Below are 57671 nucleotides of genomic sequence, written 5' to 3' on the forward strand. Positions count from 1 at the left end.
GCCGGCTCGTCGACCGGAAAATGCCGGATATACATTGCCTGTTGGCTCGCCTTGGCGCCGCGAATGCTGGAAAGCACGCCATGCGCCGCAAGCTGCTGCAGATGACCGGCAGGCGCCAGGGCATCTTCCAGTTCGGAAAGCTCGTTGAAATGCAGCTGCATACCGAAAACAGGCGATTGTTCATCCCGGTTATACATGTCCTTGGTGACTTCCGGCGTGTAGAGATTGGCCGATGTCAGCCCGGGCGTCAGCTTGACGATCTCGGCCACCGTTTTCACGTCAGCCTCGCTGACCGCCAGCTTGCTGCCATCGACATTCTCAAAAAAGGCGAAATAGGCAAAACGCATCGAAACCCTCCGGTTTGCCGAGCGGGAAATATCCGGAATCTGGCTTTTCGCTCCCAAACAGCGCGCCACTATCGGGCCGCCGACAGCAAAAAACAAGTTTAGACTTAAACCGTTCTGACTTCACAGACAGGTCGGAAAAACATGATTTAAGCTTCAATCTTTTCGCTTGAAACTCACGGAATTTTGGATCACGATCCCTTCAAATCGCGCGTGGGACGAGGATCGGAAACGCCGTGGGATTGCTCTTGGGAGAGAGCCCGTTTCAGGTTATCCATTCACCGACGACAAGAAAAAATCGTATCCGATCCGGCGGGAAATATTCCCCGGTCAAGAAACAGAGGGAACCGAAATTCATGACCATGACCATTTTCCGCCGCGCCTTCGTGGGCCTTGCGGGTGCCGCCATCCTGTCCGTCGCAAGCGCCAGCCTCGCTTCTGCCGCAGCTCTCGTCATCGGCTCCTATCCGAGCAATCCTCCCTTCGAATACAAGACCGCCAGCGGCTCTTTCGAGGGTTTTGAAGTCGATATCGCCACTGAAGTCGCCAAGCGTCTCGGCATGACGGTCGAAATCTCCGACCTCGGCTTCCAGGCACTGTTTGCCGCGACCGCCTCCAAGCGCATCGACGTTGCGATCTCCTCGATCACCATCACCAAGGAACGCCTTGGCAGCCAGTCCTTCACCCAGCCCTATTACGATGCCGACATGGGCATCGCCACCCGCAAGGAATCCACGGTCGCCAAGCTGGAAGACATCAAGGGCAAGGTCGTCGGCGTGCTGGCCGGCTCCACCGCCGACAAGTGGGCCAAGGAAAACAAGGAAAAATACGGCATCAGCGATATCAAGAGCTACAATGCTCAACAGGATCTGCTGATGGACCTCTCTGCCGGCCGCGCCGATGTCGCCGTCAGCGACGTCCCGGGCATGGAATACGCCTTCCTCAAGATGAAGGACCTCGCCGTCAAGGTACGCATCAAGACCGGCGAACAGTATGGCCTGATGATGACCAAGGACCACCCGCTTCTCGCCAAGGCAAACGATGCCATCACTGCGATGAAGAAGGACGGCACGCTGGCCGCCATCCACAAGAAGTGGTTCGGCAGCGATCCGGCCGCCGATTCCGCCACCGCCAAGGAACAGCCGATGCCCAAGCCGTAAGCCGGCTATCGACCATCGTAACCTGATCGATGCCGGCCCGAAACGGCCGGCATTTTCTTGAACTGAAGCGCATCGTGGCCTTTTGCCACCTCTTGTCCCGCTTTAGTTCTTTGTTTCCGCGCATGTCATATCGCAAGATCGCTGATGTGCCTTTGCGCGACGTGTTTTGAAAGGGACGGACGACCATGAGCCTCCTCGACACATTCTTCAATCTGGAGGTTCTCGGCGACGCATTTCCAGCGCTGCTGCGCGGCCTGATCAATACGTTCATCCTGGGCATCGCCGGCATCGGCTTCGGCATCCCGCTCGGCCTGCTGATCGGCCTCGTCCGGCTTTATGGCCCGAAGCCGGCGCGTTATGCCACGGTTCTCTATATCGACATCCTGCGCGCCTCGCCCATGCTGGTCGTGCTGATGCTGATCTATTTCGCGCTGCCCTTCGTCGGCATCAGGCTCTCGTCCTGGACCTGCGCCATCCTCGCCTTCACCATCGTCATGGCAGCCTATATGGCGGAAGTCTTCCGCTCAGGCATCGAAAGCATACCGCGCGGCCAGTTCGAAGCCGCTGCAGCGCTCGGCCTCTCCTTCGTTACCACACTGCGTAAGGTCGTGCTGCCGCAGGCAATTCGTATCGTCATTCCGCCAGCCACCAACAATTGCGTATCGATGTTCAAGGATACGTCGCTCGCCTCGACGGTGGCGCTTGCAGAACTGATGAAGGAAGGCCTCGACGCACAGGCGCTGTATGCGAACCCGACCCCGCTGATCGGCGCGGCACTGATCTACATTGCCTTCCTTTGGCCTATGGTGCGGCTGGTCAGCCTGCTGGAGCAGAAATTCAGCAAGGAAAAGAGGCGGTAGAATCTAAGCACGCTACGCGCTGAATTTATTCAAATGCATATATCATCTGAGATAGGCCTTTGGTTCAACCAAAGCTATCCATGCAGGATAACGCACGCCTATCGCACACTTCCTGCTTCTCTGACCTCCGTTTCAGCATAATAAAAAAAGCTTTTCCACATTTTGCGGCTACTGAAAATTGCGCATTTGAGCGCCTTGGGATTGCTTGCATCCTCATATTTTCTACAATACGCTCGCCCTCGGTCAACGGCACCGGAGAGGAAACCGGATCGCCGTCCTTTACACGTAACCGGTCAATCAAATCCGGCCATTCAAGGGGAACCCGGCACCATGTCTTCCAACGCGCTTTCCAGTCTCGCTTCCGCTCTACTTTCGGGCTCAGTCAAGGTCGTCGACCTGACGGCGCCGCTCGGCCCGGATACGCCGGTTCTCTACTTGCCGCCGCAGTTCGGCAAGAATACGCCGAACGTTAAGGTCCACACCATCTCGGCTTACGACCAGGACGGTCCGTTCTGGGCCTGGAATTGGCTGGAGCTCGGCGAACATACCGGCACCCATTTCGATGCGCCCTGTCACTGGATCACCGGCAAGGATCAGTCGAACAACACGACCGACACCATCCCGCCGCAGAATTTCGTCGCACCCGTCAATGTCATCGACCGTTCGAAGGAAGCAGCCGCCGATCCGGACTATCTGCTGACCGTCGAGAGCATCCAGGAATGGGAAGCCCAGCACGGTGAGATCGAGCCGGGCAGCTGGGTGCTGATGCGTTCCGACTGGTACAAGCGCAACGGCTCCACCGAGACCTTCCTCAACGCCGACGAAAACGGCCCGCATTCGCCCGGCCCGACGGCCGAAGCGATCCAGTACCTGCTTTCCAAGGGCATTATCGGCTGGGGCCAGGAAACCATCGGCACCGATGCCGGTTCGGCCGGCGGCATGAACCCGCCCTTCCCGGCGCACAACCTGATGCATGGCGCTGGCAAATATGGCCTCGCTTCGCTCTCAAATCTCGACCAGCTGCCGCCGAAGGGCGCCGTGCTGATCGCCGCACCGCTGAAATTCGTCAAGGGCACCGGCTCGCCGGTTCGCGCCTTGGCGCTGATTACTGGTTAAATCTTCTCGGCACGGGCAGCGGCCGCTCTTCCAGGCCGCAGCCCGACCACTCGGGTTGCGGCGGTTTCTTCTGGCGGCCTGCATGGCCGTCTGTTAACCACCGCACTGCAAGCCGGGCTCTGATCGGAGCACCGGCTCATCGATTTCATCTTCGCCGCGGTCGATCGCGGCGATTAGAACCTTAAAGAGGGCTCATGGCAGAACGGTTTTCAGGCGTGGTACTGCGGCGAAATCCGGATGGCGAGCCCTTGCCCTCGCCGACCATGGGCGAGATCGGCCTCAATCATTTCGCGCCCTACCTCATGAACCGCATCATCGCGCGCTGGAACTCCAACATGGCGGAGGAATTGCGCGAATACGACCTGACGACCGCCAAGATGCGCACTCTCGCGGTCCTGAGCGTATCGGCCTCGCTTACCATCAACGAACTCTCCGTCTTTGCCGTCATCGAGCAATCGACCATGAGCCGCACGCTCGATTCCTTGGAAAAGCAGGGGTTGATCCGCCGCACGCCGCGCGCAGAGGACATGCGCATCCGCGACGTGACGATCACGGAAGAAGGCCGTACCGCCTTCGCCGATTTCTGGCCGACCATGTACGATTCGCTTCTGCATATGTTCGATGGTATCGACGAGGAAGAATACCGCGCCTTTACCGGCACGTTGCACAAGATCCTCCTCAACATCCGCAAGCACGAGATTTAAGACAAATTCTCGGTTGAGCTATTTGGAGAGCCGGGTCTGAAGGCTGTCGCGGATACGTTTGCCGAGCGCCTGATAGTTCTCATCGAAATGGTGTCCTCCCTCGATCGGCACGACCTCGACGCCCTTGTCCTTCAGCGTCGGACACGGGTCGTCGTCCTCGTCGGTACCGTAGACGCATTGGACGATCTTCGGATCGATCTTGGTAAGATCGTTGATTGGATCGCCGCCCTTGCCGGCGCCGGCCACGCCGAGCCAGCCGGTCACGGAAATCTCGTAATCCACCTGGTTGGAAAGGCCGAGCAGGGTGATCTGCTTGACGCGCGCCCGGTCGGCCGGCGGCAGCAGATTGTAGGTCGCGGGGATCACGTCGGCGCCGAATGAATAACCGATCAGCATGACGTTCTGGACGCCCCATTGGCGGCGGTAATGCTCGATGACCTTGGCAAGATCGTCGGCCGTGCCCTGCGGCGTCCGTTCCGACCAGAAATACCGCAGCGAATCCAGCCCGATCGTCGGTACGCCCTGCGACTGGAGATAACCGCCCACTTCGCTATCGAGGTCACGCCAGCCGCCATCGCCGGAATAGATGACCGCCATCGTGTTCATCGCCGGCTTGGCGTCGAGCACGTTGAGCGGCAGGTCCAGCGGCTGGTTGCTTTGTTTCACAAGGGCAATGCGCTCGGACAGTACATCCTCGAGCGCCGTGTCAGGAGCCTTCGAAGCATCGACGAGGTCGACTTCCGGATGCTCCTGCTTCAGCTTCAGCCCATGCGCCTTGCCGGCAGCATCAGCCGCCGTGGTTGAGATGATCGTCACCGCCGCCGGCAGGGCGCCATCGCTGAAGCCGTAGATCGTCCGGTTGCCGGTGACTTGTTTGGAAGCCGGCGTGCAAAGCTCCTTGGAGAGCGGGATGCCCGCCAATGGATCGACCGCGATCGCCTCGCTGATCGTCGCATTCGGGCTCTGCGAAATCATCGCCAGCGCCAGTGCGCCGCCTTCGCCGATACCGGCGACGATCGGGTGGCGATATTGTGGATTGCCGATCCGTCGCTGCACTTGCTGCGACACGTCCTCGATATCGGAGACCATGTAGATGCATTCGCCGTCATCGGCCGAAAGCAATTTGATGTAGGACGGGAAATCGATGCCAACGACGGCCGCTCCCGCCTCCAGCAGCTTCTTTGCCTCGGCGTCTTCCCGCGCCCCCCAGCCTTGGCCATCGGATATCAGAAATACCAGCGCCTCGAGATCGGTCCCGGTTCCCGGCAGCATGACATGCGGCGATGGGATCAGGCCGGTCTGGTAATCCTGCTGCTGTGCAGCGGTAACCGTGACCCCGGCGACCAGAGAAAAGAATGCGATGGAGAGAGAACGCAGAAACGTCATTTACCGACCACTCCTCTCAAGCCGCCTCCGATCAGGAAGGTCGCATCCATCATCACGATCGCCGGGCTGGCGCCGCCGGAAACCGCGAGATAACGCGGCTCCCATTTAGGATGGAATTTCGACTTGAAAGCCTTCAAACCTTTGAAATTGTAGAACCGTTCGCCATGTTCGAACACGACGCTGCCGATCTTGTCCCAGGCGAGAGCGACCTCGCGCTGCGACATGCCCGACAGCGGCGCCATGCCGAGATTGAATTGTGCATAACCCGCATCGCGAAGATATTCCATGATCTTGACGAACAGGAAGTCCATCGACCCCTTGGGCGCGTCGGGCGCGAACCGCATCAGGTCGACGGTGCCTTCCTGCTTGGTATCGGTGACGGAAAGCGTTGCGAAGGCGCAGATTTTTCTGTCCTTGCGCAGAACCGCAACCGGCTGTGCGCAGACATAATCGTCGCGGAACGCGCCGAGCGAGAAGGTTTTTTCGCGCGTGTCCTGCTCCTGAAGCCAGGCATCGGACACCACTCGAAGATCATCGATGATACCAGCCACATTGGGCTGATCGACCAACTCGAATTCCAGCCCTTCGCGCGCGCCCTTGTTGATCGCCTGGCGAAGACCGGCAAGCCGTCCGCCCTTCAGATCGAATTTCGTCAAATCGACGATCGCCAGCTCGCCGAGCTTGAATGCCCTGAGGCCGGTATCGGCGCAGTGTGAAAGAAGGCTTGGCGAAATCTGGTAAAGCACAGCCCTGCCGCCCTGCATGCGGGCCGTCTCGACAAACCGCCAGACGAGGTCGGCCACTTCTTCCTGCGGGCCGATCGGATCGAACAGCGCAATCCACGACCGCCCCTGAATGCCATACATGATGAAGGCATTGCCGCTTTCGGAGAACATCAGCCGCTTGTCACCCATGCGCACCAGATTGGCGTCTGCATTGCCCTGCGTCATGACGATCTGCACCGCGCGCTCGAAATCATCGGCGGTCGAAAGTGGCGTACGGCGCGCGGCGGGGCGAAGCAGGCTGTAGAGTGCGATCAATGCTGCGATGATCGCAAGGCCCAACACGGCACGCAGACCGCGCGGCGCTTCTTCCGAAAACTCGAACTGCCACCAGAGTTGATGGCTGTAATCCACCTCGCGATAAGCGAAAAGCAGCACGGTGACCGCCGCGACCACGACGATCAGCATCGCCGCGATCCAGCTGGGTGTGAGCACCTGTCCGAATAGCGAGGCGCGCCGCTTGAACAGTTTTGCGCTGAGGAAAAGGCCGGCCAGCAGGACCGCGAGGAAGATCGCCTCGTAAAGTGCTACCGCCCGCATGAACGCGAAAACGAGCGCCAAAGCCGTGCAGATCATGCCGATCCACCAGGCACCATCGAGGCGCTGACCGATGCCGCGGGCAGCGACGAACAGGATGAGGCCGAGGATGCTGGAGAAGAAGTGCGCGCTTTCGAACACCGGTAACGGCAGATAGTTGGCCAGGAAATCGAGATCGGAATCCGGCGTCGGCGTAACGCTGGCGAAAACCAGCATGGCGCCTGCGACCATCGCAAACGAGGCCAGAAGCGGCGGCGCGAGGCGGAATTCCAGCTTGCGCAAGGTCGAGGCGACCGGATGTTTCGCAAGTTGCCGCAACTCCACGCCGATCACCACCAGCGTGGCGATGAGCAGCGGCAGGACGTGATAGATGACGCGATAAAGAACAAGGCTGCCGAGAACCTGATCGAGGCTGACCGTATTGCCGAGCGCCGCGACGATGACCGTCTCGAACACGCCAAGCCCGGCCGGCACATGGCTGAGCACACCAAGGCCAATCGCGGTCGCATAAATGGCGACAAACGACGGCCAGCCGATCGACCCCTGAGGTAGAAGCACGTAAAGAACGGAAGCGGAAGCCGCGACATCCAGAGCGGTGACCAGAAACTGTTGCGAGGAGGTGCGCGAATCCGGCAAGCGGATGTCGAGGCTGCCGATGGACACGACGCGCCCGCCGCGGCCGAGGATTACCAGGGCGACGAGCACGAGAATGATCACGATCGAACCGCCGCGCACCCAGCCGCCGTCTATGCCAAGGGCATCGCCGATACGGGGAGCGGTCACCAGCGAAGCCAGTGCCGTCACGGCCAGCAAACCGATGCCGAAAGCCAATGTCACGAAAGCGATAACGCGACCGACATCATCGGGAGAGAGGCCAAGCCTAGTATAAGCCCGGAAACGGATCGCCCCACCGCTCAATGCACCGAAACCGGCGGTATTGCCGACCGCGTAAGCGGCGAACGCGGTGACCGCCACCGGCGCGAAGGGCAGCGGCCTGCCAATATAGGTCAACGCATTGATATCGTAGCCGATCAAAGATGCGAAGCTGAGCGCGGTGAAGAAGATTGCCAGCGCGACCGAAGTCCAGCTCGTATCGGTGAGCGCTTCGATCACATCGTCATAACTGACCTCGGTCGTCAGCTTGTAGATCGCAAATGTCGTAAACGCGAATACCGCCAGCATCGCGAGCGCGATGAAGTACGGACGGTACGCTTCGAAAAATTCTCGAAAGCGTCCGGGCTGACGGTCGGGTGTTTCCATAATGCTTGCCGTGGCTGAAGACTGCGCAACAGACTTGGTTCAGATGCGCAGCAAAAGCAACCGGATCAAGGCTATAATGTGTCTAATATGCTTAAAGCGTAGCCACGGTTTTGAGAGCGCCGTCGAGAGCTATGCCGTTCTCGTCCAACAGCGCCGCCTGCCGCAACCGCTTCATCCAGACCGCTCCGTCTTCCCGGCCGGAAAGTGAAGACAGAGCGGACATCACCCGGTCGAATTTCGAAAGCCCGCGGGCGTGGGTATCGGAATATCCCTTCACCAGACGGCGATTGTTGATCACTTCGACGGCGAGATCATAGTTGCGCGACAGGAGCGACGTTGCCGATACAAGCCAGGCTTCACGATGCTCCGCCTCTCGCAGATGGCGCAACGTTCCACGGCGCGTACGACGCAGGGCCGCGACGATGTAAAGCGAAATGAACCAGAACAGCGTGCCGGTCTGCACCCGGCGGCCCTTGTTGATGCGACGATCAAGCCAGGCGAAAAGTTTCGGGCTGTTCTCGATCCAGAGACCAAGTCCCTTCGGCAGCGTGCCGCAGACCTCTTCCATGCGCGGATGCATGTATTCGGTCATGTACAGGATTTGATCTTGCTTTACTCCGACTTCGTTGCGGACACGGTTGAAGCGCGAGCCGCGGGTTTTCAGGTCGGCAACACGAATGACATCGTCGTAAGCCATGGCGACAGCGACATATTTAGCCGACTGCACGGTGAAGGCATAGTCATGACTCTCGCCGCTATTGGTACGGTCGAGGGCATAAAGCTTGCCGACCCGATCTAGATATTCATCGGCATAAGCCGGGTCCTGAAAATCCGTAAGCTTCTTGATTCCGGCAAACAGCAGCGGCCAGGCAACTTCCGGAAATTCGGCACGCAAGCGATGCACGAGACGGTCGAGGTCCGGATGGCCCGCAGTCTCCGGCATCGCGTCGAACCGCTTCGGCGGAGATGATGCGATCTCTTCACGCGGCTTTGCCTTTGCTCGGTCATAGGCCGCGTTGAATGCCTTGAGGCTGGGCTCGACGCCCTTACCGCCGCCGCGGATCGTCGCTTCGAAGGCTTCCTTCGGGAAGGGCAACACATCGGCAGCGGCCAGCGCGCCGAACATCGAGGACGAGATGACGCTGCCGTTCTTCAGCGCCAGCGTGTCCATGTCGAAGGCGATCGTCCGCTTGGCTGCAAAATCAGTAGCGCCAACCACGACGGTCGGGTCGCCAATGCCATCGCCCGGCTTTTCCTTCTCGCCGACCGCAAACGAGCGATGCGTCGAGGCGATCAGCGTGGTTCTGTCGGGCGTGACAAGGCCGCGCAAAACGGAGCGGCCGGCTTCCATCAATTCAGCGGCCAACACGACATCCACATCGCCCGGCGTCGGCATCAGCGAAAAGATCGGCGCCACACCATCGCGGGCCGGCAGCATCTCGATATAATAGATGGTCGCACCAGTGCGCTGGGCAACGCCCGGCACGGAGGTGGATTGCGCCATCCAGCCCTGCTCCTCGGCCAGACCGACGATCCAGTCTGCCAGCACGCCGCCGCCCTGCCCGCCCATGGCCATGATGGCTAATGTGAGCGGTTTGTCGGAAGCCATCAGCGTCTTGAGGTTCACGGTCTCGTTCATCGCCTGATCCTCAATCCGCAAACACGATGCGGCCGGCCGCACGGCGGGCCTGCAGCCAGCCGATCACCTTGCTGCGCAGGTTGGACATGAACTTGTCCCAGCCCGTCGGATTGTGGATGACATCGGCGCGATAGAAGGATGGACAGAGCACCGCAGCCTCGGAAACCTCGCCGCAATTGCCGCAGCCGACGCAACTGTTGTCGATCGCTGCGACCGGATCGTCCTTCAGCGGATCGTCCGTATGCTTGACCGACAGCGACGGACAGCCGGACAGCCGGATGCAGGCGTGATCGCCGGTGCAGACATCTTCGTCCACGCCGAAACGCTCCTTCACCATCCGCTTTCCGTCCTTCACCGCCTTGGCGAATTGCGGCTTGATGCGGCGCTGCTTGTTCAGCATGCATTCGGAAGAGGCGACAATGATCTTCGGCCCCTTTTCCTTCGTCGTCAGCGCTTCCTTCAGCGTGTCGCGCATCTTCGCGACGTCATAGGTTCGATCGATCTGGCGAACCCAGGTGGCGCCAATCCCCTTCACCGCATTGACGATGGAATTGTTGGTCTTGCGATTGGGATTGATGGCCCGCGATGAAAGGATGTCCTGCCCGCCGGTCGCCGCCGAATAAAAGTTATCGACGACGAGGATGACGCCGTCCTGCTTGTTGAAGACCGCATTGCCGATAGAGGTCGCGAGACCGTTATGCCAGAAACCGCCATCGCCCATGACCGCAATCGATCGCTTGTCCGCCTCCACATTGAAGGCAGATGCCGAAGCAGGGCCAAGCCCATAACCCATCGTCGTGCCGCCGATATTGAACGGCGGCAAGATCGAGAACAGATGACAGCCGATATCCGCCGAGACGTGGTGCTCGCCAAGTTCCTTCTCGACCAGCTTCATGGCCGCGAAGATCGGCCGCTCGGGACAGCCTGTACAGAAACCGGCCGGACGCGCCGGCACGACTTCGGCCAGTGCCTTGACCTTCGGATCGTTGAGGATGGGCGTCGGGTCCGGCACCGGCGGCTGGTTGCCGAGCAACAGGCGATCATACATCTCGACGAAGGTCTTCAAGCCCTTCATCATCACAGGCGCGGTATATTCTCCGCCGAGCGGCAGGATATCCTTGCCATGCAGACGGGTCTGGATATCCCGGCGGCGCATCAACGTGTGGAGCGTCTGCTCCACATATTCCGGCGCTCCCTCCTCGACCATGATCACGGCCTTCTTGCCGAGACAGAAGTCGATCACCTCGTCGTCAATCGTTGGATAGGCTACGTTCATCACGTAGATCGGAATGGAAGAATTGCCGTAGACATCGGCCAGACCCAACTGCTGCAGACCGCGCATGACACCGTTATAGAGCCCGCCCAGCGTGATGATGCCGATCTCGCCTTCTTCAGGACCAAAGAACTCGTTGAGTTTCTTTTCCTTGATGAAGTTGACGGCGGCCGGCCAGCGGCGCTCCAGCTTGTCCTTGTCCTGCATGAAGTTCGCCGGCGGCAGAACGATGCGGTTGACGTCGCGCACCGGATTTTCCAGCGCCTGCTTCAAGGTGAAATCCGGCCGCTTGTTGTTCTTGGCAGTAAACTGGCCGTGCACATGACAGGCGCGGATACGCACTTCCAGCATGACCGGCGTGTTGGACGCCTCCGACAGCTGAAACCCGTCCTCGACCGCCTGCACCATCGACGGCAGGTTGGGACGCGGATCGAGCAGCCACATCTGCGATTTCATCGCGAATGCATGGCTGCGCTCCTGCATGATCGACGAACCTTCGCCGAAATCCTCACCAAGGATGATCAACGCACCGCCGTTGACGCCGCCGGAGGAAAGGTTGGAAAGCGCGTCCGAGGCAACGTTCGTACCCGCCGTCGATTTCCACGTCACGGCGCCGCGCACCGGATACATGACCGAGGCCGACAGCATCGCTGCCGCTGCAGCTTCAGAGGCCGAAGTCTCGAAATGAACACCGAGATCCTCCATGATGTCCTTGGCGTCGGCCAGAACGTCCATCAGGTGGGAGATCGGCGAACCCTGGTAACCGCCGACATAGGATACGCCGGATTGCAGCAGCGCCTTGGTAATCGCCAGAATGCCTTCGCCACGGAAGATTTCACCTTCCCCGAGCTTCAGATCCTCGACTTCGCGGGCAAATGACCGTTCTGCCATGACCGTTCCCCTTTGCCTTGGCGGCTTGTCGTCATAAACATTTGCAAAAGCATATTTTCGCCGTCATGCCTTTGTCAATTCACAAATGAAGTTGAAGGCTACCGCGCGAATTCTGATCGGCCACACAGAAAAATATATGCATCAGCATATTAGCGGACGCTAGCTCGATAGATTTCGAACGCAGGATCGAGCGAACACGCACAACTTTGCGTCGGTAAAATAAATGACCGAAAATCCGCTTGACGCTTTGATCGAACGCCATATAGTTTAAACTTAAAATAACGAAGAACGGAACGCTTGGAGGAATTGGATATGCGCATCGTCTGTATCGGTGGTGGTCCCGCAGGTCTCTATTTCGCGCTTCTGATGAAGAAGTTTCATCCCGAGCATTCGATCTCGGTGGTCGAGCGCAACAAGCCATACGACACGTTCGGCTGGGGCGTCGTGTTCTCCGATGCGACCATGGTCTCCATGCGCGCTTGGGATCCGGACAGCGCCGCCGAAATCGAAGACGCCTTCAATCACTGGGACGATATCGAACTGCTTTTCAAGGGCACGCGCCAGCGCACCTCCGGCCACGGCTTCGTCGGCATCGGCCGCAAGAAACTCTTGAACATCCTGCAGCGCCGTTGCGAAGCGCTCGGCGTCGAACTGGTCTTCGAAACCGATTCCGCCGGCGATACCGATTATCCCGATGCCGACCTGATCATCGCCTCCGACGGCTTCAACTCGAAGATCCGCAATCGTTATCCGGACGTTTTTCAGCCGGATCTCGTGGTTCGCCCGAACCGTTATATCTGGCTCGGCACCCACAAGCTGTTCGACGCCTTCACCTTTGATTTCCGCAAGACGGACCACGGCTGGTTCCAGGCGCACATCTACAAGTTCGACGAAAACACCTCGACCTTCATCGTCGAGACCACCGAAGAAGCCTACGAAAAGCACGGCCTCGGCCAGATGGACCAGCAGGGCTCTATCGATTTCTGCCAGGAGCTGTTCTCGGAAGTGCTGGAAGGCTCCGAGCTGATGACCAATGCGCGGCACCTGCGTGGCAGCGCTTGGCTGAACTTCAACCGCCTGATCTGCGGCAAGTGGAGCCATTTCAACGGCAATTCGCATGTCGTGCTGATGGGCGACGCCGCCCATACCGCCCATTTCGCCATCGGCTCCGGCACCAAGCTCGCGATCGATGACGCGATTGAACTGTGCAATCAGTTCAACAAGCTCGGCCATACCAGGGAAAACATCCCGGCCGTCCTCGAAACCTATGAGGAAATCCGCCGCGTCGATGTCGCCCGCATTCAGAATGCGGCCCGAAACGCCATGGAGTGGTTCGAAGTCGTCGGCCAGCGTTATGCCGATACCCTGCCGCCCGAGCAGTTCATGTATTCGATGCTGACCCGCTCGCAGCGCATCAGCCACGAGAACCTGCGTTTACGCGATCCCAAATGGCTGGAAGGTTACGAGCGCTGGTTCGCCAAGGAAAACGGCATCGAGGTCACCGGCAACGGCCGCACCCTACCGCCGATGTTCACGCCCTATTCGCTGCGCGAAACCCACCTGCCGAACCGCATCGTCATGTCGCCCATGGCCATGTATTCCGCCAAGGACGGGTTGATGGACGATTTCCATCTCGTCCATCTCGGCTCCCGCGCACTTGGCGGCGCCGGCCTGGTTTTTGCGGAAATGACCTGCGTCTCGCCGGATGCCCGCATCACCCCCGGCTGCCTCGGCCTGTGGAACGACGAGCAGGCGGCGCAGTGGAAGCGCTTCGTCAATTTCGTGCATGAGAACTCAGCTGCCAAGGCCGGCATCCAGATCGGCCATGCCGGCCGCAAGGGTTCCACCAAGGTTGCCTGGGAAGGCATCGACCAGCCGGTCGAAGAAGGCGGCTGGGACCTGATCTCGGCGTCCGCCCTGCCCTATCTCAAGCACAGCCAAGTGCCGAAGGCGATGGATCGCGCCGACATGGACCGGGTCAAGGCCGATCACGTCCGCGCCGCGAAATATGCCGCCGAAGCCGGGGCCGACTGGCTGGAACTGCACTGCGCCCACGGTTATCTGCTCTCGAGCTTCCTGTCGCCGCTGACGAACATCCGCACGGATGAATACGGCGGCAGCCACGAGAACATGGCCCGTTACCCGCTGGAGATCTTCAAGGCCGTTCGCGAAGTCTGGCCGGCAGACAAGCCGATCTCCGTGCGTCTCTCCTGCCATGACTGGTTCGAAGGCGGCAACACGCCGGAGGATGCGGCAATCTACGCCCGCATGTTCAAGGATGCCGGTGCCGACCTGATCGACTGCTCGTCCGGCCAGGTCTGGAAGGAAGAAAAGCCGGTCTATGGCCGCCTGTTTCAGACACCGTTCTCCGACAAGATCCGCAACGAGATCGGCATTCCGACGATTGCTGTCGGCGCCATTGCCGAGGCTGATCAGGCGAATTCCATCATCGCCGCCGGCCGCGCCGATCTCTGCGCCGTCGCCCGCCCGCATCTGGCCGATCCCGCCTGGGTTCTGCATGAAGCGGCAAAGATCGGTCTGACGAACATTCCCTGGCCGAAGCAGTACTATTCCGGCAAGTCGCAATACGAAACCGGCCTTGCCCGCGCCGCTGCAGCCCCGCCGGCCGTCGGCCCGACGGTGGCGGCGAAATAAGGATCGCGACATGGACACGGCTTCCGGCAAACTGGCAAACCGCCATGCCCTCGTCACCGGCGCGGGCTCTGGCATCGGCGCGGCGATCGCAACCGCTTTGGTGGAAGCAGGCGCGCGCGTAACGCTGGCCGGCCGGCGAGCCGAACCGCTGGAAGCGCTGGCTGAAAAACTCGGCAGAGATAATGTCTGCGTTGCGGACGGTTTCGACGTGACCGACGAAATCGCCATCGATAACGGTTTGAAAATGGCGCGCGCCTGCTTCGGCCCGGTCGATATCCTCGTCAACAATGCCGGTGAAGGGCCGAGCGCGCCGTTCGAGAAAACATCGCTGGAGATGTGGAACAAGGTAATGGCTGTGGACCTGACCGGCGTCTTTCTGATGACTCAAGCCGTGCTTCCCGACCTCAAGGCCTTTGGCGCCGGCGCCCGCATCATCAATATCGCCTCGACGGCGGGCCTGACGGGTTATGCCTATGTCTCGGCCTATGTTGCCGCCAAGCACGGCGTCATTGGCCTCACCCGTTCGCTGGCGCTGGAATTGGCCAAGACCGGCATCACCGTCAACGCCGTCTGCCCCGGCTTTACCGATACGCCGCTGATCGCCCGCTCGATCGAAACGATCGTCGCAAAAACTGGCCGCACGGAAGAGCAGGCGCTCAAGGAATTCACCAAGAGTAATCCGCAGGGACGGCTGGTGAAGCCGGAGGAAGTCGCGGACACCGTTCTGTGGCTGGCATCGCCCGGTGCTGCATCGATCAATGGACAGGCAATCGCAGTTGCCGGTGGGGAGGTCCTGGCGGGCTGATTGCCTGCCAAGGAAGAAGAAACGAGAGCTGGGAGATCGACATGGAACTGGAAAAGGGCATTACCGAGAACGGCAGCGGCTACAAAGGCACGACCTGGAACATCCTGGGTCAGGTCTATTTTCCAAAGGCCGTCTGCGACGACACCTTTGCCTTCGAGACCAACAGCCTGCCGGGACAGTTCGTGCCGGTGCACATCCACCCGACCCAGGACGAATACATCCTGGTCCAGGAAGGCGAACTCGATCTGAAGCTCGACGGCCAATGGGTCAAGGCGAAAGCCGGAGACCTGGTCCGCATGCCGCGCGGCATCCCGCACGGCTATTTCAATAAATCCGACAAACCGTGCCGGGCGCTCTTCTGGGTCTCGCCCGCCCGCAAGCTGCAGGCGCTTTTCGAAGAACTGCACGAAATGACCGACGTGGAGGAAATCGTAAAAGTTTCCGCCGCGCATGAGGTGGATTTCCTACCGCCCTCCGCCAACGACTGACATAGGGATAATCCTGCCGCCGAAAAGGCGACCGGTCGACGAAAGAGAGAGGAGACGAGCATGAGCGACGTCATGAAAGAGATGAAGCGGAACTTTCGCGATTACCAGCCGAAGCATTTCCTCTGGGAAGTGAGCGAAAACGGCCGTGTCGCGACGATCCGCCTCAACCGGGCGGAGCGCAAGAACCCGCTGACCTTCGAAAGCTATGCGGAACTGCGCGACCTCTTTCGCGATCTCGCCTATGCCTCCGACATCCGCTCGATCGTGCTGACCGGCGCCGGCGGCAACTTCTCCTCCGGCGGCGATGTGTTCGAAATCATCGAGCCGCTGACCCATATGGCGATGCCGGAGCTTCTGGCCTTCACTCGCATGACCGGCGATCTCGTCAAGGCGATGAAGAAATGCCCGCAGCCGATCGTCGCCGCCGTCGACGGCATCTGCGTCGGCGCCGGCGCCATCCTTGCCATGGCCTCCGATATCCGTCTCGCGACGCCGGAAGCCAAGACTGCGTTCCTTTTCACCCGCGTCGGCCTTGCCGGTGCGGACATGGGTGCCTGCGGTATTCTCCCGCGCATCATCGGCCAGGGTCGCGCTGCCGAACTTCTGTTCACCGGCCGCACCATGAACGCCCGCGAGGGTGAGGCCTGGGGGTTCTTCAACACCATCCACCCCGGCGATGTCCTGGAAGCGGAAGCCGTAAAGCTCGCCCACTCGCTGGCCGATGGCCCCTGGTTCGCCCACACGATGACCAAGACCATGCTGAACCAGGAATGGGCCATGGGCATCGAGGAAATGATCGAGTCCGAGGCACAGGCCCAGGCGATCTGCATGGCCACCCAGGACTTCCGCCGCGCCTTCGAAGCCTTCGCCGAAAAGCGCAAACCGGCCTTCGAGGGTAACTGATGGCCGCCCCGACGAACCTCAAGGGGCCGGCGCGAGATTTTCTCGATTGGCCGTTTTTCGACGAAAGCCACAAAGCCCTCGCCGAAAAATTAGATGCGTTTGCCGCCTCCGGCGCGCTCGCCCATATCGACCATTCCGACACGGACAACGCCTGCCGCGCCATCGTCAGATCACTCGGCGATGCCGGCCTGCTGGATGCCGCGACCGGTGCTGGCGGAAGCCAGCCGATCGACAGCCGCGCCGCCTGCCTGACCCGCGAGACACTTGCCTGGCATGATGGCCTCGCAGATTTCGCTTTCGCGATGCAGGGCCTCGGCACCGGCGCGATCGGCTTGTCCGGTTCGGAAGAGCTTCGTCGTATCGTGCTGCCGAAAGCCCAATCCGGCGAATGGATTTCCGCTTTCGCGCTCTCCGAAAAGGAAGCGGGATCGGATGTTGCCGCCATGGCCTGCGCCGCCCGCAAGGATGGCGACCACTATATCCTCGACGGCGAAAAGACCTGGATTTCCAACGGCGGCATTGCCGATGTCTATACGGTCTTCGTCCGCACCGGCGAAGCGCCCGGCACGCGCGGCATTTCCGCCTTCGTCGTCTTTGCCGATGATCCGGGCTTCTCGATCGCCGAGCGTATCGACGTTATTGCCCCGCATCCGCTGGCGACGATCCGGTTCGAAAACTGCCGCATTCCGGCCTCGCGTTTGCTCGGCACGCCCGGCGAGGGTTTCAAGATCGCCATGCGGACGCTGGATATTTTCCGCGCGTCCGTCGCAGCAGCGGCCCTCGGTTTCGCCAAGCGCGCGCTGGACGAAGCGGTGGCCTATGCCAAGGCGCGGCCGATGTTCGGCAACCACCTTTCCGACTTGCAGCTTACCCAGGCCGCTTTCGGCGACATGGCAGCACAGATCGATTCCGGCGCGTTGTTGACTTACCGCGCCGCCTGGCGTCGCGACGTTCAAGGCCTGCCGACCACCAAGGAAGCGGCGATGGCAAAGATGGTCGCGACGGAAAACGCGCAGCAGGTCATCGACCGCGCCGTGCAGATTTTTGGCGGCCGCGGCGTCAAAAGCGGTGAGATCACCGAAAGTCTCTATCGCGAAATCCGCGCGCTGCGCATCTATGAAGGCGCGACGGAAGTCCAGAAGCTGATCATCGCCCGCGAACTGTTGAAAGCGTGACGATGGCTTACACGACCTCCCGCCGGCTGAATTTTGGAGATTGCGATCCTTCCGGCATCGCCTATTTCCCGTCCTACCTGCACATCCTGGTCGGCGTGTACGAGGAATTTTTCGAAAAGCTCGGCTTTCCCTGGCCTGAAATGATCAACGATCGAAAGATCGGACTGCCGACGGTGACGCTGGATCTCATCTTCAAGAACCCCGGTTTCCACGGCGACCAAATGGATTTCACGGTCAAGGTTATGCGGGTCGGCAACAGCTCGGTCGATCTCGAGCATGAAATAAGCGCCGGCGAACGGCTGCTCTGGGTGGCGAAGCAAAGGCTCGTCGTCACCTCACACGAAACCCACAAGGCCCTTCCTTGGCCGGACGATATGCGCGCAGCGCTTACACAGCATTTGGAGAAACAAGATGCACACGATTCTGCAGCCTGAAGGCTGGGCAAAACCGATCGGTTACGCCAACGGCGTCGCCGCCACCGGCCGCCAGATTTTCGTGGGCGGACAAATCGGCTGGAACGGCCAGTGCCAGTTCGAAACCGATGATTTCGTCGGCCAGGTGAAGCAGACGCTTCAGAACGTCGTGGCCGTTCTGGCGGAAGCAGGCGCCAAGCCCGAACACATCACCACCATGACCTGGTATTTCACTGACAAGGCGGAATATCTCGGCAACCTGAAGGGTTTGGGACAGGCTTATCGCGAAGTGATCGGCAAGCATTTCCCGGCCATGGCCGCCATGCAGGTCGTGGCTTTGGTGGAAGACCGCGCCAAGATCGAGATCCAGGCCACCGCCGTCATTCCCGAATAAGCCGACCGGAAGATTACCATGAGCGACCTCAGCAGCTTCTCCGCCACGGTTTCCGCAACGACCCGCGACAGCGTGCTGGTCGTCACCATCGACAATGCGCCCGTTAACGCGACCTCTGTGGATGTCCGTAGCGGCCTTGAAAAGGCGCTTACCCACGCTGAAACCGCTACCGATGTGCTCGGCGTCGTCATCACCGGCGCCGGCAAGACCTTCATCGGAGGCGCCGATATCAACGAATTCGGCAAGCCGGCCATGGAGCCGACCTTGCCGGCCGTCATCGAAAAGATCGAGAACCTCTCCAAGCCTGTCGTCGCGGCACTGAATGGCGCAGCCCTCGGCGGCGGGCTGGAGGTGGCACTTGCCTGCCATCATCGCATCGCCTCCCCGTCCGCGCAGCTCGGCCTGCCGGAGGTCAAACTCGGCATCGTCCCCGGCGCCGGGGGCACGCAGCGCCTGCCGCGACTGATCGGCATCGCCGCCGCATTGGAACTCGTCACATCGGGGCGCGTGGCTAAGGCTGACGAAGCCCTTAAACTTGGCATTGTCGATGAGATCGCCAAGGACGATCTCGTCGGTGCAGCCGTATCGGCAGTGCAGAATCTCGCCGGCACACCGCTCCGTCGCACCGGCGCGTTGAGTATTGCGCCGGCAGATCCGGCTGAAATCGAAACCGCAGCAGCCAAAATCCTCGCCAAAGCGCGTGGCCAAAAGGCTCCCGCTGAAGCGGTACGGCTGGTCACCACTTCCACTCGGCCTTTTGCCGAAGGCCTTGCGGACGAACGCGCGACCTTCATCGCCCTTCGCGACAGCCGCGAGGCGGCAGCACTGCGTCATGTCTTTTTCGCCGAACGGGAATCTTCCAAGGTCGAGGGGCTGGAAGGCATCGAGGCACGCCTCGTCAGCACGATCGGTATTTGCGGCCTCGGCCTGATGGGCAGCGGCATCGCGGTTGCTGCGCTTGGTGCCGGCTATTCCGTCATCGCCCTCGACCAGACACCGGAAGCTGCCGAAAAAGGCCGTGAACGTATCATCGGTCTGCTGGAGCGCAACCTCGCCTCCGGTCGCCTCGACCAAGCTAGCTTCGACGCGCAGAAAGCCCGGCTGTCGGTCACTGCATCAGATGCCGATCTTGCGCCTTGTGATCTCGTCATCGAAGCCGTTTTCGACGATCTCGCCGTCAAGGCCGACCTTTTCCAGCGCCTAGACAAAGTCATCCGCCCGAATGCCATCTTGGCGACCAATACCAGCTACCTGAATCCGGACGAGATCGCCGCTGCGACCGCCCACCCGGAACGGGTGCTCGGCCTGCATTTCTTCTCCCCGGCCCATGTCATGCGCCTTCTCGAAGTCGTCCGCTGCGCAAAGACCGCACCGGATGTGCTGGCCACCGGGCTTGCCGTTGCCAAAAAGCTGAGAAAGCTGCCGGTGGTCACGGGCGTCACCGAGGGTTTTATCGGCAACCGCATCTTCTCCGCCTATCGCCGCGAGGCGGAATTCCTTTTGGAAGACGGTGCCCTGCCGCACGAGATCGACGCGGCCTTGGAAGACTACGGTTTTCCGATGGGCCTGTTTGCCGTCTACGACATGGCCGGCCTCGAAATCGCCTGGGCCCGCCGCAAACGGCAGGCCGCAACCCGCGATCCCGCCGCCCGTTATGTCGAGATCGCCGATACGCTTTGCGAAACCGGCCGGCTTGGCCAGAAGGCCGGCCGCGGCTGGTATTTCTATCCGGAAGGCAAGCGGACCATCGATCCGGAGGTGACCGCAATCATCGAAGCCGCCCGCGCGAAAAAGGGCATCGCCCCGCGCAGCTTCTCGAAAGACGAAATCCAGGATCGCATGCTGAAAGCGATGGCTACGGAAGGCGAGGCGTTGCTTGCCGAACACGTCGCTACGCGGCCCGGCGATATCGATCTTGTGATGATCAATGGCTATGGTTTTCCGGCCCACAAAGGCGGACCGATGTTCGCACGCGACTGACGAACATCAGTCCACATTTGAGATAACATATTGGAAAATATCGTGTTACCCTACCGGCCAGCGTCGGCGGGTTGACTGTCGTTTCCAGCGTTTTTGCCCGTCGAAAAGAGTTTCGCTCATTTGATCAAACATGCTTGCATGTTTTATGAAAACGCATATTCTTTCCTCAAGCCTCGATAGTAGGCACGTTTTACAACGATGGGAACGCTGCAATGTCTTCACTCCGTGAGCATTCTCCAGATAGATATTTTAAATTTAAAATATCTATCCTTCCGTTGTCCGCATTCTCTTTTCCCTGTGGCACGCTTAGGAGATCATGATGTCTATTTCATTTTCCGCATTCAAACGCAGGCTGTTGCTGGGCACTATGGCCGTGGCACTTGCAGTTCCCCTCTCTGCGCCGCTGGCCACCACCGTGCGGGCCGCGGACTTCAAGTTCGCCGGCCCGCTCGACGCTTACACGCTCGATCCACACGCGGTTTCCAACACGCTGATCTTCGCGGTTCTGGCCAACGTCTACGAGCCGCTGGTTCGTCGTAACGCCGAACAGAAAATCGAGGCGGCACTTGCCACCGAATGGAAACAGGTGGACGGCACGACCTGGGAATTCACCCTGCGTCAGGGCGTGAAATTCTCGAACGGCAATCTGTTCAATGCCGACGACGTGATCTTCTCGCTGACCCGCGGCCAGGCCGGCGGCATCAAGGCAAACCTCAATTCGATCTCCTCCGTCGAAAAAGTCGATGATTACAAGGTCCGCTTCAAGACCCGCGCCGTCAACCCGATCCTGCCGAACCAGCTGACCAACTGGCTGATCATGGACAAGGAATGGGCCGAGGCGAACAATGCCACGGCGCCGGGCGCCGCCAACAACGCCACCGAAACTTTTGCCAATCGCAACGCCATGGGCACCGGCCCCTACGTCATCAAGGAACGCGATCCGGGCGTGAAGACGGTTTTCGCGACCAATCCGGGCTGGTGGGACAAGAAGACCGGCAATGTCGACAACGCCACGTTCTTCGTGATCGCCAACCCCTCGACCCGCGTTTCGGCGCTGATCTCCGGCGAAGTCGACATGATCGACGGCGTGCCGCCGCAGGATGCGGAACGCATCGAAGCCGATCCGAAGCTGCACATGCAGGCCGGTCCCGACCTGCGCACCATCTATCTGCAACCGGACCTCGCACGCGACAACCTGATCTTCGGCAGCGAAAAGACCAAGAACCCTTTCAGGGAATTGAAGGTCCGCCAGGCGATGGAACTGGCAATCGATACGGGCGCGATCCAGAAGCGCGTCATGCGCAACTTCTCGGTTCCGGTCGGCCTGCCGATCGGCAAGGAGGTCAACGGTTTCGATGCGGCCCTCGGCGCGCCGGTGAAGCCGGATGTCGACAAGGCCAAGGCGCTGATGAAGGAAGCCGGCTACGAAAACGGCTTCTCGGTGACGCTGGACTGCACCAACGACCGTTTCATGAACGATGAGGCGACCTGCCTGGCCGTTGCCGCCTCACTTGCCCGCATCAACGTCAAGGTCGAGCCGCGCGCCCAACCGACCGCCAAGTGGGCGACTCAGGTCAATCCGCCGGAATACAATACCAGCTTCTCCATGCTGGGTTATTCTCCGAACACCTATGATGCGCACATCTTCCTGACCTCGATCGCCGCCACCCGTGACCCGAAAACCGGCCTCGGCGCCTTCAATATCGGCGGTTATTCCAACCCGGAGGTCGACAAGCTGATCGACGCCATTGGCAAGGAAACCGACCAGGCTAAGCGCACCGGCATGATCACCGACGCGTTCAAGCTGATCAAGGCGGATGTCGGCTTCATCCCGCTTCACCAGCTCAACATTCTCTGGGGCGTGAAGGACAACGTCACGGTCGTGCAGCCCGCCGACCTCGCCTACCCGCTCCGCTATTTCACGGTGAAGTAATGACGATCCGGGCAGACATCACGAAACAGCTCGCCGGCCTGGTTTCCTTTCCGACGGTGAGTGCCGTTTCGAACCTCGACCTGATCAAGTATGTCGAAGAGCAGGCCGCCCCCTATGGGGGGCGTGTACGCCACTTCCACAATCCGGAAGGCGACAAGGCCAATATCCTCGTCACCATCGGCCCGGAAACCGCCGGTGGCATCATCTTCAGCGGCCACACGGATGTGGTGCCGACAGAAGGCCAGGCCTGGACGGGCGATCCGTGGACGCTGCGCGAGGCAAACGGCAGGTTGATCGGCCGCGGCGCGACCGACATGAAGGGCTTCCTCGCCTGCTGTCTCGCGGCCGCACCCGGCATCGCGAAGAAAAATCTCAAGAAGCCGATCCATCTCGCCTTTTCCTATGACGAGGAAGTCGGCTGTACCGGCGTCGGCTCAATGGCCGAATGGGTCGGCAAGAGTGATCTGAAGCCACGCCTCGCCGTCATCGGCGAAGCAACCAGCATGGATATGATCGCGGCCCATAAGGGCGGCCTGATCGGTTGGTGCCGCATCAAAGGCAAGCCGGGGCATTCGTCCCAGCCGGACCGTTATGTCAACGCAGTCATGGTGGCCGGCGATATGATCGCCGAGATCAACCGCATCCGCGAAGACATGCGCAACGGCCCGCAATTCGAAGGCCTCGATCCACCATATTCGACAACCCAGGTCACGGTCATCAAGGGCGGCCTGCACGGCAACATCGTCGCGGAAAGCTGCGAATTTTTCTGGGAAATGCGCCTCATTCCCGGCCAGGACACGTCCGTGGTCTTGGAGCGCATGAAGCGTTTTGCCGCCGAGAAGCTTGAGCCGGCCATGAAGGCGATCGATCCATCCTGCGGCATCGTGTTCGATGTGCTGGCCGGCATTCCGGGCCTGAAGCCCAATAACGATCCGGCACTCGACGCGGAACTGCTTGGTCTTCTCGGCCGCTCCGAGCCGCGCTATGTTTCCTACGGCACGGAAGCGGGCATCTTCCAGATCGCCGGCGTTCCCTCGGTCGTCATCGGCCCGGGCGATATCGCCGACGCGCACCAGCCGGACGAATCGGTGGCGATTTCCGAACTGGAGAAATGCACTGCCTTCCTTGACCAGCTCGGTGACACCTGTTGCTGAGGATTGGGCCGCTGACATTTTGGCTGCTGAGGATCTGAAGTGCTGAATTATGCCGCATCCCGGATCGTGCAGACGGTCATCGTCCTGCTCGTGATCAGCTTCATCGCCTTCCTGCTTGTCGCCAATATCGGCGACCCGCTGGCGGCTCTCCTATCGGCCGACGCGACCGTCAACGAACGCATGGAACTGGTCGCGCGGCTCGGCCTCGACCAGCCGATCGGCACGCGCTTCCTGCATTTCCTTACAAACCTGCTGCAAGGCGATTTCGGTCTCTCCTACCGCACGCAGGATCCGGTGGCGAAACTCATCATCGAGCGCATGCCGGCAACAGTCGAACTGGCCTTCGTCAGCCTGCTGATCACCATTGCGATCGGCGTTCCGGCTGGCATCTATTGCGGCGTCAACCCGAACTCGCTGTTCGGCCGGTTCATCATGCTGATCTCGACGGCCGGCATTACGCTGCCGAACTTCGTTGTCGGCCTGCTGCTGATCGCTGTCTTTTCCGTGCAGTTGGGCTTGTTACCGTCCTTCGGCCGCGGCGATGTGGTCAAGCTCGGCTTCTGGAGCACCGGTCTTCTGTCCGTTTCCGGTTGGCGGGCAATCATCCTGCCGGCGGCGACGCTCTCAACCTTCCAGGTCGCCTTCATCATCCGCATGCTGCGAACCCAGCTGATGGAAGTCGGTATGAGTGAGCATATCCGCTTCGCCCGCGCCCGCGGCCTGTCGGAAGCCCGCATCTGGTATGTTTATGCGATCAAGAACACGCTTCTGCCGGTCATCACCATGCTCGGCCTTCAGCTCGGCAATATCATCGCCTTCTCGGTGGTGACGGAAAACGTCTTTGCCTGGCCGGGCCTCGGCTCGCTTTTCCTGCAATCGATCCAGGCGGCCGATATCCCGGTCATCGCCATCTACCTGATCTTCGTCGGACTGGTTTTCATGGTCATCAATCTCGTCGTCGAGCTGCTTTATCCGCTGATCGACGCCCGCGTGTTGAGGAGGCAATCATGACGCCCCTCGTGAGCACTCCTGCCGCCCGCCGAAGCCGCTTTTCCAACCTGCGGCGCGCCATGCTGAAGGCACCCGGCGCCACGCTTTGCGCCTTGACCATCTTCGCGATGTTCGTCTACGCCTTCGTGGTGCCGCTGTTTTCGCAGAACCCGTTCGAGTTTGCCGGCATGTCGGTTCTGGACTCGTTCATTCCACCCATGTGGATGACCGACGGTGTTCCGGACTTCCCCCTCGGAACCGACGACCAGGGCCGCAACTTGTTCACCGCCATGGCCTATGGCATGCGCACGTCGATCATCGTCGGCTTCCTGTCGGTCATGATCGGTCTGGTGCTTGGCGGCAGCCTCGGCCTGATCGCCGGCTTCGTCGGCGGCAAGGTGGATGCCTTCATCATGCGGCTTGCCGACGTGCAGCTTGCTTATCCGGCTCTGCTGCTCGCGATGATCATCGACGGCGCGGCCCGCGCCGCCCTCGGCGCCGAGCGCAGCGTCACCACCGCCATCACCATCGTAGTCCTGTCGATCGGTATCGCCTTCTGGGTCCAATATGCCCGCACGATCCGCTCGTCGGTAATGATCGAGCGCGATCAGGACTATGTCTCGGCCGCCCGCATCACCGGCCGCAGCAATCTGTCGATCATCGTCCTGCATATCCTGCCGAACGTCATGGCGCCGGTTCTGGTCATCGCCACGATCAATCTCGGCATCGCCATCATCACCGAAGCAACGCTTTCCTTCCTCGGCATCGGCATTCCGGTCACCTCGCCGTCGCTCGGCACGCTGATCCGCAACGGCAACAACTTCCTGCAGTCCGGCGAATGGTGGATTTCCGTCTGGCCCTGCCTCGTGCTCGTCCTCTTCGTCGTCTCGGTCAACATCCTTGGCGACCACTTGCGTGACGTCTACAATCCGAGACTGAAGGGCCGCTCATGACCTCTCCGCTTCTCGACGTCCGCGATCTCACCGTCACCATCAACCGCGATGCCGGCATGGTCACCGCACTCGACAAGGTCTCCTTCCACGTCAATCCCGGCGAAGTGCTCGGCATCGTCGGCGAATCCGGCGCCGGCAAATCCATCACCGGTGCGGCGATCATCGACCTCCTCGTACCGCCCCTCAAGCGCACCGGCGGCACGATCACGCTTGCGGGCGAACGGCTCGACACTCTTTCGCCGAAGGCGATGCGTGCGGTGCGCGGCGGCAAGATCGGCTTCATCTTCCAGGACCCGATGACCAGCCTCAATCCGGTCATCACCATCGGCCGGCAGCTTTGCGACACGATCGAGGCACATCTGAAGATCGGCGGCGACAGAGCAAAGAAAAAGGCGCTGGAATGGATCGAAAGGGTCGGCCTGCCGAACCCGGACGTGCAGTTCAAGCGTTATCCGCACCAGCTTTCCGGCGGCATGCGCCAACGCATTGTCATCGCTCTCGCCCTCTGCGCCAATCCGGCGCTGGTTATTGCCGACGAACCGACCACCGCTCTCGACGTTTCGGTCCAAGCACATATTCTGCAACTGATGCGCGACCTGCATCGCGAGAGCAGGACGAGCATGATGCTGATCACCCACGATCTCGGCGTCATCGCCAAGATGGCGGATCGCGTCGCGGTGCTCTATGCCGGCCGCGTCGCGGAAATCAGCCTCGTCGGCGAACTCTTCAACGCGCCGAAGCATCCCTATACCCGCGGCCTGATCCGCGCGACGCCGATGCCCTCGCCTGATGGCAATGTCCGCCTCGACCAGATTCCCGGCGCCATGCCGGGCCTTGGCAAGACACCGCCCGGCTGCGCCTTCAATCCCCGCTGCTTCAAAGCCGAGGGCGACTGTTGCGTGACCATTCCGCCTCTGACCGCCCGGGAAAGCGCCGCGTTTTCCTGTTTCCACCCGCTGGAAAAGGAGGTCGCATGAGCGCCCAGGATTTCCTCACCCTCACCGGTGTCAGCAAGGTCTATCGTCGCGGCCAAAGCCTTCTGGAGCGATTGAAGAAGACCGATGCGGGCGGCACCAAGGCCGTCAGCGACGTCAGCCTGATGATCCGCCATGGCGAAACGGTCGGCCTCGTCGGTGAAAGCGGTTGTGGCAAGTCCACGCTTGCCCGCCTTGTTTCCGGCCTGATGGCACCGACCTCCGGCGAGATCGTCTTCCGCAAGGACAAGACCGGCAGGACGCCGCGCCTGCAGATGATCTTTCAGGACCCGTATTCGTCGCTCAATGGTCGCTGGACGATCGAGGACATCATCGCCGAGCCGATCAAGGTGCACAAACTGCGCAAAGGTCGCGCCGCGATCCGCGCCCGCGTCGATGAATTGCTGGTCCAGGTCGGCCTATCGCCCGCCGATGCGGAAAAATATCCGCAGGAATTTTCCGGCGGCCAGCGTCAGCGTATCTGTATCGCCCGGGCTCTCGCCGGCGAACCGGAATTTCTGATCCTCGACGAGCCGACCTCGGCGCTCGATGTTTCGGTCCAGGCGCAGATCCTCAATCTCCTGCGCGATCTTCAGAAAAACCTGCATCTCACCAGCCTGTTCATCACCCACAATCTCTCGGTCGTGCGGATCATGGCGGACCGGATCGGCGTCATGTATCTCGGCGAACTGGTCGAGGAAGCGCCTTCCGAAGAGTTGTTCCGCCGCCCGCGCCACCCCTATACGCGCCTGCTGATCGATGCGGCACCGGACATGGATACCGACGACCGCTCGTTGCACCCGATCGCCGGCGAACTGCCCAACCCGGCTTTTCCACCTTCCGGCTGTCGTTTCCACACCCGCTGTCCTTTCGCCAAGGACGTCTGCCGCAGCACGGCACCGCCACAGAAGATGACGGATGCCGGCGGCCTGTACCGCTGCCATTTCGATCTTGACCTTTCGAATACTTCGACCGTCCCGGCGCTTGCCAAAATGAAGACCGCCTGAAATCTGAAGGATGCCCCGATGACCACCGCCCCCTCCCGCCAGGCGACGATCGACAAGGCCGTGGGTTATCTGGATGACGGCTCCTTCGAAGCGACGCTACGTAAACGCGTCGCCATACCTTCCGCCAGCCGCATCGAGGCCAACAAGGCGGACCTCTGGCGTTATGTCACCGACGACATGCGGCCGTTTTTCGAGCGACTGGGCTTCGCCATCAAGATTTACGAAAATGAACTCGCCCCCGGTCCCTTCCTGATCGCCGAGCGCATCGAGGACCCGAGCTACACGACCGTCCTGCAATATGGTCATGGCGACGTTGTCGCCGGTCTCGACGGCCAGTGGGACGAGGGTCTGTCTCCCTTCGAGATGACCGAAAGGAGCGGCGCCTGGTATGGTCGCGGCACTGCTGACAACAAGGGCCAGCATGCGGTCAACCTTGCGGCAATCGAAGCTCTGATGGCCGTCAAAGGCTCGCTCGGCTTTAATCTCAAATACCTGATAGAGATGGGCGAAGAGTCCGGTTCGCTCGGTCTCGAGGAAATGTGCGCCGCCCATCGGGACGAGCTGAAGGCTGACGTCTTCATCGCTTCAGACGGCCCGCGACTTGCATTGGACCGGCCGACCATCTTTCTCGGCGCTCGCGGCGGCATGTCTTTCTACCTGGAGATCAACGCCCGCGAAAGTTTTCAGCATTCGGGCAACTGGGGCGGCCTTCTCTCCAATCCCGGCATCGAACTCTGCCACGCCATCACTGCGCTTGTAAGCCGCACAGGCCAGATCAAGGTGCCGGAAATGACGCCGGGGTCCATCCCGCAAAACGTCCGCATGGCGCTACAGGACTGCAAGATTACCCCGACTGCCGATGATCCGCCGATCGAACCCTGGTGGGGCGAGCCGGGCCTTTCGGCGGAGGAAAAGGTCTTCGCCTGGAGTTCTTTCGAGGTGATGGAGATGGAATGCGGCAACCTTGCCCAGCCGCTCTACGCAATCCCGCCCAAGGCCCGAGCCCGCGTTCAGCTACGTTTCCCGGTCGGCGTCGATCCGAAGGCCGTTGTGCCAGCGGTTCGCAAAGCGTTGAAAGACGCCGGTTACGACCGGGTCGAGGTAAAAGACCCGGCCGACGCGATTTTCCTGGCGAGCCGTCTCGACCCGGATCATCCCTGGGTCAGGCGCGTCACCGCTTCCATTGAAAAGACGCTTGGCAAGCCACCGGCAATCCTGCCCAATCTCGGCGGTTCGTTGCCGAACAATATCTTTTCCGATCTGCTCGGCTTGCCGACCATCTGGATCCCGCATTCCTATCCCGGCTGCCTGCAGCACGCAGCCAACGAACACCTGCCGATCGCGATCGCCCGCGAGGGTCTGGCGATGATGGCCGGGCTTTATTGGGATATTGGCGAAGCCGGCTAATTGATCCGCGTCCAGTCGACGCCTTTGCAGATGATGCCGGCCAGCACACAGCCCCGGGTCGTCATCTTGTCGCCGCTGATCGTCACCGTCATCTTGTAGGTGAGATCCCGTTGCGGATCGAAGGCCGTGCCGGAATATCCGTCATTAGAGGTGGGCTTGATCGTCATCACCAGCTTGTCGCCGACTTTTTCCTTCGGCGTACCCGGTTTGATCCAGGTGTTGGTGGCACAGACATCCGATCCGCAGGGCGCGACCCGCACCTTGGCGTTGCCGTCGCCGCGCGCCCATTCGCCATTCATGTCGCCGGCCGTAGCCGAAGTCGCGAGACAGAAGGCAAATGTCACCGCTGCTGCTGAAATCCATTTCATCGGCATGTCCTCCAGATAAGGCCGCCACCGCCAGCAGTCCCATGAAGAACTACGCGAGCATCCTCACTTCGGTTCACTGACGAAAATCTTTGAGCACCAGCAAACCGGTTCGCACTGTCTTCCGTAATGCAGGATCAGGAGCGTAATGATGCGCGCCGGATCGTGAGCGGATGCATGGACTTGGCTCTTCTGATCATCATCGCAATCTGGCTGTCGCTGGCCATGGCCGGCGCCTGGGTGATCCAGCGCTCCACGGGTCTCAGCGGCTGGATCGACACGATCTGGTCCGGCGCGGTCGGCATCGGCGGCGTTATGGCGGCGCTGTTTGCACACGGCGATTTCGACCGGCGCATCACCATCCTGATCATCATCGCCGCCTGGGCGCTCCGGCTTGGAAGCCATATCGGTTCACGCACCAGAGGCAGCGGCGAAGATCCGCGATATGCGAAATTCATCGAGGAATGGGGGGAAAGCGCTGCATGGCGGCTGTTCCTCTTCCTGCAGATCCAGGCTTTCGCAGCGTTCATTCTGGTCTTGGCTGTCTATCTCGCGGCGACCAATGACAATCCCTTCCCCAGCGTTATCGATCTTGTCGCCATGCTCGTCGCCATCATCGCGCTCGGCGGGGAAGCGATATCCGATCTCCAGCTTGCCCGTTTCCGCAAGACGCCGCAGGCCAAAACAGAAGTCTGCGAAACCGGCCTCTGGCGCTATTCCCGCCACCCAAATTATTTCTTCGAATGGCTCTTCTGGTGCAGCTGGCCGCTTTTTGCGCTTGCGACACCGATCTGGAGTTGGCTGTCGCTGTTGGCGCCGCTGCTGATGTACTGGCTGCTGGTGCATGTCTCCGGCATTCCGCCGCTCGAAGAGCACATGCTGCGCTCGCGCGGCGAAAAGTTCCGCGCCCTTCAGCGCCGCGTCAACGCCTTTTTTCCCGGTCCTCGCAAACTCCACACTCAAGGAGATAAGCAATGAACATGCTGGCCTTCGCCATCAACACTGCCGAGCGCGCACCGCTCACCGACGGCATGACGCTCGCCGGCATCGACTTCCTTTGTGCCCGCACCAAGCGGAAACTTGCGACGACGACGGTCGATGCGGAACGCCTCTTCGTCGAAACTATGGGCCACTTCCCCGTCGCTACCCACACGGACGAGGCCAACCGCCAGCACTACGAGGTTCCCGCCGAGTTTTTCGCACTCGCGCTCGGCCCGCAGAGAAAATACTCCTGCTGTCTCTATCCAACCGGCGACACAACACTCGAACAGGCGGAAACCTACGCGCTGGCCGAGACGGTGAAAAACGCGGCGATCATCGACGGCATGAGCATTCTTGAACTCGGCTGCGGTTGGGGCTCGCTCTCGCTGTATCTCGCACAGCAGTTCCCGAATTCGAGCATCACATCCGTCTCCAACTCTGCGTCTCAGCGCGCCTACATTCTCAATCGCGCTAAGCGGCTTGGGCTGCACAATCTCAGCGTCATCACCGCCGACATGAACGATTTCTCCACCGACCAGCAACACGACCGCGTCGTCTCAGTGGAAATGTTCGAACACATGTCGAACTGGCGGACGCTTCTGGAGCGCGTTCGAGGTTGGGTGAAACCCGATGGAAAACTGTTCCTGCATGTTTTCACCCACAAGGATCGGTCCTACCGCTTCGACCACGACGATCCGTCGGACTGGATCGCCCACCACTTCTTCACCGGCGGTATCATGCCCGCGCACGATCTGCCGCATCGTTTCGGCGATCTGTTCAAGGTTCAGCAGGAATGGCGCTGGTCCGGTACGCACTACCGCCGCACCGCGCTGGATTGGCTCGCCAATTTCGACCGCGAGATTGGCCATATCCAGCCGATCCTTGCCGAAGTCTACGGCAAGGACGCGGCACTCTGGCAGCGCCGCTGGCGGTTGTTTTTTCTAGCCACCGCGGGCCTGTTCGGCCACGACAATGGCGAAGTCTGGGGTGTCGGCCACTATCTACTGGCACCAACGGCGTGATGGCCGAACCGAGACCGATACCTGATCCCCTTACCCAGGCGACTGTCACGGTCGCCTGGGTCATCGTCCTGAACAAGCCGTTCTACCCGTTGTACGTCTGGTATCTGGTCGGCAATGGCGTAACGGCATCGCTTAGCACGCTGGTATCCGCGCCTTTTTTCCTGGCGATTCCGTTTCTGGCTGGGCGGTCGCCACTCATGGCGCGCATAGCACTGCCGCTTGTCGGCACGTTGGACACGCTGTTCGAAACGAAACTCTTCGGTCAGGCGTCAGGCACCGAACTGTTTTTCGCCGCCTGCATCATGCTTGCAGCCTTGTCCTTCACGCCGGAAGAGAAATGGTGGCAACGCGGCATGGCTGCTCTGGTATTCGCCGTATTCGCGTTTTCACGCAGTTATCTGGGTGCGCCGCTTCACAATTGGAGCGATGCCGATCTCACGATCCTTTTCAACCTGAACGCTTTTGCCGTCGCTAGCCTCATGGCGTTCATCGCGCTACGATACGCGGGAATCTCTCGCAACCGATAGATTTACTTTCGCTGGTCGCGAAATTCAGAGAATAAATTATTCCAATCTTCACACGAAATACGCCTTCCAGCACGGCCGGTTTTACACTTGGCTTGAATCTCTGGGCATGAAAATCATCACCTTAGCAGCTTTGCCTGAAAGACAATGCTGGAAGAAACGAGGCTGATCCGCCAGCTTTGCTTTTTAGTCTGCGCTAGGCTCGTCCTCATCCGAGGCAAAGGCAATCCTTTAGTCCTCTGAAGCGGCTGAAACCCTTGAAATAAGTAGGCGTATAGCGCCCATCAGCAGGCGGAGCATAAACGAAAAGGGCGTTGAGTTCTCCGGCGTTGCGATCATCCGTCTCATCTATAAATTTCTGGTAATTGAAACCGCGTAAGCCGACTCCTCTCTCCCGGAAAAGGCAAGAATAAAAAATTCCAATCTTCATTGACACAACGGAATTATCCAATAGGGTGCGCTTAAGAACAGGGAGCGAATGGCCGGCCAGCCATGACGAAACGGGAAAAACTCTTCGTCTTTGATATCGGCAATGTTTTCGTGAAACTCGACCCGGTTTCGCGCGATCGCGCCGTTGCGCGCTCTGACGATCCCTCGTCCTCAAAGCGCTATAGGGACGTGCCAAGGGCGGTCTTCCGCGATTTCTGCCGCGGCCATATGGCAGAAGCCGACTACGTGCAGGCACTCACGGAAATCTTCGGCGTGGGCTCTGACGCTGTTTATGCAGCCGAGCATGCCTATGTCGCAGAAAGCTTTGCCGGCTTCATCGATGTAGTTCGCGCCCTGAAGGAGCGTCACCGAGTGGTCTGTCTCAGCAACAACCAGACAATCCACTGGCGCTATATCAACGACAATATTCTCAAGCCCGGGTATTTCGACCGGGAATATCTTTCGCAAAATATGGGCCTCGAAAAACCCGATCCGGAGATTTTTCGAGCACTGACCGAAGCGGAAGATTGTGCCGGCAAGGACGTCGTCTTCGTCGACGATATCGAAGAAAATATCCTGGCGGCACGAGCGGCCGGATGGCAGCATTGCATCCACCATGTCGACCCGAATGAGACGGCGCGGATGCTTGAGGCAATCGCTTCCGACCACACCACGAATTGACGAGGACGGACCCTGCATGGCTCGAATGACGCTGAGCGGCATCAAGAAAAGCTTCAACACGACCGACGTGCTGCACGGCATCGACCTCGAGATCGCCGACAAGGAATTCATCGTCTTCGTCGGGCCGTCCGGCTGCGGCAAGTCCACCTTGCTGCGCCTGATTGCCGGCCTCGACAATATCAGCGCCGGCGAATTCCGCATTGACGACCATCGCATGAACGAGGTTGCCCCGTCACGCCGTGGCATTGCCATGGTTTTCCAGTCCTACGCGCTTTATCCGCATATGGATGTCTACGAAAACATGGCCTTCGGCGTACGCCTGATGGGTCTGGAAAAGGCCGAGATCGAACAGCGTATCGACGAGGCTTCGAAGATGCTGCGCCTCGATCCGCTTTTGAAGCGAAAACCGCGTGAACTCTCCGGTGGTCAGCGGCAGCGTGTCGCGATCGGTCGTGCGCTCGTGCGCAAGCCGAAAGTCCTCCTGCTCGACGAACCGCTGTCGAACCTCGATGCAGCGCTGCGCTCGGACGTGCGCCTCGAAATCGCCCGCCTGCATCGCGAGATCGGCGGCACGACGATCTATGTCACCCACGACCAGGTCGAGGCGATGACATTGGCCGACCGGATCGTGGTGATGAATAACGGCAAGGTGGAACAGTTCGGCAGTCCGCGCGAGCTCTATGAGCGGCCCGCCAACACCTTCGTCGCTACCTTTATCGGCTCGCCGCGCATGGCGCTTCTCGATGTCGAGCGCAGCGGCAACAATCTCGCACTTGCCGGTTCCGGCTCGTTGACCCTGGGAAAGTTGCCAGCTGGCGGCGAACGCGAACTGGTGATCGGCGTCCGTCCGGACGCGTTGACAATCAAGACCGACGCTTCTGCGGAAGGCTTCAAGGGAAGCGTGATCTATACCGAATATCTGGGCGACAATACCTTTGTTTACGTCCGGCTCGGTGATGGCACGCTGGTCAGCGTCCGCGCCGACGATGCGATCGATCTGAAGCCGGATGCGCCGGTCACCATCCAGGTCGCGCCGGATGCCATTCACTATTTCAGCCGCTCGACACGGGAGAGGCTGGCGGCCTGATCCGAGAATTCGTCTCCAACAAGATTAAAAGCAGAGAGGAAGGAACAACGATGAAAAAGCTGATCATGAGCACGATCGTCGCCCTGGGAGCTGTGGCAACCGCATTGCCGGCCTGGGCGGAAGAACTGAGCTTCTGGAGCTGGCGCCAGGAGGACAAGGCGCAGTACGAGAAGTTCATCAAGGCGTTCGAAGCCAAAAACCCGGGCATTACCGTCAAGTTCGAGACCTTCGAAGCCACCAATTACAACACGATCCTGTCGACGGCTCTGGCTGGCGGCTCCGGTCCGGACCTGATGTTCGCCCGCGCCTATGGCGGCCTGGAAAACGTCGCGAATGCCGGCTATCTGCTGCCGCTCGACAAGACCAATGTTCCGGCGCTCGAGAAATTCGCGCCAGCCGCGGTTGCCGCCGAAACCGTGCGTTCCAGCAAGATCACCTATGCGGTGCCTTTCGCCAGCCAGACGATGCTGGTCATCTACAACAAGGACCTGTTCGATAAGAACGGCCTGAAGGAGCCGGAAACCTACGACGATCTCGTCAAGGCATCCGAAAAACTGAAGGCTGCGGGCGTCATGCCGTTCGGCAATGGCACCGCAACGGCTTGGCAGAACGAAGTCATGGTCGGCGGCATCGCGTCTTCCCTGATGGGCAAGGGTTTTTACGACGACCTGATGGCCGGCAAGGCCGACTTCACCGACAAGCGTTATGTCGAAGCGCTGACCAAGCTCAAGGACATCACCAAATATTTCCCGGACGGCTTTATCGGTCTCGATTATGCCTCCTCGCAGCAGCTCTTCGCATCCGGCATGGCCGGCATGTTCGTCGGCGGCTCATATGAGATCGCCAACTTTAAGAAGCAGAACCCGAAGATGAACATGGGCATCTTCGCGATGCCGGGCATGAAGGCCGGCGACCAGAAACTGGTCGCCCAGTATTTCGACGGCGGTTATGCGGTCAACGCCAAGACCACAAAGAAAGACGCGGCGCTGAAGTTCGTCAACTTCCTCGCCAGCCAGGAATTCGGCCAGATGTTCGCCGATGATCTGAACAACATCTCGGCGGTGCCGGGCGTTGCCTTCAAGGACGCACTGCTGGGTGAGGTCGCCGAGCTCAACAAGAACTCGATCCCCTACATCATGCTGGTGCATTTCCGTTACGGCGAACCGTCCGGTTCCGTCCTGCTGCAGGGCGAAATCCAGAAGCTGTTCGGCGGCAAGGCGACCCCAGAAGAGGTGGGCAAGAACCTGACGACGGGTCTCGCCGCCTGGTACGCGCCGTTTAAGAAGTAACCGAAACGAGGAGCGGCCTTGCGGCCACTCTTTTGCCCCTCACCCTAACCCTCTCCCCGCACGCGGGGAGAGGGGACGTGCCCCGCCCAAAGTCGAGATTGGCCCAGACGGTGCGTCTCGCTTCCTTCTCCCCGTCAGAACGGGGAGAAGGTGCCGGCAGGCGGATGAGGGGCAAAGCCGCATGCGTGAATGCCCGATATCAAACCAAAGAGACCAATGATGCCCGGATCGCCCCTCATGGCGCGACGTTTGTGGATCACGGCGCTGATCGTGCCGCCGCTCGCCTTCGTCGCCCTGTTCGTCGTCTATCCCATCATCTCCGCCTTCGCCTATGCCTTTTTCCAGTGGCACGGGCTGGCGCGGGGCGAATTCGTCGGTTTCGCGAATTTCTACAAGGTCCTGTTCACCCAGCCTTATGCGGACTGGACGGTGAACGCATTCACCCACAACGTGCTGGTCTTCTTCGCGCTGATGGTGCTGCAGAACGGCATCGGCTTCCTGCTCGCCTATTGCGTCTGGCGCGAACTGCCGGGCGCAGCCTTCCACCGCATCGCGGTCTTCCTGCCGGTCGTGCTGTCGACCATCATCGTCGGTTTTCTCTTCAAGCTTTTCCTGCATCCGTTGTTCGGCGTGGTGAACATCTCGCTGCGCGGCACCGGCCTTGGCTGGCTGGCGCAACCCTGGCTCGGACAGGGTTCGACGGCCCTCTGGTCGCTGATTATCGCCAATGCCTGGCACATGGTCGGTTTCCCGACCCTCGTTTTCCTCGCGGGCATGCAGCGCATCCCGGGTGAAATCCTCGATGCTGTGCGTATGGAAACCGAAAGCGAATGGGTGAAGATCAGCAAGGTCGTCTGGCCGCTGGTGGCGCCGAGCGCGACCGTCGTCTTCACCCTGCTCTTCGTCGGTTCGTTCAACTGGTTCGAATTGCCCTATATCATGGCCGGCGTCGACGGCTCGCCGCACAAGTCGACCGACGTTCTCGGCCTCTATTTTTACCGCACCGCCTTCGGTGACCAGTCCGGCTCCGGCCAGGATTTCGGCGCAGGCAGCGCGCTCGCCGTGCTGATCTTCGTGTTTATCGCCGTTTTTGCCGGCTTCATCACCTTCCGGCTGAGGAAGCGGGAGATCCAGATATGAGCGCAGCAACCGAAACCTATTACGACCGCCGCGGCATCCTGCAGATGCTCGGCCGCGACGGGCTGATCCAGGTCATCCTGATCCTCAACACGATCGTGATGCTCGGGCCGCTGGTCATCATGTTCTTCGCGGCGTTCAAGACCAACGCGGAAATCTTCCAGTCACCGTTCTCGGTGCCGGATTTCACGAATTTCGCCAATATCGCGAAGATCTGGACCGAGACGAATTTCCTGCGTTACCTGATCAATTCGGTCATCGTCACCGGTTCGTCGATCGTCCTGATCCTGACGCTCGGTACGATGGCGGCTTATGGCATCGCCCGTTACAATTTCCGTGGCTCCGGCTTCGTGTTGATGTTCTTTGTAGCGGGCCTCACTCTGCCGCTGAAGCTTGCGATCATCCCGCTCTTCATCCTGATGCGCGATCTCGGCATCCTCAACACCCAGCTTTCGCTGATCATCATCTATGTCGCGATGGGTCTGCCGACGACGGTCTTCATCATGACCGGCTTTATCCGAACCCTGCCGAACGAGCTGGAAGACGCTGCCCGCATGGACGGCGCCAGCGAACCGCGCATCATGTGGTCGATCATGTTGCCGCTTGTGCGCCCCGCCCTGGTCATAGCCGGCATCCAGAACGTCGTGCCCATCTGGAACGACTTCTTTTTCCCGCTGATCTTCATCCAGAAAGACGCGCTCAAAACCCTGCCGCAGGGACTGACCACCTTCATGGGCGAATACACGACCGACTGGGGCATCCTCTTTGCCGGCCTGATGCTGTCCTCGGCGCCGGTCATCCTGATCTACATCATCCTGTCGCGCCAGTTCATCAACGGCATGACCGCCGGCGCCGTGAAGTAACCTTAGCGCGTCAGCGGATAGATCAGCCGCCCATCCTCCTCACCGCGCGGGAACGCTCCCTCGCGGTGACGCTTTTCCGCCTGCTGATACCCTTGCGGGCTGATGCCGATATAGCGCTTGAACATGCGCGAGAAATAATAGGCATCAGAATAACCGGAGAGCTCAGCCGCGCGCTTAACGGTACAGCCACCGGCCATCAGGCCCATGGCGCGCTCCATCCGCTTGAACTCCTGGAACTTGTCCGGCGTCCAGCCGATCCGTTTGCGAAACTCACGCTTGAAATAGTCGGGATTGTAGGGCGCCGCATTCACGGTCTCTTCGACCACCGCCTCGTTCATCGGATCGGCCGCGATCTGGCTCGCCGCGACCATGATCGAGAAGGACAACGCATCGGGATTGCCGACATTACCGACCGATTGCTCTCGCCAGCCGGTATGCGCCTGCTCGATGAATTCGATCAGCAGGAACATGAAGAGATGGTGCTGCATCAGCGTCGTCGAATAGGGTGGCGCGTTATCGTAATAATAGCGGGCCAGCTGCTCCATCATTTCCCAGCGCGCCAGCGTCACCGCTTTTTTCAGGTTCATCTGGGCTATCATGTCGAGCCGACCATAGAGGTCGAGCGTGAAGTGCTGGGCAATGCCGGTATAGTCCTCGCGGGACGTTGAATAGCCGGTGAACCAGGTATCCGCCGGCAAAAGCATCGCGCGGCCCGGCGCCATATCGATCACCTCGCCCTCCACTTCATAGCGTGCCGACCCCGTCAGGCAGATGATCAGATCGTGCACACTGTTCGACTTATCGACGCTCCACGTATGCGAATGCTGCATCCTTATGGTTGAGCGGGTCAGCGTCAGTGCCATCGCACTCATCGGAATTCCGGTCAGAATGCTATGTTCGATTTTCTCCATCCTTTTCCCCGAATTCGTCGATTTGCTCTACGCGGCAAAGTGAGAATATCAGCGCGGGAGCTGAGACATCAACATATCGATGGCAAGAACTGGAGGAAATGGCGCGTCTTCTGCCCGGACCTGATAGGGTCTCGATTATCTGCAGAAGAAGCGCCAGAGGTTGCGATGCACAATAAGGGAAGTGTCTCTTCGTTCGATATGATCCATGCCGGCAGCGGCTTCCACAACTGTGCGGCGTCATGCATGCGCAATGCGGAGCGCGCAGCATGAGCGGCGATAACCGGTTCATGGGGCTGATCTACCTGTCGCCCTACATTCTCGGGCTTATGGTGTTTACCGCCCTGCCCTTTCTGGCATCGCTCTATCTGAGCTTCACCAATTACAACCTGATGGACGCGCCTGTTTTCACCGGGCTTGCCAATTACATCAAGCTGTTCACCGCCGACCGTACCTTCCGCAAGTCGCTCTGGGTGACGTTGATCTATGTCTTCACCACCGTGCCGCTGAAGCTCGCCTTCGCACTCTTCATGGCGGTGATCCTGAACTACAAGCTGAAGTTCATCAACGTCTTCCGCACCGCCTATTACGTTCCGTCCATCCTCGGCGGTTCGATCGCCATCGCCGTTCTGTGGCGCTACATCTTCGCCGATGTCGGTCTCGTCAACATGGGGCTGCAGCTCATCGGCTTCGAGCCCGTCAACTGGTTCGGCGACCCGACCAACGCGCTCTTCACCATCACGCTTCTGCGCCTCTGGCAGTTCGGCTCGGCCATGGTGATCTTTCTCGCCGCCCTGCAGAGCATCGACAAGACGCTCTATGAAGCAGCCTCGATCGACGGCGCCGGCAAATGGACGGGTTTCGTCTACATCACCCTGCCGCTGATCACGCCGGTAATTTTCTTCAACCTGATCATGCAGATGGTCCAGGCCTTTCAGGAGTTCAACGGCCCCTACATCATCACGCAAGGGGGGCCGCTGAAATCCACCTATCTCCTGCCGATCTATATCTATGACGAAGCCTTCAAGCGCTTCGACATGGGTTATGCCTCCGCCATCGCTTGGGTTCTGTTCGTCATCATCATGGCCCTCACCCTCATCGCCTTCTGGTCCTCGCGCCATTGGGTTTACTACGCCGGCGACAAGAGGGGCTGACCATGACCGAGCACATTCTCCAAAACACCACCACCGCCCGCGACGTCGAAACCGTCCGCGCCCGCGAGCTTCGCCGCCACCGTATCAATGCCGTGTTGCGTTATGCGTTGCTTGGTGGCGTTGGCCTCTTGATGCTTTACCCGCTGATCTGGCTGATCGGTGCATCGTTCAAGACCAACTCGGAAATCTTCGCCAATCCCGGCTTCTGGCCGGAAAAGCCGACGCTCGACGGATATATCGCCGGCTGGAAGACCTCGACGCCCTACACGTTCGGCACGTTCTTCCTGAACACACTATGGATCGTCATCCCTAAGGTGATCGGCACCGCAATCTCCTGCACGGCGGTCGCCTACGGCTTTGCCCGCTTCGAGTTTCCGGGCAAGAAAATCCTGTTCGCCTCGTTGATCGCCACGCTGCTTCTGCCAAATGTCGTCACCCGCATTCCGCAATATCTGATCTTCCGCGATCTCGGCTGGCTCGACAGCTATCTGCCACTCTGGGTGCCCTCAGCGCTGGCCGGTGATGCCTTCTTCGTCTTCATGCTGGTGCAGTTCCTGCGCGCCATTCCGCGCGACATGGAAGAAGCCGCCCGCGTCGATGGCGCCAATACAATCCAGACGCTGATCTTCATCGTCGTACCGCTGATCATGCCGGCGCTGATCTCGGTCTGCCTCTTCCAGTTCATGTGGACGATGAACGACTTCCTCGGGCCGTTGATCTACATCTCCTCGGTCGAGAAATACCCTGTCTCGCTGGCACTGAAACTGTCGATCGACACGACCGAAGCCTTCGAATGGAACCGCGTGCTGGCCATGTCTGTCCTGTCGCTGGCTCCGGCGCTTGCGGTCTTCTTCCTCGCCCAGAAATATTTCATCGACGGCATCTCGTCCGGCGGCATCAAGGGATAATCGATATGGCCCGTCTGCAACTGAGAAACCTCGAAAAGGACTACGGCGAGTTCCGCGCCGTGCATGGCATCAATCTCGATGTCGAGGATGGCGAGTTCATGGTCCTCGTCGGCCCCTCCGGCTGTGCCAAGTCGACAACGCTCAGGATGATCGCCGGCCTCGAGCGCGTCACCGGCGGCGAAATCCGCATCGGCGGCGAACTGGTCAACGACAAGACGCCCGGCGACCGCGGCATCTCAATGGTCTTCCAGAATTATGCGCTTTACCCGCATATGAAGGTGCGCAAGAATCTCTCCTTCAGCATGCGCCTGAAGCGGCGTCCGGGCGAAGAGATTGAAGCCGCGACCAATCAGGTTGCCGATCTGCTGGAAATCGATCCGTTGCTCGACCGCTTGCCGAAGCAGCTTTCCGGCGGCCAGGCGCAACGTGTTGCCGTCGGCCGTGCGCTGATCAAAAAGCCGCAAGTCTTCCTGTTCGACGAACCGTTGTCCAACCTCGATGCCAAGCTGCGTGCCTCAATGCGGGTGCGCATCACCGACCTCCACAAGCAACTGAAGGCCGCTGGCCAGCAGGCGACGGTCATCTACGTGACCCACGACCAGACGGAAGCCATGACCATGGGCGACCGCATCTGCGTCATGAAGGACGGTCACATCATGCAGGTCGCCGATCCGGTGACGCTCTACAGCCGCCCTGCCAACACTTTCGTTGCCGGCTTTATCGGCAGCCCGGAAATGAACTTTCTGGATGGCGTGATCGAAGGCGAAAACAGCATTCGCGCCGCGGAGCAGATCGTTGCGCTCGGCGAAGGTTTCCAGAAACGCCTTTCAGGCGACGCCCATGGTCAGGTCACCCTCGGCATCCGCCCGCAGCACCTGAAGATCGCCGCCGCGGAAACGCCCGGTACGCTGAAGGGCAAGCTTAACCACATCGAGTTCCTGGGCCACGAAGTCTACCTCTATGTGGATATCGGCCCGAAACGCCTGATCGCCGTCGTGCCGTCCAGCACCTATGACCGCAGCGCTTTGCGCGACGATTGGGTCTGGCTTTCGGCCGACCCGAAGGGTGTTCATCTGTTCGACCGCCAGACCGGGGAAAACATCAGCCTGGCGGCCTGATCCATTCATCGTTTCAACTTGGGAGGAGCCAAAATGAAAACCTTGATTATGACGGCGGCTCTGTTTGCCGCCACCAGCCTTTCGCCCCTTAGCCTTTCGACAGCATCCGCCGCAAATCTTCGCATGTCCTGGTGGGGCAGCGACGACCGGCACATCGCCACCCAGGAGGCGCTCAAAATCTGTGGTGCCAAGTTCGGCCATACGATCGCGCCGGAATTCACCGGCTTCCAGGGCCACCAGGAAAAGGTCGCCACGCAGCTCGCCGGCCGCACCGAAGCCGACATCATGCAGATCAACTGGCCGTGGCTGCCGCTGTTTTCCAAGAGCGGCGACGGTTTTGCCGACCTCAACCAGTTCAAGGACATTATCGACCTCAGCCAGTGGTCGAAGTCCGATCTCGATGACGGCACGGTCAAGGGCAAGCTGAACGGCATCTCCGTCTCGACGACCGGCCGCGTCTTCATGTTCAACAAGACGACCTATGATAAGGCCGGTGTTCCGATCCCGAAGACCTGGGACGACCTGATCGCCGCAGCACCTGTCATGAAGGAAAAGCTCGGCAAGGAATATTTCCCCTTCGAAGGTGCTGCCCTCGACGCCCGTCTCGTCGTGGTCCTGCGCACCACCCAGAAGACCGGCAAGGACCTGATCGACCCCGCCACCAACAAGGTTGCGTGGACGCAGGCCGAGCTTGCCGAAGGCCTGAAATTCTATCAGACGCTGGTCGACAAGGGCGTCATCGAAAGCTGGAAGACGGTTGCGGCCGGCGGCAACAAGCCGCTGCACGAAAACCAGAAATGGGCCAAGGGTCAGATCGCCGGCACCTATCAGTGGGACAGCACCTACGGCAAGATCGCCACACCGATGGAAAAGGGCCAGGAACTGGTTCCAGTCAAGCTGCTCACCATCGAGGGTGCGAAGACGGATGGCGTTTACCGCAAGCCCTCCATGCTCTTCTCGATCTCCAAGAACAGCAAAGACCCGAAGGCGGCCGCTCAGGTGCTGAATTGCCTGCTGAACGATCCGGAAGCCGCAAAAATTCTCGGTGCGACCCGCGGCATCCCCTCCAGCAAGGTGGCGCTCGATACGCTGAACAAGGAGGGCAAGGTCAAGCCGGTCCAGCTGGAAGCCTATAAGCGCGTCATGGAGCCGACCAGCCCCGGCGTCTCGCCGCTTAACGAGCATCCGCGCGTCACCGAAGTCTTCGACACCAATTTCGAAGCCTATGCCTATGGCCAGCAATCGGCCGAGGATACGGCGGAAGAAATCATCGCCGGCATCAACGACGCACTGACGGGGATCTGATCCAGTGACGGGTGCCGCCATCGAACTCCTGGCCACCGGGCCGCGCAACGCGACGTTCAGCATGGATGCCGACGAGCATCTGTTCGAACGGGACGAAGCGCTCGCCTGGCGGCTCGAAAAAGCCGATGGCGGCCTCGTGACCGAAGGGACGACGACGAGGGTCGTCTTTTCGACATCCCAGCTCGAACCGGGCACGGCTTATAATCTCCATGCAGGCGGCACCGGATTAAAGTTCTCCACCCGCAAGGAAACCGCGCTTCTCGATATTCGCGATTTCGGCGCTTTGCTGAATTCGCCCAACAACGCCGCAGCTATACAGCGTGCGGTGGAAGCGTTGCCGACCGGCGGCACGCTGAAAATCCCGGAAGGCCGCTGGCTCTCCGGCCCGATCTTCCTGAAAAGCGATATGGCTCTGCTGATTGAAGACGGGGCGGAATTGGCCGCCGTCTCCGATCGCGATGCTTTCCCGATCCTGCCCGCACGCCACCCGGATGGCCGCATCCTCGGCACCTGGGAAGGCGTGGCTGAAGCCTGCTACGCCAGTCTGGTCAACGCCATTGACCGCCACAATGTCATCATCACCGGCGGCGGTATCGTCGACGGCGGTGGAGACCGCGGCGACTGGTGGTTATGGCCGAAGGAGACCCGCAACGGCGCACGCCGGGCACGTACAATATTTCTCTCCGGCTGCGAGAACGTGGACCTCACCGGCCTCACCATCCGCAATTCACCGGCCTGGACCGTCCATCCGGCTTTCTGCAAAAACCTGCTCGCGGCGGACCTGAGCATCCAAGCCGACCCCCATTCACCAAACACCGACGGCCTCAACCCGGAAAGCTGTTCGGATGTACAGCTCGCCGGCCTCGCCATATCGGTCGGTGATGATTGCGTTGCCATCAAAGCCGGAAAACGCAGCCCGCAGGGCATGCCCGACCAGCCAACTGAACGGGTGACGATCTCCAACTGCCTGATGCAACGCGGCCATGGCGCGGTGGTGATCGGCAGCGAAATGAGCGGCGGCGTGCGCGACATCGACATCCGCCGCTGCTATTTCAAAGGCACGGACCGCGGCCTGCGCATCAAGACCCGCCGCGGCCGTGGTGGCACGGTGTCCAATATCCGCGTTGCCGATTGCCTGATGGAGGACGTGGCGACGCCGGTCGCGGTCAATTCTTTCTATTTCTGCGATGCGGATGGTTATTCGGACTATGTCCAATCCAGAGCACCTTTGCCCGTTTCGACGGAAACACCGAACATCCGCTCGATCTCCGTTGAAAACGTCACTGTCAAAGGTGCCCGCACCGCTGCGGCGGTCTTCTACGGCCTGCCGGAAGCGGCAATCCACGATATCGCCTTCGAAAATTACAGCGTCTCCTTCGCACCGGATGCCGAAGCCGAAGTGCCGGAAATGGCATCACTTCTCACGCCACTCCGCCATGCCGGCATTATCGCGGAAAACACGGTGTTCAGCCGCCTTACGCAGCTTTCCCCGTCATCCATCCATCCCGCCCCACTCCCCACAGGCCAAGACTGAAATCCGATGCTTCAAGATTATTTCGAGACCTATGCGAGCGCATACCGATATTACAAGGGCGGCGCCTGGTGTTACGAGGATGGATGCCTTTATCGCGGATTGATCGCCCTCTACGAAGCGACTGGCAACAAGCGCTGGCTCGAGCATCTCGTTCGGCTGATAAGCGGCCAGGTGGATGGGCAGGGCCAGCTTGCGGGTTACGAGATCGACGAATTCAACATCGACAATATTCTCGCCGGCCGCGCACTGATCTTTCTGCATGATAAGACCGGTGACGAAAAATGGATGAAGGCAGCTAATCTCCTGGCTCGCCAGCTCGAAACACATCCGCGCACCCAAAGCGACGTCTACTGGCACAAGTTGCGCTACCCGCATCAGGTCTGGCTCGACGGGCTCTACATGGCTTTGCCGTTCAAGATCGAATATGCCCGCGCCGCTGGCAGGCCAGAGATGATGGAAGATGCACTCCGGCAGTTCACGACCGCGCTCGACCTCACCTATGACAAGGCATCTGAACTCTACCGCCATGGCTATGACGAGGCGCGCCAGCAACCCTGGGCGGATGCCGACACCGGCCTTTCGCCCGCCCATTGGGCACGTTCGATCAGCTGGCTCGCCATGGCCTTCGTCGACATCATCGAGAACCTGCCGCAGGGACCGGCGCGACAAGGTCTCGTGGAGCGCGCCTCCGCGCTTGCATCCAGAGTGCTGACGCTCAGGACACCCGATCAGCGCTGGCTTCAGGTCATCGATCGGCCGGACGAACCGCAGAACTATGCCGAGAGCTCCGCAACCGCGATGTTCTCTTATTTCCTCCAGAAGCTGTCACGGCTTGGTGGACCGGTTTCCTACGCGGAATTCGGCCGCGCCAGCCTGCAGTCGCTGACCCGCCAGGAGCTGATCCGGACGCCGGACGGCACGATGAAACTCCACAATATCTGCTGCGTCGCAGGCCTTGGCGGCTTCAACGGCAGATACCGAGATGGAACCGTCGAATATTATCTATCCGAGGAAATCCGCCCCGACGACATCAAGGGCGTCGGCCCGCTGATGACGGCTTATGCGGAAACCCGGCTTGCCACGCGATCCTCGATTTCGGCCGTGGAAGAGACGAACAAACAGGTTGAAACTCTTGCGGCCGCCAAGCGATAGTGGCGCAACACAAAACCGAGGAACCGCCCATGAGCACCACCGTCGGGACGCGCCACGCGATCCATTATACCCAATCCGAACGCATGACCGGCGCGGAACTGCGCGACAATTTCATGATCGGGACGCTGTTTGCCGCCGGTACATTGCAGGCCGTTTACACCCATTATGACCGCATGCTGGTGGCCGGTGCCATGCCGGCCGGCGCTCCGCTTTCGGTCGGTGGTGAACTCGCCAATCTGGTCGGAACCGATTACCTGCTGGAGCGCCGCGAACTCGGCCTCATCAATATCGGCGGCGCCGGCCGCGTCATCGCCGACGGCACGACCTACGACCTGCAGCCGATGGACGGGCTTTATCTCGGCCAAGGCACGAAGGACGTCACGTTCGAAAGCCTGGATGCCGCGGCGCCTTCAAAATTTTATATCAATAGCGCCCCTGCACATGCGAGCCTGCCGTCGCGCATCGTCAGCCACGCGGATGCGATCGAAAACAATCTCGGCGACGGCGCGACCTCCAACAAGCGCAAGCTCTACCAGTACCTGCACCCCAAGGTACTGCCGACCTGCCAGCTTCTGATGGGCCTCACCCGTCTCGAAACCGGCAGCGTCTGGAATACCATGCCCGCGCATCTGCATGATCGCCGCATGGAAGCCTATCTCTATTTCGAAATCCCGGAAAATGCCTTCGTCGTGCATCTGATGGGCCGCCCGGAAGCGACGGGCCATCTGATCGTGCGTAACGAACAGGCCGTGCTTTCGCCGCCTTGGTCGATCCATTGCGGCGCCGGCACCGGCGCCTATGCTTTCATCTGGAGCATGGCCGGCGACAACCAGTCTTTCACCGACATGGACATGGTCGACATGAAGACCCTGTTCTGATCAGGACAACAGACTACTGCAGCTATCCCGGTGTCAAAGGCACCGGGATATTTTACCTCACGCTGGCATGCGCGGAATGCTGGCCAGCAGTTTTCGCGTATAGGCATGCTGCGGCGAAGCCAATATCTCGCAGGTTTTGCCGCTTTCGACGATCCTGCCGCGCTTCAAAATGATCGTCTCATCACAGAGCGATGCCACAAGCCCGAGATCGTGCGAAACGAGCACGAGAGTGACGCTTCCGGACAATTCCTTCAGCAATTCGACGATGCGGATGCGGGTCGAGAGATCGAGCGCGCTAACCACCTCATCGGCGAGGATAACCTCCGGCCTTGAAACGATCGCCCGCGCAATCGCGATACGTTGGCGCTGGCCCCCGGAGAACTCGTGCGGATAACGCTCCGCCGCATCTGCCGGCAGGCCGACGGAGGCAAGCGCAGATGCCACCGCTGCTTTCGCATCGCCGGCGATCTTCAGCGACCGAAGCGGTTCGGCAATGATATTAAAAACACTCTGGCGTGGATCGAGCGAGGAATAGGGATCCTGAAACACGGCCTGCACTGTGCGGCGAAAACTGCGCATAAACTCGCGATTGCGCAGATCGAGCGGCGCATCGTTGACCATGATGGTGCCTTCGGATGGCCGGTTGAGGCCAAGCAGAAGGCGAAACAACGTCGTCTTGCCGGATCCGGATTCACCAACGATGCCGAGATTGGCGCCCTTCTTCAACGTCAGGCTGACATTGTCGAGCGTCTTCTGTCTTGCCGTATAACCGAAGGAGACGTTACGGACATCGACAAGGCTCATGGCGCGATCTCCAGCGCGTTATCGAAAGCGCGTGCCGCTGCGACGAGGCTCTGCGTATATTCGTGTATCGGCTGACGAAAAACGGACGCAACCGGCCCATGCTCGACGATCCGGCCATGCCGGAGCACGACAACACGATCGACCGCACCGGCGACCACAGGCAGATCGTGGCTGATGAACAGCAATGCCATGTTGCGCTCGCGGACCAGCTGCCCAAGAAGCTTGAGGATCTCGGCCTGCGTCGTCACGTCGAGCGCAGTGGTCGGCTCGTCGGCGATCAACAGCTTCGGTTTGCAGGCAAGCGCCATGGCGATCGCGGCGCGCTGGCGCTGGCCGCCGGAAATCTCGTGCGGCCAGGACTCGGCGATACGCTGCGGTTGCGGCAAGGCGACCTGATCGAGAAGGTCCAGAACCTCGCTCATCACGCTTGTCGCATCGGTAGCACCGCCATCACGCCTGGCGCGACGACGCACCGCCTCGCCTACCTGACGGCCGATCTTCATCAACGGGTCGAGTGCAGTCAGCGGTTCTTGAAAGACAACGGCTGCCACGGCACCCCTTAGCGGTACCAAATCGCGATCACGAGCGCCGATAACCTGTTTGCCATCGAGCAGAATGGAACCGGATGGCCTCAACCCATCGGCCAGCAGGCCGATCGCGGCCAGCGCCGTCAGCGATTTGCCGGAACCGGATTCACCGATCAGGCCGAGACGTTCCCCGGGCAAGATGGAAAACGAGACATTGGAGAGCAGTGCCTTGCCTCCTGCATGGATGGATAGGCCCTCAATGTCGAGAAGCGGGCTCAACTGCGCCTCCTGCGGGTCGGATCGGCGATATCACGCAGGCCGTCAGCGAGAAGATTGATGCCGATGACAAGTGAAACCAGCGCGATGCCGGGAGCTATGGCGCCGAATGGTGCACTGTAGACCGTGCCTTGCGCTTCCTGCAGCAACCGGCCCCAGGAGGCGTTCGGCGGCGGAGCACCGAGGCCGAGATAAGAGAGCGAGGCTTCGGCAATCACAGCCAAGCCAAATTGCAGCGCCAGATTGACGAGCAGCGTCGGCCAGATGTTCGGCAGAATATGGATGATCACGACGCCGAGCCAGGTCGTGCCGGAAATCCGGGAGGCGGTGATGTAATCCATGGCCAGCACGCGTTTGGCCAGAATGCGCGTAAGCCTTGCCACGATCGCCGAATTGGCGATGCCGATCGCAATGATCGCAGTTCCGAGACTTGCTCCCTCGCTCGAGGCCACGATCAGCATGGCGAGCAGCAAAGTCGGGAAAGCGATCAGGATATCGAGGCCGGCGGCCAGCATATCGTCCAACGTTTTGGAGGCGAAGGCGGCGATGAGGCCGATGGTGATGCCGATAAGTCCGCCGATGATCACGGCACCGATGCCGACGGTCAGCGCAATGCGCGAACCGATCATGATCAGCGTGAAGAGGTCGCGGCCCAGCCGGTCCGTACCGGCGAGATGTTCGAACGACGGCACTTCCAGCCGCCCGCCGGACATGGCGGACGGATCGTAGGGCGTCCAGAACAGGGTCGAGAGGCCGACGAGGAGATGCAGGCCAACGATGACGGCGCCGATGGTGAAGGTCCAGGACCGGCGGGGGCGACCTTCAGACACCGCGTTGACAAGGTCCATATCGGTCATCGGCTGCTACCCGCAGCACGCCCGCGCAGCCTCGGATCGATAATCCGTTGGGTCAGATCTGCGGCAAAGCCGATCAGCAGAACCAGCAGCGTCGAGATAAACAGCACACCCTGCACATTCGGATAATCGCGCTGCTCGATACCGAGAAGCAGCATGGAGCCGAGGCCGGGCAGGGAAAAGACACGCTCGACGACGACAGCGCCCAGCAAAGTCGAGGCCAGTTCGATGCCGATAATGGAAATGACCGGCACTGACCCGTTGCGGATGCCATGGCGGATCAAAGCTTCGGAAAAGCTTGCGCCGAGTGCGCGTGCGGTGCGCAGATAGTCGCTGCCGAGGACGTCCTGCGTGGCGGAGCGGACATAGCGGATCAACGATGCGGACATGACGATGGCGATCGTTATTACAGGCAGGACGAGGGAATCGAATGCTGCTTCGGGCCGCTGCCAGCCGCGCGACGGAAAGCCGCCTGACGGGAAAAACCGCAGGTTCACCGCAAATAACGTCACCAGAAGAATCCCGATCCAGAAGACCGGCACGGCGATGCCAAATTGCGAGACGACCGAGATCAGCCAGCCGTACCAACGATCCGCCTTTACGGCCGCAATGATGCCGAGCGGCAACGCGATGACAATCGCCAGCGTGAATGACATCAGCGTCAGCGGCACGGTGACCGCCAGCCGTTTGCCGATTTCCGGCAAAACAGGCGCATGGCTGACGAAGGAATTGCCGAGATCGAAGCGCGCGAGGCTCGAGACGAAGTGGATGAACTGTTCCGACAGCGGCAGATCCGATCCCACCTGCCGACGCGCCGCCTCGATCTGCTCCGGATCGGCACCGACGGACACAAGCGCATTAGCCGGATCGCCCGGCAGGAGGCGCAACAGCAGAAACAGCACCATGGCCGCGACAAGGATCGAGACCAGCAGGATGATCAGACGACGCGAGAGATAGGAAAGAATGGCGGGCACCTTTCACGAGAAAACCGCCCGGAATGAACCGGACGGCCAGCTATATAGCCCAAATTTTGGACTTGCCGATGGGCAAAGCTTCAGATCAGTCGGCCTTTTTGATGCCGCCGGCGAAGAACTGCGAATTCAGTCCGTTGACCGGATAACCGCTGACCGATTTCGCCGAGACGACGATCTGCGGATAGAGGTAGATCCAGTTGCTCGCTGCATCGTCGGCGATGATCTGGTTGGCTTCCTTCAGCTTCGTCGTCTGTTCATCGGTCGTGGTGCCGGCTTCCGCCTGCTTGATCAGATCGACGACCTTCGGGTTGTTATAGCCCCAGTAAAAATCCGGATTGCCGTAGAAGACGATATCGCGGTGGTTGACATGTTCCTGCAGGGTCGCCTGGAAATCATGCGCCTTGTAGATTTTCGAATACCACTCGTTGGCGGTGATGACGTTGATGCTCACCTTGACGCCGACCTTGGCAAGCTCCGTCTGCAGGAACTGCGCGGCGATCGGGTGCGGATCATAATTGGGCGTGTCGATGGTGAAGCTGAAACCGTTCGGATAACCGGCTTCAGAAAGCAGCGCCTTGGCGCTCGCCGGATCATAGGCATCCGTCTTGGTAAGGTCGACATACCAGGGATCGGTCGGCGGAACCATGGAGCCGATCAGCGTGCCGTAATCTCCCCAGACGGCCTTGAGCACCTTTGAATCATCGACGGCACGCGCCAGCGCCTTGCGAACCTTGACGTTGTCGAACGGTGCGACGCGATCGTTATAGGCCAGCAGCAGCTTGGTCGTGGACTTGCCTTCGGCGACCGTGAAGTCCTTGTTCGTCTGGAACTGCTTCAGCGAATCCGGGCTCTGAACGGAGGTGATGATATCGACCGAGCCGGTGAGCAGCGCATTGTTAAGCGCCGTCGCCTCGGTGAAATACTGGAAGACGACATCGCCATTGGAAGGCTTGGTACCCCAGTAGCCGTCGAAGCGGGTCAGCGCCAGCGACGAACCACGGCGCCAGTCTTCCAGCTCGTAGGGACCGGTACCGTCTTCGGTGGCAGTGAGGTTGGTCGCCGTATCGTTGATGATCCAGACATAGCTCAGGTTATAGGGCAGCGAGATCGAGCGCGACGATAGCTTGACGACGACAGTGGCATCATCCGGTGTCTCGATGGAGGCGATCGGCTTCAGGCTGTTCTTACGCGAGCTCTTGGATTCGGCAGACGTCACCCGCTCAATCGAGAACTTAACGTCCTTCGAGGTCAGCGGATCGCCGGAATGGAACTTGACGCCCGACTGCAGCGTGAACGTATAGGTCAGACCGTCATCGCTGACCTTGTAACTCTTGGCGAGAACCGGCTCGACCGCGCCGGAATCCGCCAGCCGGAACAGCGCTTCATAGACATTGTTGTTGAAGGCCTCGTTGATGCCCTGGCCGGCACCTGCCGTGTTATCGAGGTTCTGGGGCTCGTAGAGCGAACCGATGTTGATCGTCGCGTCTGCGTCGAAATCCTGCGCCCGAACGGGGCCCGCAGCCAATGCACCGAAAAGAAGCGCAGCAGCCGTGATCGTGCGCGCGTTCAGTCGGTTGCCCTTCAGGATAACGCCCGCACCGGTCGTCAAACCGCTCATCTTGTAACTCCTTGGTCATTGGCTTTTGCAGCCATTGTATGCTGCGGCGGAGAATACCTCAGTCTTTTCCAGCGAGAAGGTCGCCGATGCGTGATTTTCGGCATACACGAGGAATGCGCTTCGCGCGAAAGGAAGCCTGGAGGAATTTTGTTCCAGTGCTGGCACTTAGTTGCCGAGCGGGCTAAATCCCTCAAAACAGGATTGGATGAGGCCATGAGCGATATCGATCGAAAGCGGGCGGAACGTTTGATGAAGGAGGCCGGCCTCGACGCGCTGGTACTCTTCCAGCCGGAAGCATTTCGGTATGCGATCGGCGCCCCGGCCGGCGTCGCCACCATGTGGGGTCGAGCAGGTGCTGCGATCGCTCTGGTGCCGGCGGATTCTGGGAAGGACCTCGCCGCGGTGGCGAGCGACCATGCGGCCGGCACGATCTGCAAGCTTGCTCCCACCGTCGATCTGCGCACCCATCGGATCTGGATCGACATGCTGGATATTGCCGGTGCCGAAACCATCGAACAGATCGATGCCGCCTATCGCCGGTCGAGCGCCGGCGGGCCACGGCCAGAAACGTTCGATCGTTCGGTCGCCTTCGGACTGCTCGCCGATCTTCTGAAGGAACGCGGCCTCGAGCGGGCAAAGATCGGCGTCGATATGGAATTCATGCCGGCAGCGGATTTCGAGGCGCTGAAGCAAAACCAGCCGCAGGTCACCTGGATGGATGGCTCAACCGTGCTGCGGCGCCTGCGCATGGTGAAAACACCGCGCGAGATCGCACGTTTGCGCAACGCCTCCAAGGCCGCGGAAGCTGGCCTCGTCCTAATGGCTGCAGCGATAAAACCCGGCGCAGCCCTGCTGGAACTTTCTGCGGCCTGGAAAGCCGGCGCGCATGCCTGCGCAACCGAAGACGGCTTCGCGCTAAGCGGCCACTGGGACTACATCTCGGTCGGCGCCGACCTTGCGAACATGAACGCGGTCGTTACTCCCGGAGCCCTCATCAAGGCAGATGTCGGCACACTGGTCGATGGATATTCTTCCGATGGCGCACGAACATTCACGTATGGCCCGGCACCCTTTCTTGCGCAGGACGTTTTCAAGGCACTGGAAAACGCCTTTGCCGCCGGCCTCGAACAGATCCGACCCGGCAATACGTTCGGCGCGGTGCACGCGGCCATGCTCGGCTCGATGCGCAAGGATGGCTTTGCCGAATATTACCGCGGCCATTTCGGCCATTCGGTCGGCGGCGGAGTCGGCATCGAGGAATGGCCGTTCTTCTCGACCAACAATCCGGAAGTCATAGAGAGCGATATGGTCGTCGCGCTTGAGGCGCCCTTTTATGGTCAGTCACTCGGCGCGCTGATGATCGAGGATCAATTCCTTGTGACTTCCAATGGCACCGTATGCATGAACACGCTGCCGCGTGGCTTGTGTGACCTTTCGCTTGGTTAGGCAAAAGCAATCCTTTCCACGTCCATTACGGACAAAACCCGTTCCTGAACCCGTAATCCTTGGCAATATAAATTGCTTTAATCCATAGTTTTTATGGATAATATCAGGATGACAAACGGCCGGTTGCACTCCCTGGCGGCCGTGTGGGTTCAGGCGGAGTTTGAGCGACCTCCTTCTGATCATGCGGACGGGTCTCCTTCTTGGACCCGTCCGCATTGCCTTTTAAAGGCTCTAAAGTTCATTGAACCTTCAGCATACGTCCTGTATCGGTGGGTTGTCGGCCGGCTACGGCCATGATTGTGCTCTGGACTTTCGAACTTCGATGCTGACCAAAAAGGGAAAATACGGGTTGAAGGCGCTGGTGCATCTGGCGCAGCTTTCGCCCGGCGAAACCGCCTTTGTCAGCCAGATCGCCGAACAGAATAATATTTCGAAAAAATTTCTGGATGCCATCCTGCTCGAATTGCGCAAGGGTGGCCTGCTACGCTCTAAAAAAGGTCCCGGCGGCGGTTATGCTCTGTCGAAACCAGCTTCGCAGATCTATGTCGGTCAGGCGGTGCGTATTCTCGATGGCCCGCTCGCGCCGATACGCTGTGCCAGCAAGACCGCCTTCGAATTGTGCGACGACTGCAACCACCCGGAAGACTGTCAGATCCGCCACGCGATGACGGAGGTTCGAGACGCGATCGCCGCGGTGCTGGACACGATGACCTTGGAACAGATGGTCGCCAAGCGGCCCGCGGAATTGCTGGACGGCGTACCGGCCAGCGCCAGCGCGACATAGGCTTAAAACTGGCCGTTCGGTTTCGGCACATTGCCGTTCAGATGGAAATCACCGATCGCATAATGTTTCCAGCGCACCGGATCATGCACCGTGTGGGTGCGGGCGTTGCGCCAGTGCCGGTCCAGATTGAACTCCTGACTTGTCGCCGACGTTCCGGCCAGCTCGAACAGCCCGTTGGTCGCCTCCAATGCCGCTTCGGTCGTCAGGATTTTTACGGCGGCAACAGCAAGCGATGCTTCTACCGCCGTCTTGGGTGATGGGTTGATCTGCGCCACATCCACCTTGCGCCCTGCCCGTTCCAACACGGCGCTGGCCGCCTCGATCTTGACTGCGATCGTTCCGGTACGGGCGATCGTCAGCGGATCGGCCGCCGCCTGGTCTATGCCGACATTCCGGTTGCCGCGGGATTTCTGCTTCACGAAGGAAACCGTATCGGCAAAGGCGGCGCGCGCGATGCCAAGATCGACGGCCGCGTGCAGAAGCTGGCCAAGCGAGCCAAGTGGCGCATGCTTCTCCAGGCTGCGATAATGGCCGATGACAGTGTCCGGCGAGACATAGACATTGTCGATCCGTACAGTGCCGCTGGCCGTCGTGCGCTGGCCGAAACCGTCCCAGTCGTCGACGATCTGCAGGCCTTCGGCATCGCGCGGCACGATTGCCACCACCTGCCGGCCCTGCGGATCGAGGGCGTAGATTGCCACCCAATCGGCAAACAACGCGCCGGTCGAATAATATTTCCGGCCGCTGATGCGATAGCCGGCGCCATCCGCCACGAGGCGCGTCTCGATATCGCCTGCCGTCTTCGTGCCAACCTCCGCCTGGGCATTCGCAAGATGCTCGCCAGCGAGCGCCCGACCGAAAAAGAACTTCTTCTGTTCCTCCGTGCCGGAAAGCCTCAACGTCTCCAGAATGGAAAAATGCGTTTGCGGTATCTGGCCGACCGAAGCGTCCGCCTCTGAGAGAATTGCAACGACCTCCGCCAGGAAGGAATTGGAGATATCGGCACCGCCATATTCCGCAGGTACGGTGATCCCAAGCAGGCCGGATTGTGCGACAAGTTCCATTTCGTGATGCGGCAGGATGCGGTCGCGGTCGCGAATGCTGGAGCCTTCCGTGATCTCGGCCGCCAAAGCCTTTGCGACATCGAGCGCTTGGTCTTCACTGGCGAGATAGGGGGCAATTGCGCGGATATTTCCTGCCAAATGGATGACCTTGCTCATGGCTTGCTCCTGGGTTCATTCCCGGACGAAGCTCTTATTCAGCCATGCCGTGATCGATAGGAGAAGGAATAAAGCTTCAATTCGGAAGATGAGACGAAGCGAATTTTCTCTTTTTTGAGCGCAGGCGAACGGTTTTCCGGTTGCCGCCAGAATGAAGTACCGATGGAGAGAATTTCTCCACGGCGCAATTATCTCGGAACATTGTTCCTTAGTGTCTGAAATCCGAATACCTACGTTAGGTGTTCACGCCACCTCGAACCGAGATCCTCCCATGGCAAAATCGCTGCATCTCACTGCCTTCATGCGTCCGGTCAGTCTACATACCGGCGCCTGGCGATATCCCGGTTCCTATCCGGATGCGAATTTCAACTTCGTCCATCTGAAAACCTTCATCCAGAAGCTCGAAGCCGCGAAGTTCGATGCCTTCTTCATGGCTGATCATCTGGCCGTATTGAACATGCCGGTGGAGGCGCTGAAGCGCAGCCATACGGTAACATCCTTCGAGCCCTTCACCCTGCTGTCAGCCCTCGCTGCGGTCACGGAAAAGATTGGCCTTGCGGCAACCGCCTCCACGACATTCGACGAGCCCTATCACGTCGCCCGCCGTTTTGCCTCACTAGATCATATCAGTGATGGACGCGCCGCCTGGAACATCGTCACCACCTCCAATCCCGATACCGCCCGTAACTTCGGTCTCGACGAACATTTGGAACATGGCGAACGCTATAAGCGTGCACGCGAGTTCTACGATGTCGTCACCGGCCTCTGGGACAGTTTTGCCGATGACGCCTTCATTCGCGACCAGGAGAGCGGCATCTTCTTCGACCCGGGGAAGATGCATGTTCTGGATCACAAGGGCGAGGAACTGAGCGTCCGCGGCCCGCTCAACATCGCCCGCCCGCCGCAGGGCTGGCCGGTCATAGTCCAGGCAGGCCAGTCTGAACCGGGTCGGCAACTCGCGGCGGAAACCGCCGAACTCGTCTTCTGCTCGCCACGTGATATCGCAGCAGCCAAGGCGCTCTATGCGGATATCAAGGGCCGCATGACAGCCGTCGGCCGCAATCGCAACCACCTGAGAATCCTGCCGGCCGCCTTCATCGTCATCGGTGATACGATCGAAGAGGCAAAGGCCAAGCGCGCCAAGCTCGACAGCCTCGTGCATTACGATAGCGCGATCGCCTCGCTTTCCATCGCGCTCGGTCACGATGCCTCCGGTTTCGACCCGGATGGTTTACTGCCGGAAATCCCCGACACGAATGCCAGCAAGACCGGCCGCGCCCAGGTATTGAAGCTCGCGGAACAGGAGAAGCTGACGGTGCGCCAGCTCGCGCAGCGTTACGGCGGTTATTCCGGCCTCGCCTTCGTCGGCACGCCACAAACGATCGCCGATGAAATGCAGGCCTGGATCGAGGGCGAAGCATCCGACGGTTTTACCGTCGTCTTCCCGTTCCTTCCACAAGGATTGGACGATGTTACGGAGCGCCTGATCCCCGAACTGCAGCGACGCGGCATCTTCCGCGAGGATTACGAAGGCTCGACTTTGCGCGAACATCTCGGCCTTCCCCGACCCGTTAACCGCTTCTTTGCATGAGAACCTTCGGGAAGGCCTAGCTGCTTGCAAAAATGACAATCCTCAAACTGCCACATTCCAGACACAATCATTTACAAACCGTCAACGAATTAGTATAGCGTTTTGATAGACAACATTGACCGGCAAGCCCTTTGGCCTGACAGTAGAGTTGCATAATATGGAACCTCTGGAGGCTCACGATGATCGATGGTGGTGGTTTGTCCCTGTTCGGTTTTGACCTGTTCGGCCTTGGCCGTCGGGAGCCGGTCGCGGGGACGGAAAATTCCAATGCGCGGAAAGCTGCAGAACCTGCCAAGCAGCGTGAAGCCGACCGGCTTTTCGACCGCGAACATTCCGAAAGCTTCTTCTGGGGCATGTACCCGGTTTACTGATCAGCGTCCCGAAAAACGGGCGGACATAAAAAAGGCCGGCGAGTTCGCCGGCCTTTTTCTTGTTCAACGGACAGTTCTATCAGGCCGCCGGCTGCTTGGTCTTGCGCAGATAAGGCAGCACGGTATCGAACGATCCGAAACGAGCGATCGCATCTTCGTTCGAGACGGCAGCGGTGATGATCACGTCATCGCCCTGCTGCCAGTTGGCCGGCGTGGCGACCTGGTGCTTGGCGGTGAGCTGGATCGAATCGATGGCGCGCAGGATTTCATTGAAGTTACGGCCGGTCGTCATCGGGTAAGTAAGGATCAGCTTGATCTTCTTGTCCGGGCCAATGACATAAACGGAACGTACGGTGGCGTTGTCTGCAGGCGTGCGGCCTTCCGAGCTTTCGCCAGCACCGGCCGGCAGCATGTCGTAAAGCTTGGCGACCTTGAGATCGCGGTCGCCGATCAGCGGATAGTCAACCTCAAAGCCGGTCGCTGTCTTGATGTCGTCTTTCCACTTGGCATGGCTTTCGACCGGATCGATAGAAATGCCGATGATCTTGACGCCGCGCCTGGAGAACTCGCCTTCCAGGCCCGCCATGGTGCCGAGTTCGGTCGTGCAGACCGGCGTGAAGTTTTTCGGGTGAGAGAACAACACTGCCCAACCCTGACCGATCCAGTCATGGAAATGCAGGGTCCCTTG

At 59.9% G+C, this 57671-nt stretch carries 52 protein-coding genes (2 of these 52 cut by a window edge); 38 read left to right on the plus strand and 14 right to left on the minus strand.

Going from position 1 to position 57671, the window contains the following annotated elements:
* Positions 1 to 347, minus strand: partial view of a hypothetical protein gene (locus tag KX729_RS21910; protein ID WP_219744613.1) — the beginning only. The gene continues 358 nt to the left of window position 1, outside the view; 347 of the gene's 705 nt are visible here — the first part of the coding sequence; it begins with the start codon at positions 345 to 347; its stop codon lies off the left edge, out of view.
* Positions 348 to 706: 359 nt separating this feature from the next.
* On the opposite strand from KX729_RS21910, the gene KX729_RS21915 reads away from it, so the two are divergent.
* From KX729_RS21915 to KX729_RS21930, 4 genes are all read left to right on the plus strand, one after another.
* Positions 707 to 1504, plus strand: coding sequence for an ABC transporter substrate-binding protein (locus tag KX729_RS21915; RefSeq protein ID WP_219744681.1), 798 nt, complete (start codon positions 707 to 709; stop codon positions 1502 to 1504).
* A 185-nt stretch (positions 1505 to 1689) separates the two neighbouring features.
* Positions 1690 to 2364, plus strand: a complete 675-nt coding sequence (locus KX729_RS21920; protein ID WP_219744614.1) for an amino acid ABC transporter permease — start codon at positions 1690 to 1692, stop codon at positions 2362 to 2364.
* Between the two features lie 330 nt (positions 2365 to 2694).
* Positions 2695 to 3480, plus strand: a complete 786-nt coding sequence (locus tag KX729_RS21925) for a cyclase family protein (RefSeq protein WP_219744615.1) — start codon at positions 2695 to 2697, stop codon at positions 3478 to 3480.
* 194 nt (positions 3481 to 3674) lie between these two features.
* Positions 3675 to 4184 (plus strand): MarR family winged helix-turn-helix transcriptional regulator, encoded by a 510-nt coding sequence (locus KX729_RS21930; RefSeq protein WP_219744616.1) that lies wholly within the window; start codon positions 3675 to 3677, stop codon positions 4182 to 4184.
* Between the two features lie 18 nt (positions 4185 to 4202).
* Here the strand turns inward: KX729_RS21930 and KX729_RS21935 are convergent, their stop codons facing one another.
* From KX729_RS21935 to KX729_RS21950, 4 genes are all read right to left on the minus strand, one after another.
* On the minus strand, positions 4203 to 5570 hold the full coding sequence (locus tag KX729_RS21935) for a virulence factor family protein (protein ID WP_219744617.1): 1368 nt from the start codon (positions 5568 to 5570) through the stop codon (positions 4203 to 4205).
* Positions 5567 to 8149 (minus strand): bifunctional lysylphosphatidylglycerol flippase/synthetase MprF, encoded by a 2583-nt coding sequence (gene mprF, locus KX729_RS21940; RefSeq protein WP_219744618.1) that lies wholly within the window; start codon positions 8147 to 8149, stop codon positions 5567 to 5569. Before mprF ends, KX729_RS21935 begins: the two co-directional genes overlap by 4 nt.
* 91 nt (positions 8150 to 8240) lie before the next feature.
* A complete protein-coding gene (locus KX729_RS21945; protein WP_219744619.1) occupies positions 8241 to 9788 on the minus strand; it encodes an indolepyruvate oxidoreductase subunit beta family protein in 1548 nt (515 codons plus the stop codon).
* Positions 9789 to 9798: 10 nt separating this feature from the next.
* Complete coding sequence (locus KX729_RS21950) at positions 9799 to 11952, minus strand: ferredoxin family protein (RefSeq protein ID WP_219744620.1); 2154 nt, start codon at positions 11950 to 11952, stop codon at positions 9799 to 9801.
* 312 nt (positions 11953 to 12264) lie between these two features.
* Here KX729_RS21950 and KX729_RS21955 point away from each other — a divergent pair, with 312 nt between their 5' ends.
* The 15 genes from KX729_RS21955 to KX729_RS22025 all read left to right on the plus strand — a co-directional run bounded on the left by KX729_RS21955 (position 12265) and on the right by KX729_RS22025 (position 29183).
* Entirely contained in the window at positions 12265 to 14607 is a 2343-nt protein-coding gene (locus KX729_RS21955; protein WP_219744621.1) for a bifunctional salicylyl-CoA 5-hydroxylase/oxidoreductase, read from the plus strand.
* Positions 14608 to 14617: 10 nt separating this feature from the next.
* A complete protein-coding gene (locus KX729_RS21960) occupies positions 14618 to 15412 on the plus strand; it encodes an SDR family NAD(P)-dependent oxidoreductase (RefSeq protein ID WP_219744622.1) in 795 nt (264 codons plus the stop codon).
* A gap of 41 nt (positions 15413 to 15453) precedes the next feature.
* Positions 15454 to 15900, plus strand: a complete 447-nt coding sequence (locus KX729_RS21965) for a cupin domain-containing protein (RefSeq protein WP_219744623.1) — start codon at positions 15454 to 15456, stop codon at positions 15898 to 15900.
* Positions 15901 to 15960: 60 nt separating this feature from the next.
* Positions 15961 to 16803, plus strand: a complete 843-nt coding sequence (locus tag KX729_RS21970; protein WP_219744624.1) for an enoyl-CoA hydratase family protein — start codon at positions 15961 to 15963, stop codon at positions 16801 to 16803.
* Positions 16803 to 17978: an acyl-CoA dehydrogenase family protein gene (locus tag KX729_RS21975; protein WP_219744625.1), complete on the plus strand. Its 1176-nt coding sequence runs from the start codon at positions 16803 to 16805 to the stop codon at positions 17976 to 17978. The genes KX729_RS21970 and KX729_RS21975 overlap by 1 nt, the downstream gene beginning before the upstream one ends.
* 2 nt (positions 17979 to 17980) lie before the next feature.
* The gene (locus tag KX729_RS21980; RefSeq protein ID WP_219744626.1) at positions 17981 to 18412 is read left to right on the plus strand and encodes an acyl-CoA thioesterase; all 432 of its coding nucleotides are present in this window, start codon (positions 17981 to 17983) and stop codon (positions 18410 to 18412) included.
* Complete coding sequence (locus tag KX729_RS21985; protein WP_219744627.1) at positions 18390 to 18785, plus strand: RidA family protein; 396 nt, start codon at positions 18390 to 18392, stop codon at positions 18783 to 18785. The genes KX729_RS21980 and KX729_RS21985 overlap by 23 nt, the downstream gene beginning before the upstream one ends.
* A gap of 18 nt (positions 18786 to 18803) precedes the next feature.
* Positions 18804 to 20765, plus strand: coding sequence for a 3-hydroxyacyl-CoA dehydrogenase NAD-binding domain-containing protein (locus tag KX729_RS21990; RefSeq protein WP_219744628.1), 1962 nt, complete (start codon positions 18804 to 18806; stop codon positions 20763 to 20765).
* A gap of 319 nt (positions 20766 to 21084) precedes the next feature.
* Positions 21085 to 22698 carry an ABC transporter substrate-binding protein gene (locus KX729_RS21995; protein WP_219744629.1) on the plus strand — a complete coding sequence of 538 codons (1614 nt, stop codon included), beginning with the start codon at positions 21085 to 21087 and terminating at the stop codon, positions 22696 to 22698.
* Entirely contained in the window at positions 22698 to 23852 is a 1155-nt protein-coding gene (gene argE, locus KX729_RS22000; protein WP_219744630.1) for an acetylornithine deacetylase, read from the plus strand. The genes KX729_RS21995 and argE overlap by 1 nt, the downstream gene beginning before the upstream one ends.
* A 39-nt stretch (positions 23853 to 23891) precedes the next feature.
* Entirely contained in the window at positions 23892 to 24863 is a 972-nt protein-coding gene (locus KX729_RS22005) for an ABC transporter permease (RefSeq protein WP_219744631.1), read from the plus strand.
* On the plus strand, positions 24860 to 25795 hold the full coding sequence (locus KX729_RS22010; protein ID WP_219744632.1) for an ABC transporter permease: 936 nt from the start codon (positions 24860 to 24862) through the stop codon (positions 25793 to 25795). Before KX729_RS22005 ends, KX729_RS22010 begins: the two co-directional genes overlap by 4 nt.
* Positions 25792 to 26772, plus strand: a complete 981-nt coding sequence (locus tag KX729_RS22015; RefSeq protein ID WP_219744633.1) for an ABC transporter ATP-binding protein — start codon at positions 25792 to 25794, stop codon at positions 26770 to 26772. The genes KX729_RS22010 and KX729_RS22015 overlap by 4 nt, the downstream gene beginning before the upstream one ends.
* Positions 26769 to 27776: an ABC transporter ATP-binding protein gene (locus KX729_RS22020; RefSeq protein WP_219744634.1), complete on the plus strand. Its 1008-nt coding sequence runs from the start codon at positions 26769 to 26771 to the stop codon at positions 27774 to 27776. Before KX729_RS22015 ends, KX729_RS22020 begins: the two co-directional genes overlap by 4 nt.
* Positions 27777 to 27794: 18 nt before the next feature.
* On the plus strand, positions 27795 to 29183 hold the full coding sequence (locus KX729_RS22025) for a M20 family metallopeptidase (RefSeq protein ID WP_219744635.1): 1389 nt from the start codon (positions 27795 to 27797) through the stop codon (positions 29181 to 29183).
* Here the strand turns inward: KX729_RS22025 and KX729_RS22030 are convergent.
* Entirely contained in the window at positions 29180 to 29551 is a 372-nt protein-coding gene (locus KX729_RS22030; RefSeq protein ID WP_219744636.1) for a DUF2147 domain-containing protein, read from the minus strand. The two genes, KX729_RS22025 and KX729_RS22030, sit on opposite strands and share 4 nt — an antisense overlap.
* 174 nt (positions 29552 to 29725) lie before the next feature.
* Between KX729_RS22030 and KX729_RS22035 the strand changes: the two genes are divergently transcribed.
* The 8 genes from KX729_RS22035 (at position 29726) to KX729_RS22070 (ending at position 37561) form a co-directional block, all read left to right on the plus strand.
* Positions 29726 to 30526, plus strand: a complete 801-nt coding sequence (locus KX729_RS22035; RefSeq protein WP_219744637.1) for a DUF1295 domain-containing protein — start codon at positions 29726 to 29728, stop codon at positions 30524 to 30526.
* A complete protein-coding gene (locus KX729_RS22040; RefSeq protein ID WP_219744638.1) occupies positions 30523 to 31551 on the plus strand; it encodes an SAM-dependent methyltransferase in 1029 nt (342 codons plus the stop codon). Before KX729_RS22035 ends, KX729_RS22040 begins: the two co-directional genes overlap by 4 nt.
* Positions 31551 to 32078, plus strand: a complete 528-nt coding sequence (locus KX729_RS22045) for a hypothetical protein (RefSeq protein ID WP_219744682.1) — start codon at positions 31551 to 31553, stop codon at positions 32076 to 32078. Before KX729_RS22040 ends, KX729_RS22045 begins: the two co-directional genes overlap by 1 nt.
* Positions 32079 to 32567: 489 nt before the next feature.
* Positions 32568 to 33185, plus strand: a complete 618-nt coding sequence (locus KX729_RS22050; RefSeq protein ID WP_219744639.1) for an HAD-IA family hydrolase — start codon at positions 32568 to 32570, stop codon at positions 33183 to 33185.
* Positions 33186 to 33201: 16 nt separating this feature from the next.
* The gene (locus tag KX729_RS22055; RefSeq protein WP_219744640.1) at positions 33202 to 34272 is read left to right on the plus strand and encodes an ABC transporter ATP-binding protein; all 1071 of its coding nucleotides are present in this window, start codon (positions 33202 to 33204) and stop codon (positions 34270 to 34272) included.
* A gap of 50 nt (positions 34273 to 34322) precedes the next feature.
* The gene (locus KX729_RS22060; protein WP_219744641.1) at positions 34323 to 35561 is read left to right on the plus strand and encodes an extracellular solute-binding protein; all 1239 of its coding nucleotides are present in this window, start codon (positions 34323 to 34325) and stop codon (positions 35559 to 35561) included.
* 237 nt (positions 35562 to 35798) lie between these two features.
* Positions 35799 to 36701, plus strand: coding sequence for a carbohydrate ABC transporter permease (locus tag KX729_RS22065; protein WP_246617739.1), 903 nt, complete (start codon positions 35799 to 35801; stop codon positions 36699 to 36701).
* Positions 36698 to 37561: a carbohydrate ABC transporter permease gene (locus tag KX729_RS22070; RefSeq protein WP_219744643.1), complete on the plus strand. Its 864-nt coding sequence runs from the start codon at positions 36698 to 36700 to the stop codon at positions 37559 to 37561. Before KX729_RS22065 ends, KX729_RS22070 begins: the two co-directional genes overlap by 4 nt.
* A 2-nt stretch (positions 37562 to 37563) precedes the next feature.
* On the opposite strand, the gene KX729_RS22075 is transcribed toward KX729_RS22070, so the two are convergent.
* Positions 37564 to 38472, minus strand: coding sequence for an AraC family transcriptional regulator (locus tag KX729_RS22075; protein ID WP_219744644.1), 909 nt, complete (start codon positions 38470 to 38472; stop codon positions 37564 to 37566).
* A 266-nt stretch (positions 38473 to 38738) separates the two neighbouring features.
* Between KX729_RS22075 and KX729_RS22080 the strand changes: the two genes are divergently transcribed.
* From KX729_RS22080 to kduI, 7 genes are read left to right on the plus strand one after another with little or no spacing between them, the layout of a single operon-like run.
* A complete protein-coding gene (locus KX729_RS22080; protein WP_219744645.1) occupies positions 38739 to 39623 on the plus strand; it encodes a carbohydrate ABC transporter permease in 885 nt (294 codons plus the stop codon).
* A gap of 2 nt (positions 39624 to 39625) precedes the next feature.
* A complete protein-coding gene (locus tag KX729_RS22085) occupies positions 39626 to 40531 on the plus strand; it encodes a carbohydrate ABC transporter permease (RefSeq protein WP_246617740.1) in 906 nt (301 codons plus the stop codon).
* 5 nt (positions 40532 to 40536) lie between these two features.
* Positions 40537 to 41649, plus strand: a complete 1113-nt coding sequence (locus KX729_RS22090) for an ABC transporter ATP-binding protein (protein WP_219744646.1) — start codon at positions 40537 to 40539, stop codon at positions 41647 to 41649.
* A 33-nt stretch (positions 41650 to 41682) separates the two neighbouring features.
* Positions 41683 to 42954: an ABC transporter substrate-binding protein gene (locus tag KX729_RS22095; protein WP_219744647.1), complete on the plus strand. Its 1272-nt coding sequence runs from the start codon at positions 41683 to 41685 to the stop codon at positions 42952 to 42954.
* 4 nt (positions 42955 to 42958) lie between these two features.
* Positions 42959 to 44488, plus strand: a complete 1530-nt coding sequence (gene pglA, locus KX729_RS22100; protein WP_219744648.1) for a polygalacturonase PglA — start codon at positions 42959 to 42961, stop codon at positions 44486 to 44488.
* 6 nt (positions 44489 to 44494) lie between these two features.
* Positions 44495 to 45640 (plus strand): glycoside hydrolase family 88/105 protein, encoded by a 1146-nt coding sequence (locus tag KX729_RS22105; protein WP_219744649.1) that lies wholly within the window; start codon positions 44495 to 44497, stop codon positions 45638 to 45640.
* Between the two features lie 29 nt (positions 45641 to 45669).
* Positions 45670 to 46518 carry a 5-dehydro-4-deoxy-D-glucuronate isomerase gene (gene kduI / locus KX729_RS22110; protein ID WP_219744650.1) on the plus strand — a complete coding sequence of 283 codons (849 nt, stop codon included), beginning with the start codon at positions 45670 to 45672 and terminating at the stop codon, positions 46516 to 46518.
* Between the two features lie 57 nt (positions 46519 to 46575).
* Here the strand turns inward: kduI and KX729_RS22115 are convergent, their stop codons facing one another.
* From KX729_RS22115 to KX729_RS22135, 5 genes are all read right to left on the minus strand, one after another.
* Positions 46576 to 47322, minus strand: a complete 747-nt coding sequence (locus tag KX729_RS22115) for an ABC transporter ATP-binding protein (protein ID WP_219744651.1) — start codon at positions 47320 to 47322, stop codon at positions 46576 to 46578.
* The gene (locus KX729_RS22120) at positions 47319 to 48128 is read right to left on the minus strand and encodes an ATP-binding cassette domain-containing protein (protein ID WP_219744652.1); all 810 of its coding nucleotides are present in this window, start codon (positions 48126 to 48128) and stop codon (positions 47319 to 47321) included. The genes KX729_RS22115 and KX729_RS22120 overlap by 4 nt, the downstream gene beginning before the upstream one ends.
* Positions 48125 to 48982 carry an ABC transporter permease gene (locus KX729_RS22125; RefSeq protein ID WP_219744653.1) on the minus strand — a complete coding sequence of 286 codons (858 nt, stop codon included), beginning with the start codon at positions 48980 to 48982 and terminating at the stop codon, positions 48125 to 48127. The genes KX729_RS22120 and KX729_RS22125 overlap by 4 nt, the downstream gene beginning before the upstream one ends.
* Positions 48979 to 49944 carry an ABC transporter permease gene (locus tag KX729_RS22130; protein WP_376776038.1) on the minus strand — a complete coding sequence of 322 codons (966 nt, stop codon included), beginning with the start codon at positions 49942 to 49944 and terminating at the stop codon, positions 48979 to 48981. Before KX729_RS22130 ends, KX729_RS22125 begins: the two co-directional genes overlap by 4 nt.
* Positions 49945 to 50038: 94 nt before the next feature.
* Positions 50039 to 51571 carry an ABC transporter substrate-binding protein gene (locus tag KX729_RS22135; RefSeq protein ID WP_219744654.1) on the minus strand — a complete coding sequence of 511 codons (1533 nt, stop codon included), beginning with the start codon at positions 51569 to 51571 and terminating at the stop codon, positions 50039 to 50041.
* A gap of 213 nt (positions 51572 to 51784) precedes the next feature.
* On the opposite strand from KX729_RS22135, the gene KX729_RS22140 reads away from it, so the two are divergent.
* Together KX729_RS22140 and KX729_RS22145 are read left to right on the plus strand one after the other, a co-directional pair.
* Positions 51785 to 53017 (plus strand): M24 family metallopeptidase, encoded by a 1233-nt coding sequence (locus KX729_RS22140; RefSeq protein ID WP_219744655.1) that lies wholly within the window; start codon positions 51785 to 51787, stop codon positions 53015 to 53017.
* 322 nt (positions 53018 to 53339) lie between these two features.
* Positions 53340 to 53801 (plus strand): RrF2 family transcriptional regulator, encoded by a 462-nt coding sequence (locus KX729_RS22145; RefSeq protein WP_219744656.1) that lies wholly within the window; start codon positions 53340 to 53342, stop codon positions 53799 to 53801.
* Between the two features lie 2 nt (positions 53802 to 53803).
* On the opposite strand, the gene KX729_RS22150 is transcribed toward KX729_RS22145, so the two are convergent.
* Positions 53804 to 55021, minus strand: a complete 1218-nt coding sequence (locus KX729_RS22150; RefSeq protein ID WP_219744657.1) for an SfnB family sulfur acquisition oxidoreductase — start codon at positions 55019 to 55021, stop codon at positions 53804 to 53806.
* 271 nt (positions 55022 to 55292) lie between these two features.
* Here KX729_RS22150 and KX729_RS22155 point away from each other — a divergent pair, with 271 nt between their 5' ends.
* Positions 55293 to 56612, plus strand: coding sequence for an LLM class flavin-dependent oxidoreductase (locus KX729_RS22155; RefSeq protein WP_219744658.1), 1320 nt, complete (start codon positions 55293 to 55295; stop codon positions 56610 to 56612).
* A gap of 179 nt (positions 56613 to 56791) precedes the next feature.
* Positions 56792 to 56983 carry a hypothetical protein gene (locus KX729_RS22160; protein ID WP_219744659.1) on the plus strand — a complete coding sequence of 64 codons (192 nt, stop codon included), beginning with the start codon at positions 56792 to 56794 and terminating at the stop codon, positions 56981 to 56983.
* A gap of 79 nt (positions 56984 to 57062) precedes the next feature.
* Here the strand turns inward: KX729_RS22160 and KX729_RS22165 are convergent, their stop codons facing one another.
* Positions 57063 to 57671, minus strand: the 3' portion of a protein-coding gene (locus KX729_RS22165; protein WP_219744660.1) for a peroxiredoxin. Its footprint extends 51 nt past the window's final position; only the last 609 of its 660 coding nucleotides appear in the window; its start codon lies beyond the right edge, outside the window — the gene reads right to left on this strand; the stop codon is at positions 57063 to 57065.

The sequence above is a fragment of the Neorhizobium populisoli genome, from assembly GCF_019430945.1.
Taxonomy (GTDB): Bacteria; Pseudomonadota; Alphaproteobacteria; order Rhizobiales; family Rhizobiaceae; genus Neorhizobium; species Neorhizobium populisoli.

Bases quoted from the DNA above. Each gene is read 5' to 3' on its own strand.
- KX729_RS22090 (WP_219744646.1), top strand. From the start codon at position 40,537: ATGGCCCGTCTGCAACTGAGAAACCTCGAAAAGGACTACGGCGAGTTC.
- KX729_RS22055 (WP_219744640.1), top strand. From the start codon at position 33,202: ATGGCTCGAATGACGCTGAGCGGCATCAAGAAAAGCTTCAACACGACC.
- KX729_RS21970 (WP_219744624.1), top strand. From the start codon at position 15,961: ATGAGCGACGTCATGAAAGAGATGAAGCGGAACTTTCGCGATTACCAG.
- KX729_RS22095 (WP_219744647.1), top strand. From the start codon at position 41,683: ATGAAAACCTTGATTATGACGGCGGCTCTGTTTGCCGCCACCAGCCTT.
- KX729_RS21995 (WP_219744629.1), top strand. From the start codon at position 21,085: ATGTCTATTTCATTTTCCGCATTCAAACGCAGGCTGTTGCTGGGCACT.
- KX729_RS21985 (WP_219744627.1), top strand. From the start codon at position 18,390: ATGCACACGATTCTGCAGCCTGAAGGCTGGGCAAAACCGATCGGTTAC.
- KX729_RS22085 (WP_246617740.1), top strand. From the start codon at position 39,626: ATGACCGAGCACATTCTCCAAAACACCACCACCGCCCGCGACGTCGAA.
- KX729_RS22025 (WP_219744635.1), top strand. From the start codon at position 27,795: ATGACCACCGCCCCCTCCCGCCAGGCGACGATCGACAAGGCCGTGGGT.
- KX729_RS22155 (WP_219744658.1), top strand. From the start codon at position 55,293: ATGGCAAAATCGCTGCATCTCACTGCCTTCATGCGTCCGGTCAGTCTA.
- KX729_RS21990 (WP_219744628.1), top strand. From the start codon at position 18,804: ATGAGCGACCTCAGCAGCTTCTCCGCCACGGTTTCCGCAACGACCCGC.
- argE (WP_219744630.1), top strand. From the start codon at position 22,698: ATGACGATCCGGGCAGACATCACGAAACAGCTCGCCGGCCTGGTTTCC.
- mprF (WP_219744618.1), bottom strand. From the start codon at position 8,149: ATGGAAACACCCGACCGTCAGCCCGGACGCTTTCGAGAATTTTTCGAA.
- KX729_RS22145 (WP_219744656.1), top strand. From the start codon at position 53,340: ATGCTGACCAAAAAGGGAAAATACGGGTTGAAGGCGCTGGTGCATCTG.
- KX729_RS22115 (WP_219744651.1), bottom strand. From the start codon at position 47,322: ATGAGCCTTGTCGATGTCCGTAACGTCTCCTTCGGTTATACGGCAAGA.
- KX729_RS22105 (WP_219744649.1), top strand. From the start codon at position 44,495: ATGCTTCAAGATTATTTCGAGACCTATGCGAGCGCATACCGATATTAC.
- KX729_RS22050 (WP_219744639.1), top strand. From the start codon at position 32,568: ATGACGAAACGGGAAAAACTCTTCGTCTTTGATATCGGCAATGTTTTC.
- KX729_RS22040 (WP_219744638.1), top strand. From the start codon at position 30,523: ATGAACATGCTGGCCTTCGCCATCAACACTGCCGAGCGCGCACCGCTC.
- KX729_RS22125 (WP_219744653.1), bottom strand. From the start codon at position 48,982: ATGACCGATATGGACCTTGTCAACGCGGTGTCTGAAGGTCGCCCCCGC.
- KX729_RS22070 (WP_219744643.1), top strand. From the start codon at position 36,698: ATGAGCGCAGCAACCGAAACCTATTACGACCGCCGCGGCATCCTGCAG.
- KX729_RS22135 (WP_219744654.1), bottom strand. From the start codon at position 51,571: ATGAGCGGTTTGACGACCGGTGCGGGCGTTATCCTGAAGGGCAACCGA.
- KX729_RS21935 (WP_219744617.1), bottom strand. From the start codon at position 5,570: ATGACGTTTCTGCGTTCTCTCTCCATCGCATTCTTTTCTCTGGTCGCC.
- KX729_RS22030 (WP_219744636.1), bottom strand. From the start codon at position 29,551: ATGAAATGGATTTCAGCAGCAGCGGTGACATTTGCCTTCTGTCTCGCG.
- KX729_RS21945 (WP_219744619.1), bottom strand. From the start codon at position 9,788: ATGAACGAGACCGTGAACCTCAAGACGCTGATGGCTTCCGACAAACCG.
- KX729_RS21960 (WP_219744622.1), top strand. From the start codon at position 14,618: ATGGACACGGCTTCCGGCAAACTGGCAAACCGCCATGCCCTCGTCACC.
- KX729_RS21930 (WP_219744616.1), top strand. From the start codon at position 3,675: ATGGCAGAACGGTTTTCAGGCGTGGTACTGCGGCGAAATCCGGATGGC.
- KX729_RS21925 (WP_219744615.1), top strand. From the start codon at position 2,695: ATGTCTTCCAACGCGCTTTCCAGTCTCGCTTCCGCTCTACTTTCGGGC.
- KX729_RS21920 (WP_219744614.1), top strand. From the start codon at position 1,690: ATGAGCCTCCTCGACACATTCTTCAATCTGGAGGTTCTCGGCGACGCA.
- KX729_RS22015 (WP_219744633.1), top strand. From the start codon at position 25,792: ATGACCTCTCCGCTTCTCGACGTCCGCGATCTCACCGTCACCATCAAC.
- KX729_RS21950 (WP_219744620.1), bottom strand. From the start codon at position 11,952: ATGGCAGAACGGTCATTTGCCCGCGAAGTCGAGGATCTGAAGCTCGGG.
- KX729_RS22140 (WP_219744655.1), top strand. From the start codon at position 51,785: ATGAGCGATATCGATCGAAAGCGGGCGGAACGTTTGATGAAGGAGGCC.
- KX729_RS21915 (WP_219744681.1), top strand. From the start codon at position 707: ATGACCATTTTCCGCCGCGCCTTCGTGGGCCTTGCGGGTGCCGCCATC.
- KX729_RS22045 (WP_219744682.1), top strand. From the start codon at position 31,551: ATGGCCGAACCGAGACCGATACCTGATCCCCTTACCCAGGCGACTGTC.
- KX729_RS21975 (WP_219744625.1), top strand. From the start codon at position 16,803: ATGGCCGCCCCGACGAACCTCAAGGGGCCGGCGCGAGATTTTCTCGAT.
- KX729_RS22060 (WP_219744641.1), top strand. From the start codon at position 34,323: ATGAAAAAGCTGATCATGAGCACGATCGTCGCCCTGGGAGCTGTGGCA.
- KX729_RS21955 (WP_219744621.1), top strand. From the start codon at position 12,265: ATGCGCATCGTCTGTATCGGTGGTGGTCCCGCAGGTCTCTATTTCGCG.
- KX729_RS22150 (WP_219744657.1), bottom strand. From the start codon at position 55,021: ATGAGCAAGGTCATCCATTTGGCAGGAAATATCCGCGCAATTGCCCCC.
- kduI (WP_219744650.1), top strand. From the start codon at position 45,670: ATGAGCACCACCGTCGGGACGCGCCACGCGATCCATTATACCCAATCC.
- KX729_RS21965 (WP_219744623.1), top strand. From the start codon at position 15,454: ATGGAACTGGAAAAGGGCATTACCGAGAACGGCAGCGGCTACAAAGGC.
- KX729_RS22160 (WP_219744659.1), top strand. From the start codon at position 56,792: ATGATCGATGGTGGTGGTTTGTCCCTGTTCGGTTTTGACCTGTTCGGC.
- KX729_RS22020 (WP_219744634.1), top strand. From the start codon at position 26,769: ATGAGCGCCCAGGATTTCCTCACCCTCACCGGTGTCAGCAAGGTCTAT.
- KX729_RS22035 (WP_219744637.1), top strand. From the start codon at position 29,726: ATGGACTTGGCTCTTCTGATCATCATCGCAATCTGGCTGTCGCTGGCC.
- KX729_RS21980 (WP_219744626.1), top strand. From the start codon at position 17,981: ATGGCTTACACGACCTCCCGCCGGCTGAATTTTGGAGATTGCGATCCT.
- KX729_RS22065 (WP_246617739.1), top strand. From the start codon at position 35,799: ATGGCGCGACGTTTGTGGATCACGGCGCTGATCGTGCCGCCGCTCGCC.
- KX729_RS22080 (WP_219744645.1), top strand. From the start codon at position 38,739: ATGAGCGGCGATAACCGGTTCATGGGGCTGATCTACCTGTCGCCCTAC.
- KX729_RS22010 (WP_219744632.1), top strand. From the start codon at position 24,860: ATGACGCCCCTCGTGAGCACTCCTGCCGCCCGCCGAAGCCGCTTTTCC.
- KX729_RS22075 (WP_219744644.1), bottom strand. From the start codon at position 38,472: ATGGAGAAAATCGAACATAGCATTCTGACCGGAATTCCGATGAGTGCG.